Annotated in this window: 54 protein-coding genes (2 of these 54 only partly in view); 25 read left to right on the top strand and 29 right to left on the bottom strand. The window is 35.6% G+C overall.

Translation table 11 applies throughout. From position 1 onward, the window contains the following. From MG292_RS03705 to purN, 4 genes are all read right to left on the bottom strand, one after another. On the bottom strand, positions 1–767 hold the 5' portion of the coding sequence (locus tag MG292_RS03705; protein ID WP_264534041.1) for an amidophosphoribosyltransferase. It extends 1,132 nt beyond the left edge of the window; 767 of the gene's 1,899 nt are visible here — the first part of the coding sequence; it begins with the start codon at positions 765–767; its stop codon lies off the left edge, out of view. A 71-nt stretch (positions 768–838) separates the two neighbouring features. Continuing rightward, positions 839–1,762 carry a PfkB family carbohydrate kinase gene (locus MG292_RS03700; RefSeq protein WP_264534042.1) on the bottom strand — a complete coding sequence of 308 codons (924 nt, stop codon included), beginning with the start codon at positions 1,760–1,762 and terminating at the stop codon, positions 839–841. A gap of 106 nt (positions 1,763–1,868) precedes the next feature. Next, the gene (rnhA, locus tag MG292_RS03695) at positions 1,869–2,348 is read right to left on the bottom strand and encodes a ribonuclease HI (protein WP_264534043.1); all 480 of its coding nucleotides are present in this window, start codon (positions 2,346–2,348) and stop codon (positions 1,869–1,871) included. Between the two features lie 46 nt (positions 2,349–2,394). After that, positions 2,395–2,961, bottom strand: a complete 567-nt coding sequence (purN, locus tag MG292_RS03690) for a phosphoribosylglycinamide formyltransferase (protein ID WP_264534044.1) — start codon at positions 2,959–2,961, stop codon at positions 2,395–2,397. 175 nt (positions 2,962–3,136) lie between these two features. Here purN and MG292_RS03685 point away from each other — a divergent pair, with 175 nt between their 5' ends. The 6 genes from MG292_RS03685 (at position 3,137) to MG292_RS03660 (ending at position 8,483) form a co-directional block, all read left to right on the top strand. Further along, positions 3,137–3,373 carry an acyl carrier protein gene (locus MG292_RS03685; protein ID WP_007137004.1) on the top strand — a complete coding sequence of 79 codons (237 nt, stop codon included), beginning with the start codon at positions 3,137–3,139 and terminating at the stop codon, positions 3,371–3,373. A gap of 176 nt (positions 3,374–3,549) precedes the next feature. Continuing rightward, a complete protein-coding gene (fabF, locus tag MG292_RS03680; protein WP_264534045.1) occupies positions 3,550–4,803 on the top strand; it encodes a beta-ketoacyl-ACP synthase II in 1,254 nt (417 codons plus the stop codon). Between the two features lie 9 nt (positions 4,804–4,812). Continuing rightward, positions 4,813–5,553, top strand: a complete 741-nt coding sequence (rnc, locus tag MG292_RS03675) for a ribonuclease III (protein WP_264534046.1) — start codon at positions 4,813–4,815, stop codon at positions 5,551–5,553. A 113-nt stretch (positions 5,554–5,666) separates the two neighbouring features. Beyond that, positions 5,667–6,155 carry an IPExxxVDY family protein gene (locus tag MG292_RS03670; RefSeq protein WP_264534047.1) on the top strand — a complete coding sequence of 163 codons (489 nt, stop codon included), beginning with the start codon at positions 5,667–5,669 and terminating at the stop codon, positions 6,153–6,155. Between the two features lie 5 nt (positions 6,156–6,160). Next, on the top strand, positions 6,161–7,594 hold the full coding sequence (pyk, locus tag MG292_RS03665) for a pyruvate kinase (RefSeq protein WP_264534048.1): 1,434 nt from the start codon (positions 6,161–6,163) through the stop codon (positions 7,592–7,594). 127 nt (positions 7,595–7,721) lie between these two features. Then, the gene (locus tag MG292_RS03660; RefSeq protein WP_264534049.1) at positions 7,722–8,483 is read left to right on the top strand and encodes a Bax inhibitor-1/YccA family protein; all 762 of its coding nucleotides are present in this window, start codon (positions 7,722–7,724) and stop codon (positions 8,481–8,483) included. A gap of 245 nt (positions 8,484–8,728) precedes the next feature. Here MG292_RS03660 and dinB read toward each other — a convergent pair whose 3' ends face one another. Further along, the gene (gene dinB, locus MG292_RS03655; protein WP_264534050.1) at positions 8,729–9,811 is read right to left on the bottom strand and encodes a DNA polymerase IV; all 1,083 of its coding nucleotides are present in this window, start codon (positions 9,809–9,811) and stop codon (positions 8,729–8,731) included. Positions 9,812–9,879: 68 nt separating this feature from the next. Between dinB and MG292_RS03650 the strand changes: the two genes are divergently transcribed. Beyond that, positions 9,880–10,347: a CYTH domain-containing protein gene (locus tag MG292_RS03650; RefSeq protein ID WP_264534051.1), complete on the top strand. Its 468-nt coding sequence runs from the start codon at positions 9,880–9,882 to the stop codon at positions 10,345–10,347. Here the strand turns inward: MG292_RS03650 and MG292_RS03645 are convergent, their stop codons facing one another. From MG292_RS03645 to uvrC, 9 genes are all read right to left on the bottom strand, one after another. Continuing rightward, complete coding sequence (locus MG292_RS03645; protein WP_264534052.1) at positions 10,348–10,830, bottom strand: septal ring lytic transglycosylase RlpA family protein; 483 nt, start codon at positions 10,828–10,830, stop codon at positions 10,348–10,350. Positions 10,831–10,895: 65 nt separating this feature from the next. After that, positions 10,896–11,318 carry a hypothetical protein gene (locus MG292_RS03640; RefSeq protein ID WP_264534053.1) on the bottom strand — a complete coding sequence of 141 codons (423 nt, stop codon included), beginning with the start codon at positions 11,316–11,318 and terminating at the stop codon, positions 10,896–10,898. Positions 11,319–11,419: 101 nt separating this feature from the next. After that, positions 11,420–14,182, bottom strand: coding sequence for a TonB-dependent receptor (locus MG292_RS03635; protein ID WP_264534054.1), 2,763 nt, complete (start codon positions 14,180–14,182; stop codon positions 11,420–11,422). A gap of 269 nt (positions 14,183–14,451) precedes the next feature. Next, positions 14,452–16,095 (bottom strand): glucose-6-phosphate isomerase, encoded by a 1,644-nt coding sequence (gene pgi / locus MG292_RS03630; protein WP_264534055.1) that lies wholly within the window; start codon positions 16,093–16,095, stop codon positions 14,452–14,454. A gap of 112 nt (positions 16,096–16,207) precedes the next feature. Beyond that, positions 16,208–17,398 carry a peptidoglycan DD-metalloendopeptidase family protein gene (locus MG292_RS03625; protein WP_264534056.1) on the bottom strand — a complete coding sequence of 397 codons (1,191 nt, stop codon included), beginning with the start codon at positions 17,396–17,398 and terminating at the stop codon, positions 16,208–16,210. A 46-nt stretch (positions 17,399–17,444) separates the two neighbouring features. Then, positions 17,445–18,386 (bottom strand): tryptophan 2,3-dioxygenase family protein, encoded by a 942-nt coding sequence (locus MG292_RS03620; RefSeq protein ID WP_264534057.1) that lies wholly within the window; start codon positions 18,384–18,386, stop codon positions 17,445–17,447. Next, on the bottom strand, positions 18,386–19,156 hold the full coding sequence (locus MG292_RS03615; protein WP_264534058.1) for a DUF3108 domain-containing protein: 771 nt from the start codon (positions 19,154–19,156) through the stop codon (positions 18,386–18,388). Before MG292_RS03615 ends, MG292_RS03620 begins: the two co-directional genes overlap by 1 nt. A 402-nt stretch (positions 19,157–19,558) precedes the next feature. Next, the gene (locus MG292_RS03610) at positions 19,559–21,895 is read right to left on the bottom strand and encodes a patatin-like phospholipase family protein (RefSeq protein WP_264534059.1); all 2,337 of its coding nucleotides are present in this window, start codon (positions 21,893–21,895) and stop codon (positions 19,559–19,561) included. A gap of 6 nt (positions 21,896–21,901) precedes the next feature. Beyond that, the gene (gene uvrC, locus MG292_RS03605) at positions 21,902–23,695 is read right to left on the bottom strand and encodes an excinuclease ABC subunit UvrC (protein ID WP_264534060.1); all 1,794 of its coding nucleotides are present in this window, start codon (positions 23,693–23,695) and stop codon (positions 21,902–21,904) included. Between the two features lie 117 nt (positions 23,696–23,812). Here uvrC and MG292_RS03600 point away from each other — a divergent pair, with 117 nt between their 5' ends. Further along, entirely contained in the window at positions 23,813–24,376 is a 564-nt protein-coding gene (locus MG292_RS03600) for a 5-formyltetrahydrofolate cyclo-ligase (RefSeq protein WP_264534061.1), read from the top strand. Between the two features lie 61 nt (positions 24,377–24,437). Beyond that, positions 24,438–26,429: a transglycosylase domain-containing protein gene (locus MG292_RS03595; RefSeq protein WP_264534062.1), complete on the top strand. Its 1,992-nt coding sequence runs from the start codon at positions 24,438–24,440 to the stop codon at positions 26,427–26,429. A gap of 180 nt (positions 26,430–26,609) precedes the next feature. Here the strand turns inward: MG292_RS03595 and MG292_RS03590 are convergent, their stop codons facing one another. The 3 genes from MG292_RS03590 to MG292_RS03580 all read right to left on the bottom strand — a co-directional run bounded on the left by MG292_RS03590 (position 26,610) and on the right by MG292_RS03580 (position 29,716). Continuing rightward, positions 26,610–27,647 carry an NADP(H)-dependent aldo-keto reductase gene (locus MG292_RS03590; protein ID WP_264534063.1) on the bottom strand — a complete coding sequence of 346 codons (1,038 nt, stop codon included), beginning with the start codon at positions 27,645–27,647 and terminating at the stop codon, positions 26,610–26,612. Positions 27,648–27,867: 220 nt separating this feature from the next. Further along, a complete protein-coding gene (locus MG292_RS03585; RefSeq protein ID WP_264534064.1) occupies positions 27,868–28,809 on the bottom strand; it encodes an OmpA family protein in 942 nt (313 codons plus the stop codon). A 142-nt stretch (positions 28,810–28,951) separates the two neighbouring features. Then, a complete protein-coding gene (locus MG292_RS03580) occupies positions 28,952–29,716 on the bottom strand; it encodes an exodeoxyribonuclease III (protein ID WP_264534065.1) in 765 nt (254 codons plus the stop codon). A 140-nt stretch (positions 29,717–29,856) separates the two neighbouring features. Here MG292_RS03580 and MG292_RS03575 point away from each other — a divergent pair, with 140 nt between their 5' ends. After that, positions 29,857–31,659, top strand: coding sequence for a lysophospholipid acyltransferase family protein (locus MG292_RS03575; protein ID WP_264534066.1), 1,803 nt, complete (start codon positions 29,857–29,859; stop codon positions 31,657–31,659). A 99-nt stretch (positions 31,660–31,758) separates the two neighbouring features. On the opposite strand, the gene MG292_RS03570 is transcribed toward MG292_RS03575, so the two are convergent. After that, positions 31,759–32,040: a TM2 domain-containing protein gene (locus tag MG292_RS03570; RefSeq protein WP_264534067.1), complete on the bottom strand. Its 282-nt coding sequence runs from the start codon at positions 32,038–32,040 to the stop codon at positions 31,759–31,761. Between the two features lie 14 nt (positions 32,041–32,054). Beyond that, complete coding sequence (locus MG292_RS03565) at positions 32,055–32,999, bottom strand: 2-hydroxyacid dehydrogenase (protein ID WP_264534068.1); 945 nt, start codon at positions 32,997–32,999, stop codon at positions 32,055–32,057. Between the two features lie 90 nt (positions 33,000–33,089). Here MG292_RS03565 and nhaA point away from each other — a divergent pair, with 90 nt between their 5' ends. The 4 genes from nhaA to MG292_RS03545 all read left to right on the top strand — a co-directional run bounded on the left by nhaA (position 33,090) and on the right by MG292_RS03545 (position 35,761). Then, complete coding sequence (gene nhaA / locus MG292_RS03560; protein ID WP_264534069.1) at positions 33,090–34,229, top strand: Na+/H+ antiporter NhaA; 1,140 nt, start codon at positions 33,090–33,092, stop codon at positions 34,227–34,229. A gap of 198 nt (positions 34,230–34,427) precedes the next feature. Next, entirely contained in the window at positions 34,428–34,721 is a 294-nt protein-coding gene (locus MG292_RS03555; protein ID WP_264534070.1) for a type II toxin-antitoxin system HigB family toxin, read from the top strand. Between the two features lie 9 nt (positions 34,722–34,730). Beyond that, positions 34,731–35,087, top strand: a complete 357-nt coding sequence (locus tag MG292_RS03550; protein ID WP_264534071.1) for a helix-turn-helix domain-containing protein — start codon at positions 34,731–34,733, stop codon at positions 35,085–35,087. A 203-nt stretch (positions 35,088–35,290) separates the two neighbouring features. Next, positions 35,291–35,761, top strand: coding sequence for a hypothetical protein (locus MG292_RS03545; protein ID WP_264534072.1), 471 nt, complete (start codon positions 35,291–35,293; stop codon positions 35,759–35,761). Between the two features lie 132 nt (positions 35,762–35,893). On the opposite strand, the gene proC is transcribed toward MG292_RS03545, so the two are convergent. The 8 genes from proC to MG292_RS03510 all read right to left on the bottom strand — a co-directional run bounded on the left by proC (position 35,894) and on the right by MG292_RS03510 (position 43,042). Next, complete coding sequence (gene proC, locus MG292_RS03540) at positions 35,894–36,670, bottom strand: pyrroline-5-carboxylate reductase (protein ID WP_264534073.1); 777 nt, start codon at positions 36,668–36,670, stop codon at positions 35,894–35,896. 55 nt (positions 36,671–36,725) lie between these two features. After that, the gene (gene mgtE / locus MG292_RS03535) at positions 36,726–38,078 is read right to left on the bottom strand and encodes a magnesium transporter (protein WP_264534074.1); all 1,353 of its coding nucleotides are present in this window, start codon (positions 38,076–38,078) and stop codon (positions 36,726–36,728) included. Then, positions 38,068–38,847 carry a 16S rRNA (adenine(1518)-N(6)/adenine(1519)-N(6))-dimethyltransferase RsmA gene (gene rsmA / locus MG292_RS03530; RefSeq protein WP_264534075.1) on the bottom strand — a complete coding sequence of 260 codons (780 nt, stop codon included), beginning with the start codon at positions 38,845–38,847 and terminating at the stop codon, positions 38,068–38,070. The genes mgtE and rsmA overlap by 11 nt, the downstream gene beginning before the upstream one ends. A gap of 38 nt (positions 38,848–38,885) precedes the next feature. Next, the gene (locus MG292_RS03525) at positions 38,886–39,200 is read right to left on the bottom strand and encodes a DUF4286 family protein (protein ID WP_264534076.1); all 315 of its coding nucleotides are present in this window, start codon (positions 39,198–39,200) and stop codon (positions 38,886–38,888) included. A gap of 131 nt (positions 39,201–39,331) precedes the next feature. After that, entirely contained in the window at positions 39,332–41,110 is a 1,779-nt protein-coding gene (locus MG292_RS03520) for a tetratricopeptide repeat protein (protein ID WP_264534077.1), read from the bottom strand. A gap of 14 nt (positions 41,111–41,124) precedes the next feature. Beyond that, complete coding sequence (locus MG292_RS11365) at positions 41,125–41,457, bottom strand: DUF805 domain-containing protein (protein ID WP_413614219.1); 333 nt, start codon at positions 41,455–41,457, stop codon at positions 41,125–41,127. Position 41,458: 1 nt separating this feature from the next. Next, entirely contained in the window at positions 41,459–42,730 is a 1,272-nt protein-coding gene (gene serS, locus MG292_RS03515; RefSeq protein ID WP_264534078.1) for a serine--tRNA ligase, read from the bottom strand. A 153-nt stretch (positions 42,731–42,883) separates the two neighbouring features. Then, positions 42,884–43,042: a hypothetical protein gene (locus MG292_RS03510; RefSeq protein ID WP_264534079.1), complete on the bottom strand. Its 159-nt coding sequence runs from the start codon at positions 43,040–43,042 to the stop codon at positions 42,884–42,886. A gap of 34 nt (positions 43,043–43,076) precedes the next feature. Between MG292_RS03510 and metG the strand changes: the two genes are divergently transcribed. The 3 genes from metG to MG292_RS03495 are packed head-to-tail and all read left to right on the top strand — an operon-like array spanning position 43,077 to position 46,555. Beyond that, a complete protein-coding gene (gene metG, locus MG292_RS03505; protein ID WP_264534080.1) occupies positions 43,077–45,149 on the top strand; it encodes a methionine--tRNA ligase in 2,073 nt (690 codons plus the stop codon). A 60-nt stretch (positions 45,150–45,209) separates the two neighbouring features. Next, on the top strand, positions 45,210–45,896 hold the full coding sequence (locus tag MG292_RS03500) for an HAD family hydrolase (RefSeq protein ID WP_264534081.1): 687 nt from the start codon (positions 45,210–45,212) through the stop codon (positions 45,894–45,896). 35 nt (positions 45,897–45,931) lie between these two features. Then, positions 45,932–46,555, top strand: coding sequence for a chloramphenicol acetyltransferase (locus tag MG292_RS03495; RefSeq protein ID WP_264534082.1), 624 nt, complete (start codon positions 45,932–45,934; stop codon positions 46,553–46,555). Positions 46,556–46,688: 133 nt separating this feature from the next. On the opposite strand, the gene MG292_RS03490 is transcribed toward MG292_RS03495, so the two are convergent. Continuing rightward, the gene (locus MG292_RS03490) at positions 46,689–47,012 is read right to left on the bottom strand and encodes a single-stranded DNA-binding protein (RefSeq protein WP_264534083.1); all 324 of its coding nucleotides are present in this window, start codon (positions 47,010–47,012) and stop codon (positions 46,689–46,691) included. Between the two features lie 224 nt (positions 47,013–47,236). Here MG292_RS03490 and MG292_RS03485 point away from each other — a divergent pair, with 224 nt between their 5' ends. Genes MG292_RS03485 through MG292_RS03465 form a run of 5 tightly spaced genes read left to right on the top strand, consistent with a single transcriptional unit; the run spans position 47,237 to position 52,696 of the window. Then, positions 47,237–47,587: a hypothetical protein gene (locus MG292_RS03485; protein WP_264534084.1), complete on the top strand. Its 351-nt coding sequence runs from the start codon at positions 47,237–47,239 to the stop codon at positions 47,585–47,587. A 26-nt stretch (positions 47,588–47,613) separates the two neighbouring features. Further along, a complete protein-coding gene (locus tag MG292_RS03480; RefSeq protein WP_319799841.1) occupies positions 47,614–50,022 on the top strand; it encodes a M28 family peptidase in 2,409 nt (802 codons plus the stop codon). An 11-nt stretch (positions 50,023–50,033) separates the two neighbouring features. Next, positions 50,034–50,837 carry an SDR family oxidoreductase gene (locus MG292_RS03475; RefSeq protein ID WP_264534085.1) on the top strand — a complete coding sequence of 268 codons (804 nt, stop codon included), beginning with the start codon at positions 50,034–50,036 and terminating at the stop codon, positions 50,835–50,837. 1 nt (position 50,838) lies between these two features. Further along, positions 50,839–51,762, top strand: a complete 924-nt coding sequence (locus MG292_RS03470) for a DMT family transporter (RefSeq protein WP_264534086.1) — start codon at positions 50,839–50,841, stop codon at positions 51,760–51,762. A gap of 34 nt (positions 51,763–51,796) precedes the next feature. Then, positions 51,797–52,696 (top strand): AraC family transcriptional regulator, encoded by a 900-nt coding sequence (locus MG292_RS03465; protein ID WP_264534087.1) that lies wholly within the window; start codon positions 51,797–51,799, stop codon positions 52,694–52,696. Positions 52,697–52,750: 54 nt separating this feature from the next. Here MG292_RS03465 and MG292_RS03460 read toward each other — a convergent pair whose 3' ends face one another. Then, positions 52,751–54,805, bottom strand: a complete 2,055-nt coding sequence (locus MG292_RS03460; RefSeq protein ID WP_264534088.1) for a M13 family metallopeptidase — start codon at positions 54,803–54,805, stop codon at positions 52,751–52,753. Positions 54,806–54,941: 136 nt separating this feature from the next. Between MG292_RS03460 and MG292_RS03455 the strand changes: the two genes are divergently transcribed. The 3 genes from MG292_RS03455 to feoB all read left to right on the top strand — a co-directional run. Then, positions 54,942–55,607, top strand: coding sequence for an SCO family protein (locus MG292_RS03455; RefSeq protein ID WP_264534089.1), 666 nt, complete (start codon positions 54,942–54,944; stop codon positions 55,605–55,607). A 101-nt stretch (positions 55,608–55,708) separates the two neighbouring features. Further along, on the top strand, positions 55,709–55,945 hold the full coding sequence (locus MG292_RS03450; protein WP_264534090.1) for a FeoA family protein: 237 nt from the start codon (positions 55,709–55,711) through the stop codon (positions 55,943–55,945). Further along, positions 55,945–57,671 carry the 5' portion of a ferrous iron transport protein B gene (gene feoB / locus MG292_RS03445; RefSeq protein ID WP_264534091.1) on the top strand. 376 nt of this gene lie beyond the right edge of the window, so only the first 1,727 of its 2,103 coding nucleotides appear in the window; its start codon is at positions 55,945–55,947; the stop codon falls past the right edge of the window. Before MG292_RS03450 ends, feoB begins: the two co-directional genes overlap by 1 nt.

The raw sequence follows: 57,671 nt of genomic DNA, 5'->3' as shown, positions 1-57,671 counted from the left end.
CCAGCTGGATCTCTAAACACAAAAGCATCTCCATGACCCAAAAGTCCCGCCATAGCATACCCCCCATCTAGATTTTTAGAGGCGCGTCTTAAAATTCGAGCTACATCTAATTTCTCGGCAATAACAGGTGAAGCCTCTCTTTTATTTAAACCCGCATTTTTACATTCTTGGTACAAATCGGTTACTGCATCATCTAAGAAGTGTCCGATTTTCTCCATTACCGTTACCGTATCTGCCATTTCTTTTGGGTGCTGACCCAATTCAACCAAGCTTTGGAACAATTCTTTAACATTGGTCATATTAAAGTTTCCTGCCAAAATTAAGTTTCGGTGCATCCAGTTATTCTGACGCAAAAAGGGATGCACACTTTCAATACTGTTTTTACCAAAAGTACCATAACGCACATGCCCTAAAAACAATTCTCCTAAATACGGAATATTGGCTTTTTGAAGTGCTACATCATTCAAGTACTCAGGATGTAAATTGATTTCTGAATTAATTCTTTCATTAATTTGAGCAAAAACATCTTGTATGGGCTGTGATGCATTAGAACGCACACGACTGATGTATCTTTCACCCGGTGCTACGTCTAATTTAATACTCGCAAACCCTGCTCCGTCTTGTCCACGATTGTGTTGCTTTTCCATCAACAGATACATTTTTTGTATTCCGTAAAAAGCTGATCCGTATTTTTCTTTGTAGAATTCAAGCGGTTTTAAAAGCCTCACTAAGGCTATTCCACATTCGTGTTGTAAAGCATCGCTCATTGTTGTATAATAATTGGTTGTGTTGTTTTATTTTTTTATAAAAATGCCCCGAAAATTCGAGGCATAGGTTATTATAATTCGATATCAAATTGTGTCAATGATTTGAATTGTTGCAATCTAGATACTACTTCGTTTTTATCTAAAGCAAGCATTCTTTCTGTTCCAAATTTCTCTACACAAAACGAAGCCAAATTGGAACCATAGATTACTGCATTTTTCATGTTTTCAAACGATACGTTTTCGCTTTGTGCAATAAATCCTGTGAACCCCCCTGCAAACGTATCTCCCGCTCCAGTTGGGTCAAAAACTTCTTCTAAAGGCAGTGCTGGCGCAAAAAATACATTCTCATTATGGAATAATAAGGCGCCGTGTTCTCCTTTTTTAATTACAATATATTTAGGCCCCATGGTATGGATTTTAGCCGCTGCTTTCACTAATGAATATTCTCCCGAAAGTTGTCTCGCTTCCTCATCATTAATCGTGATTACGTCAATACGTTTCATCACGTCTAATAATTCTGGTAAGGCGCAGTTCATCCAAAAGTTCATTGTATCTAAAACAACTAACTTAGGTTTTACTTCCATTTGGTCCAAAACACTACTCTGTACCAATGGGTGTAAATTTCCTAACATCACTACTTCAGCGTCTTTAAAATTTTGAGGTACTTTAGGTTGAAAATCTGCCAATACATTCAATTCAGTTGCTAAGGTATCTCTAGAATTCAAATCGTTGTGGTACAAACCACTCCAAAAGAAAGTTTTACCTCCTTGAACGACTTCAAGACCTGAAATGTCAATATTTCGAGCGGTCAATAAATCCAAATATTCTTGTGGAAAATCGTCTCCCACTACTGAAACAATTGCCGATTGCAAATTGAAAAAAGAAGCCGAAAGCCCAATATAGGTTCCTGCTCCACCTAAAATTTTATCTGTTTTACCAAACGGAGTTTCAATAGCGTCGAAAGCAACCGTTCCAACAATCAATAATTTGTTCATTATTTTAGTTTCGAAATTAAGGGGCAAAGATAGTTTATAAGTTTTAGAGTTGCAAAGGTTCAAAGAAGCAAAGTGAAGGGAATTTTACATCCTATAAATTGTACTATTACAGCAACTTCTGCTCTTCTTTTTCGTAAAATTCGTCCACCGAAAGTGATTTTTGAGTCGAAGCCATAACCGCTAATGCATCGCAACGCTCGTTTTGAGGATGGTTGTTATGGCCTTTGATCCATTTAAAATCAACTTGATGCTTTTTGTAAATCAATAAAAAGCGTTTCCACAAATCGGGATTTTTTTTTCCAACAAAACCTTTTTTCTCCCAACCAAAAACCCATTTTTTTTCTACTGAATCTACTACATATTTAGAATCGGAAACCACAAGAACTTTAGTGTTAGGATTTTTTAATTTTTCGAGACCAACAATTACTGCCAATAATTCCATTCTATTATTAGTAGTATGGCGAAAACCTTCATAGAATTCTTTTTTGTACGGTTGTCCCACCCATTCCATAACTACGCCATAGCCTCCAGGACCTGGATTCCCTTTTGCAGCGCCATCGGTATATATATGAACCTGGTGTGACATATTAAGGTTATGAGGTTATAAGGATAGGATTCAGATTGCTACTGACTTATCCGTTAGTTATCAATTTTTCAATCACTACTGGAAAGTGATCTTGTTCCAATTCATGGATTTTAGCAGCAACTACTTCGGGAGTATCGCTAATTAAGACTGTTACTTCTTTTTGAAAAATAATATTGCCTTCGTCATAATTTTCATTAACATAATGAATGGTAATTCCTGTTTTAGGCTCTTTATTAGCAACAACAGCATTATGCACATGCATGCCATACATGCCTTTACCTCCGTATTTTGGCAATAAAGCTGGATGAATGTTTATTATTTTATCCGGATAAGACGTAACAATACTTTCAGGAAATTTTAATAAAAAACCAGCTAAAACTATCAAATCAGGTTGAATTGCATTTATTTTTTGTAATACTTTTCCTGTTTCTAAATCGTTTTTGGAAAAAACTTGAGTAGGAACATGATACTTTTCAGCTCTTTGAATTACTTGAGCATCGGCTTTGTTAGTAAATACCGCTACTACTGAGGCTATACCTGTTGATTTAAAGTGTCTAATAATATTTTCAGCATTGGTTCCTGAACCCGAAGCAAACACCAGAATTTTTTTCATTGTTTCAAACGATTTATGATGCAAAAAAAGGCATAAAAATTGGAAAAAAATAGCATTCCTAAAGCTTTGTTAAAATAATTTTTATATTTTCGTTCGCACATTTATTAACTAAATAGTTGTTTTAAAATAAAGTTTTTTATTTTTGCCAACAAATTAAATTCTAAAATTAAAAATTATGTCAGACATTGCATCAAGAGTAAAAGCGATTATCGTAGACAAATTAGGTGTTGACGAAAACGAAGTTGTAACAGAAGCAAGCTTCACTAACGATTTAGGAGCTGACTCCTTAGATACTGTAGAACTTATCATGGAGTTTGAAAAAGAATTTGATATTCAAATTCCAGACGATCAAGCAGAAAACATCGCTACTGTAGGTCAAGCAATCTCTTACATCGAGGAAGCTAAAAAATAATATTAACACACCCGATACATTTTTTTGTACTCGGGTGTTATTATTTTTATTAATTTTAAATTGGTGATTGAAGTTCAATCAAAATCATATATAATCCAACACCCACAGCTCTTTTGTACTACTAATACAGAGAAATAGCGTGGGTTTTGTTTGTTTAAAGATAAAAAAGAGAAGCTATGAAATTACGTCGCGTGGTTGTTACAGGTTTAGGAGCCCTTACTCCTATTGGAAATACCATTCAAGAATATTGGAACGGGCTAATTAATGGCGTTAGTGGTGCCGCCCCAATCACTTATTTTGACGCTTCAAAATTCAAAACACAATTTGCTTGTGAGCTTAAAAACTTTAATGTTGAAGATTTTATTGACAGAAAAGAGGCTCGCAAAATGGACCGCTATGCTCAATATGCTATGGTATCTTCGGATGAGGCAATGAAAGATGCTAATTTTGATTTAGATACAATAGATAAAGATCGTGCTGGGGTAATTTGGGGTTCTGGAATTGGAGGACTAGAAACATTTCAAATTGAAGTCTTGAATTTTGCTGCTGGCGATGGAACTCCAAAATTTAATCCCTTCTTTATTCCAAAAATGATTGGTGATATTGCCTGTGGACATATTTCTATAAAATACGGTTTTAGAGGCCCTAACTTTGGAACCGTTTCTGCTTGTGCCTCTTCAACCAATGCTATTATTGATGCGTTCAACTATATCCGATTAGGACATGCAGATGTAATGGTAACAGGTGGTTCTGAAGCAGCAGTAACTATTGCTGGTATGGGAGGTTTTAACGCTATGCATGCCCTTTCTACCAGAAATGATGACCCAAAAACTGCTTCAAGACCAATGGACAAAGACCGTGACGGATTTGTACTTGGCGAAGGAGCTGGAGCGTTAATATTAGAAGAATATGAACATGCAATAGCTCGTGGCGCTAAAATTTATTGTGAAATTGGCGGAGGCGGAATGTCAGCTGATGCGCATCATATTACGGCACCACATCCAGAAGGATTGGGAGCTAAAAATGTAATGTTAAACTGTTTGAGAGATGCCGGTTTACAACCAACAGATGTAGATGGTGTAAATATGCACGGAACTTCAACTCCTCTAGGAGATTTAGCCGAGTCTAAAGCGATTGAACAAGTTTTTGGCGATCACGCTTACACTATGAACTTGAATTCGACTAAATCAATGACAGGTCACCTTTTAGGTGCTGCTGGAGCAATTGAAACTATCTCATCTATTCTATCGTTGAAATACGGGATCATTCCTCCAACAATCAATCATTTTACAGATGACGAAAACATCAACCCAAAATTGAACTTTACTTTTAATGTAGCTCAAAAAAGAGACGTTAAAGTATTAATGAGTAACACTTTTGGTTTTGGTGGACACAATGCCTGTGTTTTGGTTAAAAAATTGGATTTCTAAAATAGTACTATGCTTAGTATTAGAAAAATATTTTCAAAATCCCGTTCTCTTGAAGACGGGATTTTTTTTGGTGCTGTCGAAAAAATCCTCGGTTTTTCCCCTAAGAATATTGATTTCTACAAAAAAGCATTCACGCACCGTTCCTCTAATATTTTAGACGAAGGGGGTAATCCAATGAATTATGAACGTTTAGAATTTCTTGGAGATGCGATGCTAAGTGCTGTAATTGCCGCACACTTATTCAATGAAGTCCCTACAGGAGATGAGGGTTACTTAACCAAAATGCGGTCTAAAATTGTGAGCCGGGAACACTTGAACGAACTGGGCAAAGACTTGAATTTAGTTCAATTGGTTGAAAGTAAAGTCCCTGTTCAACATTTTGGCGATAATATCCATGGTAATATTTTTGAAGCATTAGTTGGTGCGATTTATCTAGACAAAGGATATGATTTTTGTAAGGAGTTTATCTATAAAAAAGTAATTGTCCCTTATGTTGACATCGCAAGACTAGAAGGAAAAGTGATTAGTTATAAAAGCTTAGTAATTGAATGGTGTCAAAAAGAAAAAAGACAGTTCCATTACGATATTTTTGAAGATAACGGAATTAATGGAGAACGACTCTTTGGGGTAAAATTAAGTATTGATGAAAAAGTAATTGCCAAAGCACGAGCCTCTTCAAAAAAGAAGGCAGAAGAAAAAGCTTCTCAAAGGGCTTATTTTGCATTTCAAGAAAAAATAGATAAAAAATAATACGATTTTCTTCAACCTACAACGTTTTCGTTGATAATTTAACAAAAACTAGTGCTTTTGCCTTATATAAGCTAAAATAGAAGTAGTATATTTACAACTTATTTTGTGATGAGATGGCCATTCATAAATTAGATCTTGATGAATTTGATGAAATAGATTATCATCTAATTGCCATTCATACCACATTGGAAGATTACCGATTGGCTTATTTTATTAATCAACATTTTCCAATTAATTTAAGTAAAAGCAACGAAGAGATTCACATTAGTGTTAAAGAAGGTGAAACTCAATTTTCAAGATTTTACTTTAATGATGAAGATAATTTCATCTCTTGGAATTTAATACAAAACAAGAATGAAGTTATTGGACAAAAAACAATAATTAACCAAGATTTATTCTCTGACAGTACTCAGGAAGTGGCTACAAAAGTATTTTTACTTCCCGAACTTAAGAAGGTGGATTATTTTTTGAAAATAGAAAGTGATGAAGATGATGTGATAATTGCTGACATCTTAAAACAATTAAAAAGAATTAAAAGTTTATCAACAGTGTATGTTGTGGACCCAGAATCTATAAAATCTAAAAACAATTTAATTTTTTAATAGAAATGCTAAAAACAAACAAAAAAACAAAAATTGTAGCCACACTAGGACCTGCATGCAGTACAAAGGAGACCATTAAGGACATGATTGAGGCGGGGGTAAATGTGTTTAGAATAAATTTTTCACATGCTGATTATAATGACGTAAAAGAACGAATCAATATTATTCGCAGTATTAATGACGAATATGGATATACAACTGGAATTTTAGCCGACTTGCAAGGACCTAAACTTCGTGTAGGAGTTATGGAAGACGGCGTAGTAGTTAATGATGGGGATATTATCACCTTTACTACTGCTGAAGACATTATTGGAACTAAAGAAAGAGTATTCATGAAATACCAAAACTTTCCAAATGATGTAAATCCAGGAGAAAGAATCTTATTGGATGATGGAAAATTGATTTTTGAAATTGTTTCAACAGATAAAAAAACAGAAGTTATTGCCAAAGTAATCCAAGGTGGGGAATTAAAATCTAAAAAAGGGGTAAACCTTCCCAACACTAAGATTTCACTTCCTGCAATGACTGAAAAAGACGTTGCCGATGCTATTTTTGCTATTGAACAAGGAGTAGATTGGATTGCTCTTTCTTTCGTAAAAACGCCTAGAGACCTACAAGATTTGCAAGAATTAATTGCAAAACACTCTGACGTTAAAATCCCAATCGTAGCCAAAATCGAGATGCCTGAAGCTCTTGAAAACATGGACAAAATCGTGGCTTACTGCGATGGTTTAATGGTGGCCCGTGGTGATTTAGGAGTAGAACTTCCTGCTCACGAGGTACCATTGGTACAAAAAGAATTAATCGTTAGAGCGAAAACTGCTCGTATACCAGTTATTGTAGCAACACAAATGATGGAAACGATGATTAGCAGTTTAACACCAACGCGCGCTGAAGTAAATGATGTGGCCAACTCTGTTATGGATGGTGCTGATGCAGTTATGCTTTCTGGGGAAACTGCAACAGGCAATTACCCTGTTCAGGTAATTCAAAAAATGACTCAAATTATTGAAGCTGTTGAAGATTCACCGCTTATTAAAGTACCTCAAAACACCCCACAAGTACGAACTAATCGTTTCATTACAAAAACTATTTGCCAACACGCAGCCCAAATGGCCAATGTTATTAAAGCAAAAGCGATTTGTACTTTAACTAATAGTGGATACACTGCTTTCCAAATTTCTTCTTGGAGACCCTCTGCTCATATCTTAGTTTTTACATCCAACAAAAGAATTTTAACTCAATTGAATCTTTTATGGGGAGTAAAATCTTTCTACTATGCTAAATCTGTAAGTACTGATGACACAGTAACCGATGTAAATGAAATTGCAAGACAAAAAGGTTATGTTGAAAAAGGAGATTTCTTAATTAATTTAGCCGCAATGCCTATTACAGAAAAAGGAATGGTAAACACCTTAAGAGTTTCTGAAATCGAATAACAAAAACCTATAATTTTCTAAAAACCCTCTAGCAAAAGAGGGTTTTTTTATGTGAAATTTTATGAATAAATAAACATTTATTTATGAAAATATAGCTTACTTTTGGATAACTAAATCTAAATTTACTATGAGTTCAAATTCTAAAAACCCGTTTTTAAACAACAAAATATTTAATTCTACCAAAGAAGAAGTACATGAAGCAACTATAATTGGTCATGAACAAACCATGACCTTATCAGGAACAATCAATAAAAGCTTGATTTTATTCTTACTTTTAACTGCGGCCGCTATGATTACCTGGTGGATGGCTTTTAATGGACAAAACCCAACTATTCCAATGATTGGAGGAGCTATTATGGGGCTTGTATTAGTGATAATTGCAACATTCAAACCGCAACATTCTGGTGTGTTAGCTCCTGGTTATGCCATTTTTGAAGGCTTGTTCATTGGAGGCCTTTCAGCTATTTTTGAAGCAAAATATCCTGGAATTGTAACACAAGCTGTTGGGGCTACTTTTGTAACATTTGCAGTTTGTTTAGGCTTATACAAATATAAAATTGTGCAAGTGACAGAGCGTTTCAAATCAATTGTTATCGCGGCAACTCTAGCTATTGCAACCTATTATCTAATTTCTTGGTTAGTTTCTTTATTTACCAATTTCTCTCCTGTGCATCACGGAAACTCAATGGCGAGTATCGGGATCAGTGCGTTTGTTATCGTGATAGCTGCTATGAATCTATTTTTAGATTTTGATCAAATTGAAGAAGGAAGTACGAGAAGAATGCCAAAATTCATGGAATGGTATGGTGCTATGGGATTAATGATTACATTAGTTTGGTTGTATGTAGAATTCTTACGATTGCTTTCCAAACTAAACAGTAAAGATTAATTAGGCCCTTTCTATCAACAAATATAACCCCATTGCGAATCGTAATGGGGTTTTTCATTAAAGGATCTTCTAGCCTTCTCTTTTTTACCACATAGAAACATAGATAATTTTTATCTCAGAAAAAAGGTATAGAAATAACAGATTATTTTTCACATAGTTGCTTATGTGAAAAATGAAACATCTAAACCTCTCTTTTAATTGTTCCATTTTTCTATGTTTCTATGTGGTTAAATTATTATTTACAATTAAAAGGCAAACTGTAATTGCACCACTACCGTTTTCTTCTGTTCTGTATTCAAATTACTCAACGAAATTCCGAGTAGCCGAACCGAATCTTTCATTCGCTCTTGGTACAGCAATTCTTTTACATTTTCTAAAATCAATCCTTTATCAGCAATAAAATAAGGTACCGTTTTACTTCTGGTTTGTTGAGTAAAATCACTGTATTTGATTTTCAAGGTCACTGTTTTTCCTGCAACATTGTGCTTTTTCAAACGACGCTCTAAGCTACTTGCAATTTTTTCAAGTTGTTCCAACATAAAAATTTCGGAAGATAGATTAGTATCAAAAGTATGTTCTGCCGCAACTGATTTTGTAATTCGATTGGGTTTCACTTCGCTATTGTGAATACCGCGCACAACATGATAATAAAAAGCTCCTGACTTACCAAAATGGGTAGATAAAAACTCCAATGATTTATTCTTTAGTTCTAATCCCGTAAAAATTCCTAATTGATACATCTTTTCAGTAGTCACTTTGCCAACGCCATAAAATTTACGAATAGGCAACTCCTCTAAAAACGAAAGAACTTCATCTGGATTAACCGTTTTTTGTCCGTTGGGTTTGTTATAATCACTTGCTATTTTAGCGACAAACTTGTTAATCGAAATTCCTGCCGAAGCAGTTAGGCCTACTTCATTCAAAATACGTAATCGTATTTCTTGTGCCAATAAAGTAGCACTTGGATTTCCTTTTTTGTTATTTGTAACATCTAAATAGGCTTCATCAAGCGAAAGTGGTTCAACCAAATCTGTATACTCATGAAAAATGGCATGAATCTTATTTGAAATTTCTTTGTAGCGTTCAAACCGAGGTTTTACAAAAATGAGTTCTGGACATCTTTTTTTGGCCAAAACACCGCTAACGGCACTTCTAACTCCAAATTTTCTAGCTTCATAACTTGCCGCCGCCACAACTCCTCTGTTTTCAGCACCACCAACAGCAATTGGTTTTCCTCTCAATTCAGGATTGTCCATTTGCTCCACAGAGGCATAAAACGCATCCATGTCAATATGAATGATTTTTCTATTGGAATTAATTTCAGGCATAGCACAAATTTATACAAAAAGGATTAGTTGAAAACCCTAACTTTGAATCAAGAAAATCAATTATATCGATGATAGAAATAGAGCGTAAATTTTTAGTAACATCAAACGCATTTAAAAGCGATGCTTTGCGCAAAAACCATATTGCACAAGGGTATTTAAATTCTGAACCAGAACGTACCGTACGCGTACGTATAAAAGGTGAAAAAGGTTTTCTAACTATTAAAGGACAATCTAGTGAGACTGGAATTTCTAGATTTGAATGGGAAAAAGAAATTCCAATTACTGAAGCAAAGGAACTGTTATTGCTGTGTGAGAAAGGAGTGATCGAAAAAACACGTTATGAAATTCAATTGGGACAGCATCTTTTTGAGGTAGATGAATTCCACAGAGAAAACGAAGGTTTGATTATAGCAGAAGTTGAGTTGCAATCAGAATCAGAAATTTTTGAAAAACCACTTTGGTTAGGGCAAGAAGTAACTCGAGACCCACGGTATTTTAATTCGTATCTAAGCAAACACCCTTTTAAAAGTTGGTAACTATTTTTCAATAATTTCAATAGACACCTTCATCATTCCACTTCTCTTATTTTGAGCAATCTCCATAAAAGCCCGTTTGGTCAAATCAATTTCTTTAGAACGAACAAATGGCCCTCTATCTGTAACTTCGACTATAACAGAATTGCCATTAGACTCATTTGTTACTCTAATTTTAGTTCCAAAAGGTAATTTTTTATGGGCTGCCGTATAACCACTATTGCTAAATTTTTTCCCACTAGTAGTGCGTTTCCCGTTAAATTTATCCGCATAATAAGAGGCAATAACTGATTTCTTATAAATTTTAAACTTAAGGGGTTTAACCTCTGTTGAATCTACAATCGACTGTTGACCCTCTAATACTGGTTTATTTTTCTTTATAGTGTCTTTTGCTGGTACTGCTTTTTGTTTCAACAAAGTCGTAGTTTGACTCAATGCGAAACTTATCATAGCAACAAAAAATAATAACACGAATCTTTTTTTCATCTATACTTTGTTAGTTTAATCACAGTTATTACTTCGATAAAAAAAGTCCTTAAAAAGGACCTTTTTTAGAACCATAAATTCCATGGAATCCTACTCAAAATCAATAGCAATCCTATTCCATAAAAAATAGCAATAAATTTAAATTTAGCTTCACTTGAAGACGCTTTCTTATGTTTTGACCAGCCCACAGTAATTAATACAATCGCAATAATATTGATTAATGGATGTTCCAATGAAGTCAATCGCAAAGAAGCTTCTTTCATTTGTCCCAAAGCTACTGATCCAAGAGGAGATAAAAAATATAAAATGAATCCTATTAGTAATTGAATGTGAGCTCCGATTAAAGCAAATAGGGCCACTTTTCTATCTTTAGCTGTAAACTCTTTTTTCGAACTTTTACCAAGAAAAGAATTAATAACAGCTATAATTAATACTAAAATGGCTAGGTATGCCCATCCTGAATGAAAATGTTGAATAAGATTATACATATTTTTTTAATTTAGAATTTCAAATGTAATAAAAATTTAGCAAAAAAAAACGGCATTCTCTTTAAAAGAGAATGCCGTCAAATTATTTAAAGATAACTTTATTAGAAGTTATATCTCATAGTAAAGTTCCATGTTCTACCAAAACCGAAGAACACTTGGTTAGCATCTGCTACTCCATTATACGTTCTTCCAGCAGAAGCATAAGTAGGTCCTGAAGTTCCAGAAATATAATCGCTAGCAAAAATATTTGTTCTTGACTCAGCAATATATACTTCATCTAAAAGGTTATTGATATTTAATCTAAAATTCAATGATTTTGATTTATCAGCACCCAATAGTACTCTATAAGAAACCCCTGCATCAACTAAACCATACGAAGGCAATTCTAAAGTACCTTTATTAGTAGCCGAAGTTTGTTTAGTAGGATCTAAGCTAGCATATAATTTATCTGATAATCTGTAATTAGCATCAAAATTTAATCTTGGAGCGATTTCATATGCAGCACCTAAACTAGCTGTCATTTGAGCTACATCCCCAACTCTTGTTCCATCAACATAATATGTAGTTGTTACACCTCCAGAAATATTGTTGTTGTTTACATCAAATCTTCTTCCAGTAATATTACCATCATATACCCATTTACCTAATGAGAACATTCCGTTTAATTTCAATTTATTATCCACTTTAGCTGTCATATCCAACTCAATACCAGAGTGAACTTGAGTAATTCCAGCAAAGTCATAATACCCTCCAGGATTAGTTACATCTGCATCATTAGATCGTTGGTATCTATCTTTCCATGAAGTATGGTACAAGTTCAAATTAGCATTGAATACTGATGAACGGAAACCATATCCTGCTTCTAAACCTAATACTTTTTCATTAGTCAAATTTTCGTTTACTAAAGATTTGTTGTTTGGATATACGGCATTAAAGAATGGTTGTTTTGAATAATATCCAGCATTAACAAAAACATTGTGGTGCTCGTTGATGTTGTAATTCAAACCTCCTTTAACATTACCTCCTAAGATATTTTTATAGTCAGTAGAAGATAACGGATTCGCTTTTAAATACAAGAAATAATCATCTCTTCTAAATCCTTGATTAGAAATAGCTCCTTGGAAGAATGCAGTTAATTTATCAGAAGAATACTCTAATTGTGTAAATGCTCCGTACCAATTCACTAAACCATCATTGTTGTAATTAATTTTACCTGTTTGATAGTCTAAGCTAAAGAACGGGTTTAAACTTGGTCTTGCAGCATAAGTAGCTGTTAAAACTCTGTTTGGATTATTAACATCAAAATTATCAGCATAGTTAGTTGATCCTAATAAGTCTGTGATATTTTGATAGTGAATTCCTCTATAAGTTCTAGCATCTAATCCAAAATCTAAAGTGAATTTTTCAGATAATTTTGTATTCAAGTTAACAACACCACCATACCAGTTGTGTGAATTAATTGAAGCAATTTTTGTAATACCATTAGTAGTATTATTAGAAGTAGATGAGCTATTTTGATATGCTCCAGAGATCAATGCTCTTGTAGAAGTCCCTGTAGTACCAGGAATAACTACCGATTTCCCTGAGTTCCAAGCTTGAATTAAATCAACATTGATTGTTCCATCAGCAAATCGTAAGTTATCTGAGAAAAATCTATTTCCTCTCATTGCTCCTGCTCCGTTAGATCCTCCTCCACGCCCCCAAGAACCGTAAACAACTGTTGACAACTTAGTTTTGTCACTAATTTTATAATCCCAGTTAACAGAAGCGATTGGTTTGTGATAGAAGTTCGTTCTAAAACTATATTCTTGACCGTTTAAAGTACCCCAGTCATTATTATATCTTCTGTTTGGCTCACCATTAGTACCATATTTAATAAACTGAGCAATTGTTGGTGCCGTAGATCTTTGATTGTGCCATTGAGGAGCACCTGTAATTGTAAACTCTAAATCATGCTTAGCATTAATTTTATATCCAATACCAATGAAATAGTTTCCACCTTCAAATTTAGTTCCATTGATATAACCATCTCCTGTAGTTTGACTTAATAAAACAGAAGCTGACAAACCATTTTTCATTATTCCTGTAGAATATGATGCTGATTTTTTCAAGTAATTATTGTTAGCAAAACCAACAGCTACATTTCCTCCTTCTTTCATATCAGCAGAACGAGTAACAACATTGATTGTTCCTCCTACAGAAGAAATCGCTAATTTTGAAGATCCTAAACCTCTTTGTACTTGCATTGCTGAAGTTACATCAGATAAACCAGCCCAGTTACTCCAGTATACAGAACTATTTTCCATATCGTTTACTGGTACACCATTAATCAATACCGCTACATTTTTTTGATCAAAACCACGAATATTGATTCTTGAATCTCCAAAACCTCCTCCAGATTTTGTAGCATACACCGACGGTGTATTCGCTAAAATCTCAGGAAACTCTTGAGAACCTAATTTTTCTTGAATTTCAGCAGCTTTGATAGTTGAAACTGCCACAGGCGTTTTTCTATCTTTTGCAACGTCAACTACAGAACTCTTAACTACGATTTCCTCTAATTGATTGTCATCAGCAGTTAAAACAATAGTACCTAAATTAGCTGCTCCGCTAAATTTAACTGTCTTAGCTTTGTAACCGATAAAAGATACCACTAACTCTCCTGAATTAGTCGTTGTGTTGATAGAAAATTTCCCATCAAAATCTGTTGAAACAGCAATCTTTGTTCCTTTAATAACAATATTTGCTCCAGGTAAAGAACCTTTACCATCTGTAACAGTTCCAGTAACTTTCCCTTGTGCAAAAGCTGTAGAAACCATTAAAAACATTAATCCAGTAAGTAACCAGTTTTTCATTGTTTTCATTGTTGTTTTGTTAATTAATTTTTGGCAAAATTATAACATTTTTGTCTTAATACGTTAATACAACGTTAAAAAAATTGTCTTTTGTTGATTTTTCTTAAATTAAATAACGATTCTCAAGGGTTTATAGAAGAATATAAAATCCTTTTATTGACTTTTTCATTTCTAAATTTTATAAAAAACCGAGTATTCTTTCTTTAAATCAACTCATTAAGTACAAAAAAGCGTTTTGACACTCTCAAAACGCTTTACTTTTTATAACTGGATTTTAACTATTTATTCTTCAAAAAATGATGCAATAAAAACGAAGTAGAACTATCGTGGTTTTTAACTGTTTTAGTATTGATTTCGTCTAGAATTGAATTCGCCAGTTGTTTTCCTAATTCTACTCCCCATTGATCAAAACTAAAAATATTCCAAATTATCCCTTGAACAAAAATTTTATGTTCGTACATCGCAATTAATGAACCTAATGATTTTGGAGTTAATTTTTGAATTAATAACGTATTGGTTGGTTTATTGCCCGTAAATACTTTAAAGGGTAATAAAGCTGCCGCTTTTTCTTTTGACAACCCTTGTTTGTCAAATTCAGCTTGCACTTGCGCTTCTGTCTTACCATGCAACAAGGCTTCGGTTTGAGCAAAAAAGTTAGACATCAATTTGTCATGGTGATTATCATCTCCATACAATGGTTTTACAAAACCAATAAAATCAGCAGGAATGACTTTTGTTCCTTGATGAATTAATTGAAAAAAGGCGTGTTGGGAGTTCGTGCCTGGTTCTCCCCAAATGATAGTTCCCGTTTGATAGTTGACTGGTTTACCATCTCGACCTACACTTTTACCATTACTTTCCATCGTTCCCTGTTGTAAATAAGGGGCTAATTTTTGTAAATATTGTGTGTACGGAATCAAGGCTTCACTTTCGGCACCAAAGAAATTATTGTACCAAACGCTCAATAGAGCTAATGTCACCGGGATATTTTGATCGAAATCAGCGCTCTTAAAATGCTCGTCCATTTCATTGGCTCCATTTAATAAAGCATTGTAATTTTCAAATCCAATAGCTAAACTAATAGAAAGACCTACCGCACTCCATAAAGAAAAACGACCTCCAACCCAGTCCCACATTGGAAAAACATTATCTGGATTAATTCCAAACTCTGTTACTTTATTCAAATTGGTAGAAACCGCAACGAAATGCTTCGCTACATCTTCTTGTTGTGCCGATTTCAAAAACCATTCTTTAATAGTTTCTGAATTAGTCAACGTTTCTTGTGTGGTGAATGTTTTAGAAACAATCACAAACAAAGTGGTTTCTGGATTGATTTTTTTGATAATTTCATTGACGTGGTCTCCATCTACATTGGAAACAAAATGCACGTTCAAATGATTTTTATAAAATTGTAAGGCTTCTACCGCCATAGCTGGTCCTAAATCAGAACCACCAATACCAATATTAACAATATCTGTGAATGTTTTACCAGTATATCCTGTTCGTTTACCCGAAACAACTTCGTTAGTAAACACTTTAATTTTATTTTTTACCGCATACACTTCTGGTATTACATTTTGGCCTTCGACCTTAATAACCGCCGATTCTTTGGCACGCAAAGCCGTATGAAGTACCGCTCTATTTTCTGTTTGATTGATTAATTCGCCTTCGAAATAAGAGGCAATCGCTTCTTTTAAACCCACTTGATTGGCTAATTCCAATAACAAAGTCAAGGTTTCTTGATTGATTCTATTTTTAGAATAATCCAAAAGAAAATCATTCCATTTTAAATTAAATTTTTCTACACGAGATGCATCTGCTTGAAATAATTCTTGCATTGTTGTAGTGGCAATTGCATTATAATGTTGTTGCAACTTTAACCAAGCTGCTGTTTGAGTAGGATTAACTGTGTGTAAAGCCATTTTTATAATTGGTTTGTTCTGTTATTTTTTAATTTCGGGCAAAAATACTGAAATTAGTTTGAATACCACTTGTACCCAAAACATATCACAATTTTGAAGAAAAGAAACGTTTTTATAAGTTGGCTACACTATCCAACTCTCTTTTTAGAGGTTCTATTTGCTGCAAGAATCTTTTTCTAGGCGCCCCCGACATTGATTCTCCTGTAGGTAGTTTTAAGCGCAACGCATCCACTTGAACGCCATTTTTCCAAAAACGATAGCATACATGAGGCCCGGTAGCTAATCCTGTACTGCCAACCAAACCGATAACTTGTCCTTGAGTAACATGTTGCCCTCGTCGTACTAAAATTTTAGACATATGAAGGTATTGTGTCGAATAGGTTCCGTTGTGTTTTACTTTTACAAAGTTGCCGTTACCCGTGGTAAAACCCGTTTGTTCTACAACACCTGAGGCAGTAGTTGTTATAGGAGTGCCATAAGGTGCCGCATAATCTGTCCCTTTGTGAGCTTTCCAAATTCCTTGAACGGGATGCAATCTATTTGAGCTGTATCGCGAAGTGATTCGACTAAATTTAATTGGAGTTTTCAAAAAGAAATTCTTTAATGTCTTTCCTTCTTCATCATAGTATTCAGTCTTTCCAGAAGGATTTGATGCATAAGGAAAAGCATAGACAATTTTCCCTTTGTATTCAAAAAATGCAGCTTCCAAGCTATCTACACCATCATAAATGGAATCGTTGATGTACCTTTCGGTAAACGTTAAAGCAAAGCGATCACCTTTTTTTAATTTGAAAAAGTCAATCGACCACGCATATATTTTGGTGATTTTACTTGCCAAAGCTCCTTCTACTTTAGCGCTTTCAAGAGTTTCTGAAAGCGAACTTTTTAAAACCCCACCTATCGTTCTTCGTTTGATTGTAATTGGCTTCGTTTTTTTATAGGCAACGACAAGAGTGTCTCGTAAATCAATCACGTAATAATTGACCGCATCAGGTTGATAGATAAAAACTTGTAATTTATTTTTTTTATGTTTTGATCGAAGTAAAATATATGGTTTATTATACCGCATAATACGAACATCAAAAGTGTCTTTGACTTTTTCTATAATGTCATAGACTTCCTTGTCTCCTATATTTTGTCTTTCAATGATGCTACCAAAAGTATCTCCTTTTTTGATCGTATCATGAATCACATTAAAATCAGCATAAGTAAAACCAAACTCACTCTTTTTAGGGGCAGATTGAATTTCCTGTTCGTCCAAACTTTCTTGATTTTTAGTACAAGAAAGAACAGATAGCAGCATAATTATGATTAAGAAAAAGGGCGGTATTCTTTTTAACATTATACAATTATATTATTTTGGTTTCTCCCCAATTGGCTAATTCATCAGCACTCCATAATTCAGGAAAAAATATTCTTCTTTGGTATTTAGGGTGCATGTACTTTTTCCAATCACTTCCTCCAGTAGCTTCTCCATCGCCCAAACCACTTTGGTCTATATATTTAATAGCGACGTTCAAATGTTGCATTACCCAAGTAATATTTACCGTATAATCTAAATGGCGCATCGCTTGTATTAACTCAGAGTTATTTTGTTCTTCTATAGGTAGTTGTTTGAACTTCTGCCAAATATTAATCGTGTTGTATTCTTGCATATGACTCAAGAAAACCTTTTTATATTTTCTTTCAAATTCTTCCAAAAGAAACGATTTTTCTCTCGTTTTATAATCTTTCCCTGCAGCTTGCCAATACAAATGTTCAAAAGCATATTCAAACGAAGTATCTCTATCAATAGAAGATCTAAATCGATGATCAATTAAATTAATCAAATCGGTCGCACAGAATTCAATCAAACGGTATTGGGCACTTTGAAAACCACTTGCTGGCGTTAAAGTCGTTCTAAATTTCATGTACTGCTCCACTTCCATTCCGTTTTCCATTATTTCAAACGAAGTGGTTAACATATCAAAATAACGACTTATGCGCAGTAATCGTTCTGTAAAAAAATCAATTTGAATATCTTGACAATACGAGATTTGACGCATTTCCCACAAAATCATTTTGAAAATCAATTCATTAACTTGGTGGTACATAATAAAGACCATTTCGTCAGGTAGTGTAGTTCTTTGCGTTTGAAGACTCAACAACGCATCTGTTTGAATATAATCCCAATAGGTTATTGGTTTAGACCAAAGTAAACCTTCGAGCTGGGTCTCTGTTTTTTGATTAATGGCGTTGTATTTTAAATCAATTTCGTTTAAAATAGCTGCTGAACTATTGGTGCTAGTCATTATTGCTTTTGTTTAAATGGATTTTTCAATCCTTTGTATGCGTCTAAATCTGCTTTGATAGAACCTACTGCAAGACTTGCTTGAATTCGTAAAGGAATTCTATTTCCATCATCTGAAATCCAAACTGTTACACTCTCTTGTTCTTTAAAAACCCGACCGGACTGAACCAATGGCTTAAAGATCATCGTAGGAACAGTGCCAAATTTAGTTTTAATATTGTCCCTACCAATGAATTTTAACTTAAACTTTGTAGTTTCATCATCAAAAAAAAGATCAATCGAAATGGATTCTCCTGGTTTTATTTTATCTATTATAGGTGAATTTCGCAAATAATAAAAGGCAGATAAAATGTCCTGGGTGTTTTTAGGAATTGTAAAAGTTTTTTCTGTCTTATGTTTATAATCTTTGACTACTATTCTATTAGTAGTTACATTAACAAAACCTTCTTGATTCTTTGTGTATCCTCCTTCGTCAATCTTTCGTACAAATTGATACGGTACAAATGTCTCTCTATCAATATAACTTTCGTAAAGATCTTCTACTTTGAAAAAAAATCGGGAAAGCCCTGTGGTATAACCTCGGCCAATAAGATGGAATACTTTTTCATTATTAATGATAGCATCTTTTACTTCTAAAGTAGCGTAACCAGCGTTGACAAAACCATAATGAATGCGAAATTTAAACCATTCACCTGACCCAAAAACGGAATCATCTTGGGAGTTAAAACTTAAAGTGGTAAGTAGTAGCAAAAATAGAATTGCCTTCTTCATAATCTAAATTTAGGCATTATTCAAAAAACACCTTTTTGTCCCAAATGTATTAAAACAAAAAAACCCAGTCAACTATTGACTGAGTTTTTGTGCTATTAACTAACCAAAAAACTATAAATTATGAAATTTATATCAAAAATCGAAAGGAAACCACCCCTTTCATTTTTGTTTTACAAATTTATAGCATCTTCAAAGGATTTTTTTCATTAAAATAGACTTTAACAGAAGTTTTATTATTTATAAATCTGAAGCCGTTTATTTTTTTACATAATAAAAAAATAAGTAACTTTTTTTTTGATTATATTAATTTATTTTAGATATATTCTGCTCAAATTCACAAAAAAAAGACTAAAAACAGAGTGGATTTTTACGAAAAAACGTCAAGTTGGGAGTAAATCAAGACTAAAACCAAAAACCAACACTAAACCAAGTATAACCTTTTGCATTTTCTGGAGACCAAGAATACTTCAGCTCTACAGGTCCTATAGCCGTCTCTAATCCATACCCGAGGGCATAGCCTGAATGTTTAGGAAAAGTAAGCCAATCAACAGACTGAAAAAGGTTGTTCCCTAAGTTGGCAAAGTTAGCCGAAAAGTTGATGTGGTTCTTTCTGTAAAACTCGTAATCAATAGTTCCCAATGTTTTTATATAACTATTAGCTGCCACACTCAAAAAATCATACCCGTAAAACGGTCTAAAATTATTGATTGTAGTATAACCATACCCCCCTAATACAAAATTAAAGAAAGGAATTCCATCATTGCCGATTGGCAAGCCCGCATCCGTTTGAAATTTGAAAGTAATTTTATCCCAAATCGTAATTGCCTTTGAGAAATTTGCTTTAAGAATAGAAAACGGTTTAAAATTATTATGATAGTCCGAGGAAAATAAATAGGATTGAAAATCTGCCGTAAAATACCATCCTTTTTTTGGAAAATATTTGTTGTCAAAAGAATCAAATTTCAAATACCCAAAACCACTCCAATAACTACTCTTGTCAATAATAGGGTTTACATTAGCAAGCGTTTTTGAAGATATTCTCAAGTATTTTAACTCCACACCTGCACCTATTAAAAAACTCTGAGCCAAACCTTTTTGCAAGTAGGCCTGTGTTGACAAGTCAAGAAAATCAACATTGATTTCATTTATTCCTAAAGAACTTAAATTTAAATCGGTAATGTTTTGAGATATATTCTTGTTAAACTGATTAAACTGCGATTTAAATCCAAAACTAAAATTGAATCCGTTGTCTATATAATAATCTAAATTGTATCTGAAATTATCCCCCATTACAACATCTAAGGATGCCAAATCGTTTTTAAAGAGCGTGTTTTTATTCGTTATGTTAACTAAAACTCCACTTTTAAACAAATCATCATAATGCAATCCAAATTTCAAATACGTTTTTGTTGGATTCTCCACTAAATTTAGCGCTAAAATATCTCCCTTTAGGTTCGATTCGAAAGAATAACTAATCGCATTAAAGTTCTCTGTAGCATTAATAGTATTTATACCCGACTGCAATTGCTCATAGGTTATTTTTTGTCCTGGTCTGAATCGTAATTTTCCGAAAACATAATCCTTTGTAAAGTTTTTTAACCGATTTGTTTTTATTTGAACCAAATGCAAACTATCCTTTACAATATCAAGTTTTGGTTTGTTGTAAGGATAGTGTACATCGGCAAGTGCATGTATTTTTTCATACACAGAAAAAGCAGCTTCTTCTCCTTTTCTGATGATTTCTTTTCCTTTATCAAAAGAAATAACACCATAATTTTTGATATCAGGATTGATATAAATATCGGTATCCTTAATCTTAGTTTTCATTTTTTCGATAGATTGTAAATTAGTGATTTGAACTAAGATTTTTGTCGCGTTTCGCAATTGGGATTTTTCTAACAAGTCATCTTGAACATTTACACCTATTATAATATCAGCTCCTAAATTTCGAACCTCTTGAATAGGATAATTATTTGCTACACCTCCATCAACTACTAATTCTCCATCTATTTCAACTGGGGAAAACAAAGATGGAAAAGCGGCGCTTGCCAACATAGCCTGCGCTAGACTGCCTTTATCCAACACTATTTGTTTTCCTGTTTCTATATTGGTGCCTATACATAAAAACGGAGTGGGCAGTTGATTAAAATCGTTTACGTGTCTTACATTTCTAGTCAATCTACTCAATAAATTAAAATTGTAAATACCTTTAGATAGGGCTTCGGGAATCCCAATTCGAAATTTATTAAACGGAAGGACTAAAGCATACGACTCATCGTTTCTTTTTTCATAGAAGCTTTTGGAAGACCTTGGAATATAATCATTTAATAATTCATCAAAATTAGTAGTCTGAAAAATAGAATCTATTTGAGTCGCATTATATCCCGAAGCATATAATCCGCCAACAACGGCTCCCATACTGGTTCCACCTATATAATCGATTTTAACTCCTGCCTCTTCAATCACTTTCAAAACTCCAATATGAGCAAATCCTTTGGCTCCACCCCCGCTTAACACCAAACCTATTTTTGGTCGTTTTTGTTCTTGTGCAAAAGTATTTTGAAAACCAGATACGAATAGCGCCGTAAATAGTAAGCCCCAGATGGAAGTGGATAGCCCCGAAAGAACAAAGCCTATTTTTTCTTGAAAAAAAAGAGCGACCACAGAAGCTCCTTTTTTTTCCTTAGAAAAAAAGGGTTTTGAAAGAGGACTTGGAACGGACAGCTGGGATAGGCTCATAAAAAATTATTTGGCAGTGTAAAAGTCGGTAATTTTTTTGGCTTTTGATAGCCCCACCACCTCAGAAATTTCTTTTTCGGTGGCCAATTTCAATCGTTTAACACTTTTAAAGTGCTGAATTAGGGCTGTCATCGTTTTTTCGCCAATACCTGGAATGGATTCTATAGACGAATTGAGGGCGGCTTTGCTGCGTTTGTCACGATGATGAGTTATCCCAAAACGGTGCGCCTCGTTACGCAACTGCTGAATGACTTTTAATGTTTCTGATTTTTTGTCGAGGTAGAGCGGAATGGAATCGCCAGGATAAAAGAGTTCTTCCAAACGTTTTGCAATACCGATAACGGTGATTTTTCCGCGAAGACCCAAGTCGTCAATACTTTTCAACGCCGAGGACAATTGTCCTTTTCCTCCGTCAATAATAATCAACTGAGGCAAGGGCTGGTTTTCGTCCAAAAGACGTTTGTATCGTCGGTATACTACTTCTTCCATAGACGCAAAATCATTGGGCCCTTCGACTGTCTTGATGTTGAAATGGCGGTAATCTTTCTTACTCGGTTTACCATCTTTAAAAACCACACAAGCCGAAACAGGATTGGTTCCTTGTATATTGGAGTTATCAAAACATTCTATGTGGCGGGGTTCTACAGGCAAACGCAAGTCTTTTTGCATCTGTGCCATAATTCGGTTGACGTGTCGATCAGGATCTACAATTTGCAATTGTTTCAACTGCTCGATGCGGTAGAATTTGGCGTTGCGAATAGACAAATCTAAAATTTGTTTTTTGTCGCCCAATTGCGGTACCGTGATTTTGATGTTTTCACCCAAATCAACTTCAAAGGGAACGATGACTTCTTTGGACAACAACTGGAAACGTTCTCGAAGTTCGATAATGGCTAATTCCAGTAATTCTTCGTCGGTTTCTTCTAGTTTCTTTTTGATTTCCATCGTATGGGAACGAATAATCGAACCATGAGAAATTTGCAAAAAGTTGACATAGGCAGCACTTTCGTCTGAAACAATCGAAAACACATCAATATTGGTGATTTTCGGATTGATAATCGTAGAGCGCGACTGGTAATTTTCGAGAATTTCTATTTTTTCTTTGATTTTTTGGGCTTCTTCAAAACGCATTTCTTGTGCTAATTCGGTCATTAGTCGTTTGAAGTCTTTCATACTTTCTTTAAAATTTCCTTTGAGAATTTCGCGAATAGCATCGACTTGTTTTTGATATTCAGCAACGGTTTCATAGCCTTCGCAAGGGCCTTTGCAATTACCGATATGATATTCCAAACAGACTTTGAACTTGCCGCTTTCGATATTATTGGCACTCAAATCGTAATTACAAGTGCGCAATGGATACAATTCTTTAATCAAGTCCAAAATAGTATTCACCGTCTTGAAACTGGTGTAGGGACCAAAATATTCCGAACCGTCTTTGATCATTCTTCGGGTAGAGAAAATTCGAGAAAATGGCTCTTTTTTAATACACAGCCACGGATAACTTTTATCGTCTCGCAACAACACATTATAGCGTGGTTGCAAGGTTTTGATTAAATTGTTTTCTAACAAAAGCGCATCGGTTTCGGTAGGCACCACTATGTGTTTGATGGTCACAATTTTCTTGACTAAAACATTCGTTTTGGCTGTATCGTGAATTTTATTAAAATAAGACGAAACTCTTTTTTTTAGATTTTTAGCTTTGCCCACATACAAAATCTTCCCGTCCTTATCGTAGTATTGGTAAACACCCGGATTGTCCGGCAGGGTTTGTATTTGTAAAGCAATGCTTGGTGGCGTCATTTTGTGTTGGCTCGAATTGTTTCCAAATTTACAAATAACATCTTTGCAAATCAAAATCAGTCGTTTTCTTTTAGGTCGTAATAAATAATACTACTTTTATCTTCTATTTTTCATACAATGACAAAAAACGAATTACGATCTCAATACAAAGCGCTCCGCAAAAATCTTTCAGAAGCCGAAATCGAAGAAAAAAGTTTGGCTATTGTCAATGGCGTGTTGGCACTTGACATTTGGGACAAAACTTATTTCCACGTTTTTTTACCCATTGAAGAGCAAAAAGAAGTCAATACCGAATTCTTACTGCATTTGCTATCGGGGAAAGACAAAGAAATTGTGATTTCGAAATCCGATTTTACCACACGAAAAATGACGCATTTTCTATTAACTGACAATACCAAAATCAAAAAAAACGAATACAATATCCCAGAACCTGTGGACGGAATCGAAGTGCCTTCGTCCAAAATTCAAGTAGTGTTTGTACCTCTTTTGGCTTTCGACACCCTTGGAAATCGTGTTGGTTATGGCAAAGGTTTTTACGATCAATTTTTGTCTGAATGCCAAACCGAAACCATCAAAATTGGCCTTTCTTTTTTTGAAGCCGAAAACTCAATTACTGATATTTTTGAAAAAGACGTTCGTTTGGATTTTTGCATCACTCCAAAAAAGTGCTATCGCTTTTAATTTCAACTGAAAAATTGGCTTTTTTTTACTTTCTTTACAACTTCAATTATTTGGCATTTTTATGAGATTCAACAAGAATAAAATAGGAATTACTCTCGGAATTCTTTTGGTTTTATTGGCTTCTACTTTGGCTACATTCTATTATTTCAGAGACGAAATTTTAAAAGTAACTTTAGAGAAAGTAGTGGTGAAAATGGATCGTGATTACGATAGTAAATTCACCATAAAAACAGCCTCTTTTGACGGAATTTCAGCCGTAAATCTAACCGATGTGGTTTTAGCTCCCAAACATGCCGACACTTTATTCAAAATTCAAAAGATGAAAACCAGTATCAGCTTTTGGCATTTGCTGATTGGTGATGTGCAATTGGGTACTTTAGAAATCAAAAATGGTTTGGTGCAACTCATAAAAAAAGGCAACGTTCGCAACTTTGATGCTTTTTTGAAAAAGAACAAAAATCAAGAAGTTAGCACTGAAAAAAGAGATTATGCTGCTTTAGCTAAACGCATTATATTCCGATTGTTGAATTTGGTTCCCTCTGACATGGACATTAAAAACCTCGTTTTTAAATTAGACGACAACGGAAAAAAAGCCATAATTGATATCAAGAAATTAGCCTTGGACGGAGGCGATTTAGAAAGCATCATTCACGTTAAAACCAACACTTTTGCACAACGTTGGCGCATTGCGGGAGAAGCTGACCCAAGAGACCGGACTGCTGATATTCAGTTTTTCAATATGGATGGTGGACCGATAAAAGTGCCGTATTTTGACGAACGATTCCATTTGCTTTCTAGTTTTGATTCCATTCGTTTGAATATCGAAAATATTGAAAGTGATGGCGATGAATTTCATATTGATGGCTACTCGTCTATTGCCAATTTAAAAGTCAATCACCCCAAAATTGCAAGCAAAGATGTAGTCATTCGCAATGCGCGTTTTGATTACCGTTTTTTGCTAGGTGAAGATTTTATCTCTTTAGATAGTACATCAACGGTTCAATTGAATCAGATTAAATTCCATCCTTATTTGGCTTACGAAACCGAAGAAGATACCATTTATAAAATGAATATTCGGATTCCAAAAATGCAAGCGCAACATTTTATTACTTCGCTTCCTGATGGATTATTTACTAATTTCCAAGGCATGTTAGCCAGCGGTAGTTTTGATTATAAATTGGATTTTATGTTCAATAAAAACAAACCAGAAGACATTGTTTTTGACAGTAAATTGAACAAAGAAAATTTACGCATTTACCGTTTTGGTCAAGCCAATTTAGCAAAACTCAATGGCGAATTTGAATACCGAGCCATTATTAAAAATGTACGTCAGCGACCTGTTTTTGTGGGGCCTTCTAATCCTAATTATACCCCATTAAATCAAATTTCTCCTTACTTAAAAAAATGCGTATTAACCACCGAAGATCCTTCTTTCTTTAGACATCGCGGATTTATTACAGAGGCATTCAAACAATCGATTATTAAAAATATCAAGACCCGAAAATTCTCTCGTGGAGGCAGTACCATCAGTATGCAATTGATTAAAAATGTGTTTTTAACTCGTGAGAAAACCTTATCGCGTAAATTGGAGGAAATTCTTTTGGTTTACATCTTAGAAAACAACCGAATTGTTAGCAAAGAACGCATGTTGGAAGTGTATTTCAATATTATTGAATGGGGCCCTGATGTATACGGAATTGGCGAAGCCAGCCGTTTTTACTTTCAGAAAAGCCCTGCCGATTTAACCTTTAACGAATGTTTGTACTTGGCTACCATTATTCCGAGCCCAAAGAAATTCATGTATCAGTTTGACGATCAAGGAAATCTGAAAGGATTTGCTTTAAAAAACCAACGCTATTTGAGTAATTTAATGTTGCGTCGCGGTATTTTAACTAGTAGTGATAGCATTAACCCGTATGGTGTTTCGCTTTCCGGAAATGCACGTTCTTTTTTAACCATTCGCAAACACCAAGACACTACTGGTATAGCAGTAGATTCTATTCCGCCGAAAGAAGACTTTGATTTTGAGTTTTTGAAAACGGATGGGGAATAAGTAAATATACGATTTACGAAATACGATTTACGAATTTTCAATGTAATAATTGATTGATTTTAAAATGTACCAATTTTAAATTATTTGGAAAAATTAAACCGCAGATTCGCAGATTTTATATTGAAAAATCTGCGAATCTGCATCTGCGGTAAATAATTTAATTACGATCGACCCTCGAAACTAAGGTGCGGGATCTGGAATTATGGCTTGAACTCCGTCAATCGCTTTCAATACCTCGTCTGAAAGTCTTACTTGAATGGCAGCAATATTCTCTTTCAACTGTTCCATGGTAGTAGCCCCAATAATCGTACTGGTTACAAAAGGTTGTTCCTCAATAAATGCCAAAGCCAATTGTGTTAAAGTCAAACCGTGTTGTTGAGCAATGTCGTTGTACAAACAAGTCGCTTCTGCCGACTGTGGACTGCTATAACGTGCCATTTGAGGAAATAAGGCCAAGCGAGATTTTGGATGATGCTGTCCATTCAAAAATTTGCCTGATAAAAGTCCGAAAGCCATTGGAGAATAGGCTAACAAACCTACATTTTCACGCAAGCAAACCTCAGCATTTCCTACTTCAAAAGAACGATTCAATAAAGAATACGGATTTTGTACGGTTTTGATTTTTGGCAAATTGTGGTACTTGTGTTCTTCCAAGAAGCGCATCAATCCCCAAGGCGTTTCGTTAGACAATCCAATGTGTTTGATTTTTCCTTGTTTGACAAAACCTTCCAAAGTAGTCAACACCTCGTGAATATTATCTTCCCAAGCATCGTCTTGTGCTTTGAATCCGCGTTGTCCAAAGAAATTGGCTTTGCGTTCTGGCCAATGCAATTGATAAATATCGACATAATCGGTTTGAAGACGTTGCAAACTATGATCCAAGGCATACTGAATACTCGCTGGCGAAAAATCGACTTTTTCTCGCATATAGGTAAAAGCCGGATTTGGTCCCGCAATTTTTGTAGCCAAAACCACTTGATCACGATTCCCTGTTTTTTTAAACCAAGTCCCAATAATTCGTTCGGTACTTCCATAAGTCTCTTGACGTCCTGGCACCGAATACATCTCGGCTGTATCAAAAAAATTAACTCCTTGCTCCAAGGCATATTCCATTTGGGCGTGACCCTCTGCTTCGGTGTTTTGTTCACCAAAAGTCATTGTGCCTAAACATATTTTACTGACTTTAATTTGGGTATTGGGTATAGTGGTGTATTTCATGTTTGTACGTTGCTTTTTTTGAAAAACAAATATACAAAGGAAAGGCAATTGCAATACAAAAAAGAACTCGAATTCAAACGCATTTATAAATAAAAAAGCACAACTGAGTTGTGCTTTTCAATATTTAAAATCTGTGCAATTTGTGTATCTGTGTTTTAAATTATCAACCGCAGGTGCGCTTCGTAGTACCTCCTCATAATGACTCTGCTACTCTGAAACTCTAGTTAATCTCATTCAACATCTCCGCAATAGCATCTAATCTTGGGGTTAAAATAATTTCGATACGGCGATTTTTGGCTTTACCCTCAGCAGTAGCGTTGCTTGCTAATGGTGAAAATTCTCCTCTACCCGCAGCAGTCAAATTTTGTTTGTTGATTTTTTTGTTTTCACTCAAGATTCCTACGATTGAGGTAGCTCTTTTAGTTGATAAATCCCAGTTATCTGCAATAGGTCCCGAAGCAGCAAACGCATCATCATCGGTATGTCCTTCAATTAAAACGGCAATATCTGGATTATCTCCTAATACTTTTCCCAATTCAATTACGGCTTTTTTACCTTCGGCACTTACCGCCCAACTTCCTGAACTAAACAACAATTTGTTTTCCATTGAAACGTATACTTTTCCGTTTTTTTGTTCTACGGTCAAGCCTTTTCCTTCAAAGCTATTTAGGGCTTTAGATAAGGTTTCTTTTAGTTTTTTCATGCTTGCCTCTTTGGCTGCAATTAAGTCTTCCAGTTCTTTCAAACGTTGTGCATTTTTACTTAATTGCTCTTGTTCTAAAGCTAAGGCTTTCGCTTTTTCATCCAATTCGTCAAGCAATTCACGATTCTTTTTCATATTTTTTTCCAGAGACTCATTGCTGTTTTTTTCTAGAGCCGCATACGAATCCTGAAGTGTTTTGTATTTATCTAAATTCGTTTCATGCTCTGCTTTCAATTTAGTGTAATCCGCTTTTAATTTATCTAAATCGGTTTTCAAAGCCGCACCGTCTAATTCCAGTTGGTTTTTGGCTTTTGCCAAAGCGGCATTCTCGTCAGCAAGGGTTCTGTTTTCTTTCTTTAAGTCGGTGTATTTGCTTTCTAAATCGGTATAGATTTTTTTGGACACACAAGAAGTGGTTAGCGCCAATACGAACAATCCGATGGAAACTTTTTTTATCATGATGTGAGGTTTTTATTTTATGTTTATTAAACTACTTTTTATCTTTTTTATTGTGACCCTAGCCCTGATGGAAGTGGCATCCTGTGACGACGGGGTTCGGCGGCACAGATAGAGCGTACAGCAGGATAAGCTCCCAACAAAACTACTCAATTTCTACCAAAATAGGACAATGGTCGGAATGTTTGGCTTCGGGCAAAATTAAAGCGCGTTTGATTCGGTTTTTCAAGGGTTCGCTTACCAAACAATAATCGATACGCCAACCTTTATTATTCAATCGTGCCGTTGGGAAACGCATGGTCCACCAGGTATAATTATCGGGTTCTTTGTTCAAAAAACGGAAGCTATCAATGAAGCCGCTTTTCAAGAAATTGTCTAGCCAAGTACGCTCGGCAGGTAAAAATCCGGATACATTTTTATTGCGAATCGGATCGTGAATATCTATTGCCTCATGGCAAATGTTATAATCGCCACAGATCACTAAATTCGGAATGTCCTTCTTTAAGTCGTTAATATAGTTTTGGAAATCATCCATGTACATAAACTTATGATCCAATCGCTCTGCATTAGTTCCAGAAGGTAAGTACAAACTCATTACCGAAAACTCATCAAAATCTACACGAAGGTTACGCCCTTCAAAATCCATGTGTTCAATTCCGGTTCCAAAAACAATATTATTAGGTTTAATTTTAGAAAGTATGGCTACGCCACTGTACCCCTTTTTAGTAGCGGGAAACCAATAATGATAGGGATATCCTGCTAGTTCAATGTCTAAAGTAGGCACTTGATCGGCTTGGGCTTTAATTTCTTGAAAACAAATGACATCTGGATTAGCTTGTTGTAACCATTCGAGTAATCCTTTCGAAATGGCCGAACGAATTCCGTTGACGTTATAGGAAATGATTTTCATTTAAAATAGATTTTTATTGAGGCCTGATTAGACCTTATCCTGTCTTCAAATGTAATAAAAAAGTAGAAGTTTGATTCGGAAAAAGTCGAAAAATAGAGTTTTTTGTTATCTTTGTCACTTGCTTTAAAACCAAAATTTATATGGGTCTAGTCACTGCCAAGGAAGTTGCAAAAGCAATAAACACGGACAAATACGGGATATTAGGAACTTTTTCAGGCTGGGTCCTGATGAAGGTTTTACGTATTTCTGAATTGAATAAAGTGTATGACAACAACAAACACCTTTCGGAGGTAGCTTTCTTAAATGGCGTACTAGACAATTTACAAATCAAATTTGAAATTCCAGAAGAGGATTTAAAACGTCTTCCTAAAGAAGGGCCTTATATTACTATTTCTAATCATCCATTGGGTGGTATTGATGGTGTTTTATTGCTAAAACTAATGTTGGAAAGAGAGCCTAATTTCAAGATTATTGCCAACTTCCTTTTACACCGCATTGAACCGCTAAAAAAATACATCATGCCGGTAAATCCTTTTGAAAATCATAAGGATGCCAAATCAAGTGTGGTGGGAATCAAAGAAACTTTGCGTCACTTAAGCGATGGAAAACCATTGGGAATGTTCCCTGCTGGAGAAGTATCTACTTACAAAGACGGAAAATTAATGGTGGACAAACCTTGGGAAGAAGGCGCTATCAAAGTGATTCGCAAAGCACAAGTCCCTGTAGTTCCAATTTATTTCCATGCTAAAAATAGTGGGTTGTTCTATTTTCTTTCAAAAATTAGTGGTACTTTACGTACTGCCAAATTACCTTCAGAGGTTTTTAGTCAAAAGCGTCGCGTCATCAAAGTTCGTATTGGGAAACCTATTTCAGTCTCCGAACAGAATGAATATGAGTCTTTAGATGATTATTCTGAATTCTTACGAAAGAAAACCTATATGTTGGCCAATCCTTTTGAAAAGGAAACCAAATTAATTCCTACTCCTAGTTTAAAATCACCAAAAAGTCCAAAAGAGATTGTTACTCCTGCAAACCAGGACAAAATCATTACTGAAATTGAAGCATTACGCAACTCTGATTGTCGATTGCTACAAAGTAAAAACTACGAAGTTTTTTTTACTAAGGCTTCAGCAATTCCTACTATACTTCACGAATTGGGGCGTCTTCGCGAAATCACCTTTAGAGAAGTAGGTGAAGGAACCAATGAATCTATCGATTTAGACCAATTTGACCAATACTATCACCATATGTTTTTGTGGGATGATGATGCTAAAAAAGTAGCCGGAGCTTACCGAATGGGATTGGGATCTGAAATTTATCCTAAGTATGGTATCGATGGGTTTTACTTAAACGATTTGTTCCGTTTTGAGCCAGAATTGTACGATATGATGAGTAAGTCTATCGAAATGGGTCGCGCTTTTATTATCAAAGAATACCAACAAAAACCAATGCCTTTATTTTTGCTTTGGAAAGGAATTATACATACTACCTTACGCTACCCAGAACATAAATTCTTATTGGGAGGTGTAAGTATTAGCAATCAATTTTCTGATTTCTCAAAATCATTGATGATTGAGTTTATGAAGTCCAATTATTACGATCCTTATATTGCACAATATATTCATCCTAAAAAAGCGTTTAAAGTCAAATTAAAAGATGCCGACAAGGATTTTATCTTCAATGAAACTGAAGCCGATTTGAATAAATTTGATAAAATTATTGACGAATTGGAACCCGGTAGTTTACGTTTGCCTGTTTTGATTAAAAAATACATCAAACAAAATGCACGCGTGGTCGCTTTTAATGTAGATCCATTGTTCAATAACGCCATTGACGGATTAATGTACATTCGTGTAGAAGACATACCAGATAGCACCATGAAACCGGTAATGGAAGAGTTTCAGGCCGAGTTAGAACGAAAATTAAGCGAGAAAGAAGAGTAAGTCTAGAGCAAAATCAATGGCAATGGCAAAAATCAAACTATGAATTTGCTTTGCTACTTTACTTTATAACCTTACGCCTTTGCGCCTTTGCGGTAAGATCTAAAACCAGTGCTTCTGACCCACTTGATAGGTTTGATAAAACTCTTCGTCTGATTTAATCAAATAAATAATCCCTTCAATTAACCCAAATAAAGAAGTTAACAATCCACAACTGCAAATACTCAAGATTAACCAAATTATTCCCGTTCCGGTATATCCCAAATAAAATTTGTGTACACCAAGCGGACCTAATAAAATGGCAAAAATACCACAAGCTACTTTTTTATTGTTTTGAAATTGAGGTGTTGGAGTATTCCAAGTTTCGTGTTTTACAGTTTCCATACACTAGTATTTAATTATGAATAAAGGGCTTTTATTTTATCGACAATCACTTGCGCTAATCGTTCGTGACTTTCAAAGGTCCAACCTGCAATATGAGGCGTCAAAATAACATTTTTGGCATTCAGTAAATACTGAAACGCTTCGGGTGTAGTTGCCTCTTGGAACAAAGTTTCAAAGGACAATTTTTCGTATTCCAACACATCCAGTCCAGCACCTCGTACTTTTCCTGATTGTAAGGCAGCAACCAAATCTGCTGTGACAATGTTTTTTCCGCGGGACGTATTGATGATCCAAAGTGGTTTTGCAAATCCATTAATAAATGTTGCGTCCACCATTTTATCGGTTTCGGGAGTCCACGGAATATGCAAACTTAAGACGTCCACTTTTTCTTGAAATTCGGCAAAACTGACTTGTTGGGCATTTTCATCACCCACATTTTCTTGAATATCATAACACAAAACGTCTACGTCAAACCCACGTAGTTTTTTGGCGAAAGCCTTACCCATATTGCCATAACCAATGATTCCAACCGTTTTACCATCTAATTCGTGTCCGCGATTGCTTTCTCGGTTCCAGTGTCCGGCACGAATCTCAGCATCAGCTTGATTGAGATTATTAAACAATGACAAAATCATACCCAAACTGTGTTCAGCAACCGCATTACGATTTCCTTCCGGAGCAGCAATCAGTACAATATTTTTGGATTGGGCATACTCACAATCAATACTTTCCAATCCAGCCCCCACTCGAGCTATGAATTTCAAATTAGTGGCTTTGTCTAAAAAGGCTTTGTCAATTTTAAATCGGCTACGAATAACAATCCCTTGGTAGTCGTGAATTTTAGCTTCGATTTCCGCTTTGGAAGAGGTAAAATCTTCGTGATTCACGAAACCCGCTTGTTCCAATTGGTCCCAAAGCAAAAGATGATTGCTATCAATATGAAGAATGTGTGCCGCCATAAAAGGATTGTATTTTGTAAACCCAAATTAACAAAAAAAATAGGTGTGAAATGTGTAAATTGCAGCCAATATCATTAAAATGCAAAAACTATGAAAACCAGCCGATTGTTTCGAGAATTTTTTGAAAGCGAAAAAGCAGGCGGATTGGTATTGCTTTTAGCGACTTTACTTTCTTTGGGTTTAGCCAATTCTCCCATTCAAACGACTTATATTGGGTTTTGGGAAACCGAAATTGGACATCATTCCATCACCCATTGGATTAACGATGGACTCATGACTATTTTCTTCTTACTCATTGGGTTAGAATTAGAACGAGAGTTGTACGGTGGCGAATTATCCAACATTAAAAACGCTGCTTTACCTGTTTTTGGCGCACTCGGAGGAATGCTAATTCCGGCTGGACTATTTTTAGCATTCAATTTGGGGACGCCAACACAAAACGGGGCCGGAATTCCAATGGCTACCGATATTGCATTTGCAATTGGGATCTTATCCCTTTTGGGCAATCGAGTACCAACGTCTTTAAAAATCTTCTTGACCGCTTTGGCTGTCATTGACGACTTGGGAGCAATTCTCGTCATCGCGATATTTTATACAGAAACAATTTCTTTTCTGTATTTAGGTATGGCTTTTAGCATTATGGGAATTCTTTTTATTTTAAATAGAAAAAAAGTACACAACCTACTTCCTTATTTGATTGGTGGCGGATTGATGTGGTATTGCATGCTGAATTCAGGCGTTCATGCTACAATAACGGGTGTGCTTTTAGCTTTTGTCATTCCCTATGGCGATGGTGGAAAAGCTACTTCTTCTTTCCGATTGCAACACGTTTTGCACCGCCCAGTAGCTTTTTTCATTTTACCTTTATTTGCTGTCGCCAATACAGAAATTGCTATTAATAGTAACTGGCACGAAGGACTCATTCATGCCAACGCTATCGGAATTATGGCAGGATTAATTTTAGGAAAACCTATTGGAATCACTCTTTTTGCTTTTTTATGTGTCAAATTAGGTATTGGGTCGTTGCCCAAAGAATTGCAATGGAAACACATTCTCGGCGCTGGAATGCTGGGCGGAATTGGATTTACCATGTCCATTTTCATTACACTTTTGGCCTTCAAAAACGATGGCGTAGAAGTAATTACTTATTCTAAAATAGCCATCTTGGTGGCATCGTTTGTCTCAGGAACTTTAGGCTTCTTATGGTTGAAAATGAGTTTAAAGAAATAGTTAATTGGACAATGACAAAACGGATTCGCATAACGAAAACACGGATTAAGCGAATTTTCAAATTACCAAATGATCAATTATTTTCTTACATTTGAAAAGCCCCTGTAACTGCAATAGACCCCAAGTCGTTTTCCTTTTACAGATTTTTATTTTTTAAAGTTCCCAAAACGGGAAATAATTTATACCTTTGTAAAAATAGTGAGAGTAATAGCCAAAAAAATATTGAGAGACTTTTGGGAAGTCCATTCGGATTGCGAACAACAACTAAAATCTTGGTTTAGGGAAACTAGCAAAGCAGAATGGACAAATCCTAATCAGATAAAAACCGAATATCCCAGCGCTAGTATTTTAAACGACAATCGTGTAGTCTTTAATATAAAAGGAAATAAATACCGATTAATTGTCAAGATAAACTTTGAATACGAAATGGTTTGGATTCGATTTATTGGCACACACAAAGAATACGATGCGATTAATGCTACCACCATTTAATTAAGGAATATGGAAATCAAACTTATTAAAACAGAAAACGATTACAACCAAGCCTTAGAGCGATTGGAAGTACTATTTGATGCTAAAAAAGGAACTCCTGAAGGCGACGAATTAGAGCTTTTAAGCATTCTAATTGAGCAATATGAAAACACTCATTTTCCAATTGATTTGCCTGATCCTATTGAGGCTATAAAATTCAGAATGGAACAATTGGGCTACAATCAAAATGACTTAGCTAAAATTATTGGTCTTAAAAGCCGCGCTAGTGAAATTTTAAGTAAAAAAAGAAAATTGTCTTTGGAGATGATTCGACAATTACACACCAGCTTGCACATTCCCACTGATGTGCTGATTCAAAACTACTAAACCCCCATTCTCAAATTTTCAAATTAGTACATTTTCACATTAAATTAGCTACATTTGAAAAGCGTATCAAAAAAATTGAACTAAAAACAGGCAAAACTTTCGTCAATATTGCCCATTTGGAATAAAAGTAGTTTGAAAGTTTCGCATATAAATAAGTTATGTGATATAGCTTTACGACACTGCAAAAAAGAAAACCCGAAATCATGAAGCCGAAAATAATGTATATAGAAAATAAGTCTGAAGGTCATAGCGGTTCAGCTTGGATTGGTTACGCTGAATTCTCGAAATCTGGACAAACAGTTTATTTTGACAACAAAGCGTTGAAGAAACTTAAAACAACTGGAATTAGTGGAAACCATTTTGACATTGAAACTGGTGAAGAATATTGGGTTTCCGGAATAAAGAAAAACGGACAGGACAGACATTGGGCTGGCGGTGGAAAAGTGATGCTTGACAAAGATTGCGTTGAGGAATATTTGAAGTTCACAAATGTCGAAAATGTTGACGAAAAAAAATACATTGTAGTTGAAGTTGAGAAAACAGACAAAAGCCGATTTAACGAAATTGAAAATTTAGAACTTGAAAATGAAGAATTGGAAAGGTTAGCTTGGGATAGAAAGAAAAATGTAACTCTAAATAAAGCTACATCACATAACAGCAATTTTGCGAAATAGCTGGCTTATCTTTCTTGGAAAATACGCTTAACATCACCTGATAGCGCGGATTTGCAATCCGTGTCTACTAAAACAACGAACCAAAAAAGGCCGCTATTTACAGCAGCCTTTCTCTTTATTTAAAAAGTATATTTACCCCTTAATCTGTTTCAACGAAGTTTTAATCCCTCTAATCAAAGACGAACTAAAACCGTGCAATTCCATTTCGTTCAAACCAGCAATGGTACAGCCTTGAGGCGTAGTTACTCGGTCAATCAATTGTTCTGGATGGGTTTTTTCTTCTAGTAGCATTTCGGCAGCGCCTTTTACAGTTTGGGCAGAAATAGCCAAAGCCGTTTGCCAGTCAAATCCAATTTCAATACCCGCTTGCATTGAGGCACGAATGTAACGCAAGGCAAATGCCGTTCCGCTTGCTGCCAAAACGGTAGCCGCATCCATTAATTTTTCGTCAATAATAGGCGCTGTTCCTAAACCTTCAAAAAGTGTAACTACTTTCTGAGCCGCTTCTTTATTGCTTTCTTGAAACGCAATACAAGTCGCCGAAGCACCAAATTGCGAAGCAATATTCGGCATGATGCGTACCGCTTGGTGGGTGGCGCCAATTTTATTTTGCAAATTTTCTATCGACAATCCACTCACTGCCGAAGCAATGGTTTTGTTGGTAATTGCAGGCAATATTTCAGCCAAAACAGTATCCACTTGGTACGGTTTTATAGTCAAAATTATAATATCTGCGTCTTGAATATTGTGTTTGTTGTCGGTAGATACGGTAACCCCCAGTTGTTCTAAGTGCAAAATACTCTTTGTATTTCTTCTTGTTACGGTTACTTGATTGCCTTCGGTGAATTTAGCAATCCCAATGGCAATTGAGGCTCCTAAGTTGCCTCCGCCAATAATGTGTACGTTCATGTTGTGTAGTTATAATGGTTGTGTTGTTTTGTGTTGTTGTGTTTGAATTCTTAATTTAAAAACCTAAAATCATTTTGGCAATTGAAAAATAAATTAAAATTCCACATATATCATTACTGGTAGTAATAAACGGACCTGTAGCTAAGGCGGGGTCTATTCCAAATTTATCCAATAATAAGGGGATAAATGTACCTATTAACGATGCAATAATAATAACCGAAATCAATGCTACGGTTACAATTATACCAATAATAATTTCAACATTTAATAGATAATGACTGCCTACAAACAAAATAGTCGCTAATATCACCCCATTAAGTAAGCTCAAAGCTACTTCTTTAATTAAACGATTGAATAAAGAGCCACTCAAGGTGTTGTTAGCCAAACCTTGCACAATAATTGCCGAAGATTGTACTCCAACATTTCCAGCCATTGCGGCAATAAGCGGTGTAAAGAAGAATAAATTGCCATGCTTCAACATTGCTCCTTCAAATAAACCTAATACTCTTACTGAAATAAAACCTCCTAAAAGCGCCAAAACCAACCAAGGTAAGCGGGCTTTAGTATGATCAAAAATACTATCATCCGCTTCGACGTCTTGGGAGATACCTGCTGCTAACTGGTAATCTTCATCAGCTTCGTCTTTGATTACATCCACGATATCATCAATGGTAATTCGGCCAACCAAACGACCCAATTCGTCCACTACCGGAATGGCCTCTAAATCGTATTTTTGCATGATACGCGCCACCTCTACGTCTTCGGTATCTACATTCACCGAATTCAGTTTTCGAATATAGACATCATTGATGGGTGTTCGCGAAGAAGTAGTCAATAAATCTTTAAGCGACAAACGTCCTTTCAATCGGTCTTCATCGTCCACCACATATATGGAATGCACTCTTGAAATATTTTCGGCTTGAATGCGCATTTCTTTCACGCAAGTCAACACATTCCAGTTTTCGTTCACTTTTACCAACTCCTTGTGCATGATTCCCCCCGCAGTATCCTCTGGATAACGAAGCAAATCAACAATATCTTTGGCGTGTTCAACGTCTTGTAATTCCGAGATTACTTCTGCCTTAATTTCTTGCGATAACTCGGCAATAATGTCAGCAGCATCGTTTGTTTCTAACTCGTCAAGCTCTTCTGCAATTTCTTTTGGCGAAAGTCGTTTTAAGATATTTTCACGTAAATCGTCCTCTAATTCCAAAAGAATTTCGGCCGTTTTATCACTATCTAAAACTTTAAAAATATAGGTTGCCTCTTCAAAATCAAGTTCATCTAAAACTTCGGCAATATCAGCATGGTGCATGTCATTCAACAAAACTTCCAGCTGTTGGTCGTTCTTCGTTTGAATGAGTTGCTCTAATTCTTGAATTAGTTCTTTGCTGATTTTAAATTCCATCGGCTTCGATTTTTTGAGTGAGTGCTATAAAGTCTTCAACACTAAGTTGTTCTGGACGAAGATCTAAAACTTTATCTTCTCTTAAATTATCTGACAAATTTAAGGTTTTTAAACTGTTACGCAAGGTTTTTCTACGTTGCTGAAAAGCTGTTTTCACTACCGTAAAGAATAATTTTTCGCCACAAGGCAAACTAAAATCTTCTTTTCGTCGCAAACGCATCACCCCCGATTTTACTTTTGGTGGCGGATTGAACACATGTTCATCTACCGTAAACAAGTATTCGGCATCGTAAAAAGCCTGTGCCAAAACCGACAAAATACCATAGGTTTTACTTCCTTTTTTCTCGCAAATGCGCTCTGCCACTTCTTTTTGGAACATGCCAGAAAACTCTGGAATTTGGTGACGGAATTCCAAAGTTCTAAACACAATTTGCGTCGAAATATTGTACGGAAAATTGCCAATAATCGCAAATTGTTTGCCTTCAAAAATCTCGTTGACATCGTATTTCAAGAAATCCTTCGAAATGATTTTATCTTTCAACTTTGGGTAATTAGCATCCAAATACGCCACCGATTCTGTATCGATCTCAATCACGTAGGTATTGGTAGGTTTGTCCAATAAATATTGGGTCAAAACTCCCATTCCAGGACCTATTTCCAATACATCATTGTAGCCTTCTAAACTCAACGTATCAGCGATCGCTTTCGCAATGCTTTCGTCTTTTAAGAAATGTTGTCCGAGATGTTTTTTAGCTTTTACTTTTTCCATTGAGTCATTGCGAGGCACGAGGCAATCTCGCTATTTTTTTAATTGTGTTCAGAAATTACCTCTAGTTCCGTTCTAAAAGCCAGCATTTTTTCTCCAAATAACTGGTAACTTTCTTGACGGAATTGCGGCGCATCTTCTGCATAGTATTTTTCCAAAGTCGCTTTACTATCCGTCGTAAATTGAACTGAATACGTAGTTCCTCCCATTTCTTCTTCAATTAACACCTTCACAATTTTAGCCGAAGAAAATTTTCCTGTTGCTAAAATAGCCGGAATTCGTGTTTGCTGCATCCACTGTAACCATTGGTCTTGAACGCTTTCGTGTATGTTAACTGTTACGTTGTAAAGTATCATATTAGCCCCCTAACCCCCAAAGGGGGAAATCCTACTAGGGGTTAAGTAGGGTTAAATAAATTGTTTTTTGAACTTTCTTTTACTCTGAATCTATTGGCTCCTAATTCCCCCTTCGGGGGTTAGGGGGCTCCTTATAAATTGCTATCTCCTCTTAATTCTCTAAATTTTCGCCTTGCCTCCACAAAATAAATACTGTCTTGGTGATTGAAAATTATCTTTTCATACATTGGCTTTGCTTTTTCGGGCAATTGCAATTGATTTTTATACAATTCTGCCGAAAAATACAACGCTTCATCTACATAAATTCCGTCCGAATGCTGCTCTATTATATTTTGGTATTGGCCTAAAGCCAACAAAAAATCAGCTGTTTTCTCGTATAGTTTTCCCAATCGCAACAGAGTAACCGCCTCAATCTCTTGCCCTTTGTATTGTTTCAAAATGGCTTGAAAAGCCTGAATCGCTTCTTGATTTCGATTTTGGTATCCAAGGTAATCCGCTTTGGCGAAAGCCTTCAATGCCACCTGCGTCGAATCGGCAACGGTATTGTCATTGATGAGCAAAAAATACTCCAACGCATCATTGGCAATCAACTGTGTACTCGCCGATTTCAACTCTTTGAATTGTTTCAACGCCCATTCTAAATCGGTTTTGAAATAACTCGTTTTAGCTGCTTTCAAACTTGCTTCGTGTGCCACTGCATCGTTCTTCAAATCGTTTTCAATTTGCGTATAATACAATAATGCTTGATTGAATTTGGCTTCGTACAGCAAAATATCGGCCAACTCCATTTTGACCTGCGCCGTTTCGTATTCGTTCAAGGGCAACTCCAATGCAGTTCGAACAATTGTCTTTCCTGCTTCGGGATTTTTTAAATTAAACGTCAAAAAATGCGCCTGCATCAGTTGCAAAGATAAGGTAAAAGGACTGATTCCGTATTTTGTGACCAAAGCTGATAATTCCATTTCAAGATTGGACCAGTCTTTTTCGGGAGTCGTGTCGATTTTGAGTTGCATCAAATAGCTATTGGCTTGAACCAATAATTCGATTTCGGTGGTGTTTTCTAACACAAATCCCAAGATAGTTTTGGCTGTTGCATCATCCTTTTCTTCAATCGTCAATTGTGCCAAATTAAGTATAGCATTCAGCGATTCCGGATTGCGTTTGTAAATGGCTTTTTCTTGGATAAAGGCTTTGCCAAATTCTTTTTGCTGAATATAAAACCAACTCAAAAATTGGTTCCAATACACGTCTTGGTTTTTTTGAGTTCGTGTAATTAATGCTTTACGCAAATTGGCCGAAAATCCTGCATCGCCTTCATCAGTCATGAATCTTGAAAACTGATTTTGAATCAGAATCGTACTTTCTGGATGGGCAAAAGCCTCATCTAAGAAAGTGTTAATCATCATATCCGTATTGCCCAACTGCCCATACAACAGACCCATTTGGTAATTGAAATTGAAATTAGGTTGCATTTGCACTGCTATTTGATAGGCTTTAAGCGCATAGTCCAGCAAGACTTTTTTCTCAAAAGAATTGGCTATGCCATACACTTCGTTTGGGTTGGATTTGATTTTAGCCAAAGCTTGTTCAAAATACTTTTGGGCTTTCTCATCCTGTTGTTGGAGTTTAAAATTATACCCTAGTTCTACCAAAAGCGAACTCTGTCTGTACTTATCCAATCGGGTTTGAATGGCTTTTTCGGCGACATCAAATTGTTTTAATTGTTGGTAACAATCAATGGTTCTGATAAAGTATTGGTAATTTTGAGGAACCGACTGCAGAAGTTCTTCGTAACTGATTTTGGCTTTTTCAAAATCGCCTTTGTCGTAATAATATTGGGCTAATTGCTCGTTTTGGGAAAACCCAATCAATGAAAAAAACAAGCTGATATGTAGGAGTAGTTTTTTCATTGATTTAATTTACACTATGTTTTTTTTGTTTTTTTGAACAATAAAAATAACTTGAAAAAAATATTAAATATAGGTATAAAGCTGAAAATAATCAATAGAGAATTTATACCTAAATCTCTTAATCTCCTTGTTGTTGCGGCTTGAATAGGGATATAATAAATGTTTAATATTAAAAGAATATAGAACCAATTTATAATCGTTTTATCATTAAGACTTAAATTACTCTTAAGATATAAAATTAAAAAATTAGCAAATAATTCTATTAGCAAATAAATTCCAAATTCAAGTCGTCCAGATTTGCCGTTTAAATCAGAATAATAATATCTAAAAAGGTTAAAGCATTTCATTTTAATCAATAATATCAAACCCGCAATACGGGCGCAATACTTCTGGAATTACAATTCCTTCTGGTGTTTGGTAGTTTTCTATAATGCCTGCCAAAACTCTTGGCAAGGCCAATGAGCTTCCGTTCAAGGTATGTGCCAATTGGTTTTTACCGTCTTTGTCTTTGAAACGCAATTTCAAACGGTTCGCTTGGAACGTCTCAAAATTAGATACAGAAGAAATTTCTAACCAACGGTCTTGTGCCGTAGAAAATACTTCAAAATCATAGGTTAATGCCGAAGTGAATCCCATATCGCCACCACATAAACGTAAAATTCTATACGGTAATTTGAGTTCTTGTAAAATGTTTTTTACGTGTTCTACCATACCGTCCAACGCCTCGTAGGATTTGTCTGGATGCTCTACGCGAACAATTTCTACTTTATCAAATTGGTGCAAACGGTTCAATCCACGAACGTGCGCTCCATACGAACCTGCCTCACGACGGAAACATGGCGTGTAGGCCGTACACAAAATAGGCAATTCGCTTTCGTTCAGAATCACATCGCGGAACAAATTAGTTACCGGAACTTCTGCCGTTGGAATCAAATACAAATCGTCAATGGTCGAATGGTACATTTGCCCTTCTTTGTCTGGCAATTGCCCTGTTCCGTAGCCCGATGCTTCGTTTACCAAATGTGGTACTTGCATTTCTTTGTAACCTGCTGCTGTATTTTTATCTAAAAAATAATTGATTAAAGCACGTTGCAAACGAGCACCTTTTCCTTTGTACACAGGGAAACCTGCCCCTGTAATTTTCACCCCCAACTCAAAGTCGATGATGTCGTATTTTTTTACCAATTCCCAATGAGGCAATGCTTCTTCGTGCAAAACAGGAATAGTGCCTTCTTGAAAAACATTCAAATTGTCATCTGCTGATTTTCCTTCCGGAACAATGTCGGCTGGTAAATTAGGTAAGGTATATAATTTTTGCGTCAATTCTTCGGCTAAAGCCTCGGCTTTCTCCCCCAAATCTTTGCTTTTCTCTTTTAATGCAACGGTCTTTTCTTTAAGGATGGCAGCTTTTGATTTTTCGCCACTTTTCATCAATTCGCCAATGTCTTTGGACAATTTATTAGATTCGGATAAAGTGTTGTCTAATTCCACTTGCGTAGCACGACGTTGCTCGTCTAATTGAACTACTTCGTCCACAATTCCTTTGGCGTCGATGTTTCTTTTTGCCAAAGCTTTGATTACTTTTTCCTGATTCTCTCTAATAAATGCAATTTGTAACATAGCTTGATTTTTATAACTCTCTGTAATTTTTTGCGCCTTGCGCACGCAAATTTAAGGAAATGTTTGCTAAGAACGAGACAAAGTTGAGAGTTTTCGAAAGAGCGCATACGCTTCAAAATAGTTTCACCGCAGATTCACAGATTTTAAAAGAACTTAATAGAATACATTTTGCTTGGTTCGAGGTAAATCAAAATTAACATCTAAATACTTCCAAACACAAGTGTCAATCTGCGAATCTGCGGTTGATTTTCCAAAAGTCAATCCCATAGTTGTAGTTGTCCCTATGATAAAAAAAGTTATTTTTGCACTCATTCTGAATTCATTTCAGCATTATTAAACTGTTATTATGTTAGAAAATCCAACAAGATATACTATTACGGCAGCCTTACCTTACACTAACGGACCAATTCATATTGGCCATTTGGCGGGGGTTTACGTGCCTTCGGATATTTATTCCCGTTATTTACGATTACAAGGAAGAAACGTGTTGTTTGTTTGCGGAAGCGACGAACACGGTGTTGCCATTTCGATGAAAGCCAAAAAAGAAGGCATTACACCTCAAGAAGTAATTGATAAATACGATGGCATTATCCGTAAATCGTTTGTAGATTTTGGAATTTCTTTTGATAATTACTCTAGAACTTCGGCAAAAATTCATCACGAAACGGCGTCGGAATTCTTTAAAACTTTGTATGACAAAGGCGATTTTATTGAAGAAGTAACCGAGCAATTGTATGACGCCAAAGCCGATCAATTTTTAGCTGACCGATTTGTAACCGGAACTTGCCCAAAATGCGGCAACGAAGAAGCTTATGGCGACCAATGCGAAAAATGTGGTTCTACACTGAACGCTACAGATTTAATCAATCCGAAATCGACCATTACCGGAGAAACGCCTGTTTTGAAATCGACCAAACACTGGTTTTTACCTTTGGATCGTTACGATGCGTTTTTGAAAGAATGGATTTTGGAAGGACATAAAAACGATTGGAAACCGAACGTGTATGGGCAGGTAAAATCGTGGATTGATGGCGGATTAGAGCCTCGTGCCGTAACCCGCGATTTGGATTGGGGAATTGACGTACCCGTTGCAGGTGCCGAAGGAAAAAAATTATATGTGTGGTTTGATGCGCCTATTGGTTACATCTCTTCTTCAAAAGAATGGGCGGCACGCGAAGGAAAAAATTGGGAACCGTATTGGAAAGACCAAGGAACCAAATTAGTTCACTTTATTGGAAAAGATAATATTGTGTTTCACTGCATCATTTTCCCAGCGATGTTGAAGGCGGAAGGAAGTTATATTCTGCCTGATAATGTACCAGCCAATGAGTTCTTGAACTTGGAAGGCAACAAATTATCAACGTCTAAAAACTGGGCGGTTTGGTTGCACGAATATTTGGAAGAATTCCCCAATCAGCAAGACGTATTGCGTTATGCCTTGACTTCGAATGCACCAGAAACCAAAGACAATGACTTTACTTGGAAAGATTTTCAAGCTAGAAATAACAACGAATTGGTAGCGATTTTTGGTAATTTCATCAACCGTGTGGTGGTGTTGACTAATAAATACTACAACGGCATCGTGCCACAACCGAATGAACTTTCGGAAGTGGACGAACAAACTTTGGCCGAATTACAAGCCTATCCAGCGGTAATTTCGAGTTCCATTGAGCGTTACCGTTTTAGAGAAGCTTTGGGCGAAATGATGAATGTCGCTCGTTTAGGAAACAAATATTTGGCCGACGAAGAGCCTTGGAAAGTCATCAAAGACAATCCAGAGCGTGTACAAACCCAAATGTATGTGGCTTTACAAATTGCCGCTGCTTTGAGTACGCTTTGCGAACCCTTTTTGCCTTTTACGGCTAAAAAATTAGCACGTATTTTGAAAATAGAGGAGCCGTTGAATTGGAATACCATTGCTGAAGATAGCGATTTACTAGTTGCCGGACACCAAATTGGCGAAGCGGAATTGCTTTTTGCCAAAATAGAAGACGAAGCAATTCAACAACAAATAGATAAATTGGAAGCTACTAAAACGGCGAATAAGGCCGAGATTGCTTCGTCCCTCGCAATTACCGAACCACAAAAAGAGGTGATTCAATTTGAAGATTTTGCCAAAATGGATTTGCGTGTAGGAACGATTTTGGAAGCCGAGAAAATGCCAAAAGCCAACAAGCTTTTAATCTTAAAAGTAGATACTGGAATTGACGTTCGCACTATTGTTTCGGGAATTGCAGAGAGTTTTGCGCCAGAAGATATCATTGGTAAAAAAGTAACTGTTTTAGTGAATTTAGCACCAAGAAACCTTCGCGGAGTAGAAAGTCAAGGAATGATTTTGATGACTACCAATGCCGAAGGAAAATTAGTTTTTGTAAACCCAGACGCTGAAGGTGTTGGGAATGGTGAGACAATTAATTAGTACAACACGAATTTCACGAATTTCCACAAATTAGTGAAGTCTGTATTTAAAATAAAAATTATGAATCCGAAAATAATAGCTTTTGACGCAGACGATACGCTTTGGGTAAACGAAACCTATTTTGACGAAACCGAAAAGAAATTTTGCGAATTGATGCAAGATTACCTTTCACATCAGGGAATTTCGCAAGAACTATTCAAAATTGAAATTGCTAATTTAAAACTGTATGGTTATGGTATCAAAGGGTATGTCCTTTCGATGATAGAAGCCGCAATGACCATTTCCAACCATACCATTCCTGTTGAAGTGATTGAAAAAATCATTCAATATGGTAAAGAATTACTTGAAAAACCGATTGTTTTACTAGATGGCGTTGAAGAAACTTTAAAAGCATTAAACGGAAAATACAAATTAGTCGTTGCTACAAAAGGCGATTTATTAGACCAAAGACGAAAATTACACAATTCTGGATTAGGTCACTATTTTCATCATATAGAAGTGATGTCAGACAAGCAAGAAATTGATTATTCCGATTTGATCAAACGACTTGACATTGAACCTTCAGACTTTTTAATGATTGGAAACTCATTAAAATCGGATGTCCTACCAGTATTAAACATTGGTGGAAAAGGTGTTCATATTCCTTTTCATACTACTTGGGCGCATGAACGAATTGATCATACCATTGAACATGAAAATTTTCATGCCTTTGAAAAAATTACCGACGTACTGCAATTACTACAGTAACACAAATTCCACAAACGGGAGAATCCATAGAAATAATGAAACAAAAGCTCGACCTTACTACTTGGAACCGAAAAGAACATTTTTTGTTTTTCAAACAAATGGATGAGCCTTTTTATGGCATTACCACCACAATAGATTGTACGCAAGCGTATGCCAAAGCCAAAACACTAGGTATTTCATTTTTTAGCTATTACCTTCATAAAACCTTGGCTGCAGTGAATACGGTTGAGAATTTTCGGTACCGAATCATCGAGGACGAAGTTTATATTTTTGACGTAATTGATGCCTCAGCAACAGTGATGCGAGAAGACAAAACGTTTGGATTTTCGTATATGGCTTTTACTGAAAACCCTATTGATTTTGCACAAATCGTACAAACTGAGATTGACCGAATTCAAACAACCACTGGCGTTATTACAAGAGAATATCCTGAAAATTTGATTCATTTTTCGGCCTTACCTTGGATTAATTTCACCTCATTGTCTCATGCACGAAGTTTTACTTGGCCAGACAGTTGCCCGAAAATTTCTTTTGGAAAACTAACCGAAGAAATTGGTAAAAAATCAATGCCTATATCCGTTCATGTGCATCATGGTTTGGTTGATGGCTACCATGTAGGTTTATTTATTGAGCGATTACAACAATTAATGAATGAATAAAAAGGGAGTCTAAAAAACACTGATTTTGTCATTCCGAATTTATTTCGGAATCTATAATTATATTAGAAACTGAAACAAGTTCAGTTTGACAAATAAATTGCTTTTTAGACCCCCTCCTTACTTCTTGGAATATCTATTTCCCTAACAGCAGCACTTCATTAGCAACGATATCGGTTACATAGCGTTTTTCTCCATTTTTATCCTCGTAAGTGCGGTGAGTTAATTTGCCTTCAATAGCAATTTCTTTTCCTTTGGTTACGTATTTCTCTATAATTTCAGCCGTTTTACCCCAAGCCGTAACGCGATGCCATTCGGTTTGCTCTACTTTGTCTCCGTTGTCTTTGTAATAGACATCATTCGTTGCGATTGTGATAGTGGCTACTTTTTTTCCACCTTCTAGGTTTTTAACTTCAGGATCTTGACCTACTCTTCCGATTAATTGTACTCTGTTTTTCATGGCGTATAAATTTAAATGGTTAAATAAATGTGTTAACTGATTTGTTTCAATCAACAGTGCAAAGATGAGATGAGTTCCAAAAATTATTCGGTTACTAACTATTTACTTTCGTTTGTAACTATTTGTAAGCATTTGTAAATGGAAAATATTTTATATATTTGATTGATTTTGAATCTATTTATTACGCATTATATAATTATTTAAGGTCAAAAAATCCCAATCTTATGAATAAAAATTGTTTAGAATGCGGCGATACAATTGTTGGCCGTGAGGACAAAAAGTTTTGCAGCGATGGCTGTCGGAATGCATACAACAACAAAATAAACAAAGACAGTAACAATTTTATGCGCAACGTCAACAACAAGTTGCGTAAAAATTATCGCATTTTGTGTGAATTGAATACCGAAGGAAAATCCAAAACTACCCGAACTAAATTATTGAGTAAAGGATTTGATTTTGACTATTTCACCAATATTTTGCAAACGAAAACAGGAAATACCTACTATTTCTTGTACGACCAAGGATATATGCTCTTAGAAAATGATTATTACATGCTTGTCAAAAAAGATATTTAATACCACACCCAAATCTGCCACCTCCAATGAAAAAAAATTATTCAACCCTTTACAGTTCGCTTTTTCTGCTAGCGATTCTTACGTTAGCCTTTCTTACTATGATGCCACAATGGACATCGGATGAAGAAGAACCTCTAACCGAATTCTCCACCCAAAGAGCATTCAAACAAGTGAGAGCTATTTCGCGTCAACCTCATTTTGTAGGTTCTAAAAACCACGAAGAGGTCGCACAATATTTACTAAAAGAATTAGAAAAATTAGGATTAGAGACCTCAGTTCAAGAAGGCTATGCGTTGAGTGATTGGGGGAATTTGGTGAAATCCAAGAATCTTTTGGCAAGAATCAAAGGAACCGATAGTTCCAAAGCATTATTACTTTTATCGCACTACGATAGTGCGCCACATTCTTATTCATTGGGCGCCAGCGATGCAGGTTCGGGAGTAGCTACCATTTTAGAAAGTGTCCGAACATTTTTATACAACAAAACCGCACACAAAAATGATATTATCATTCTCTTCACTGATGCCGAAGAATTGGGTTTGAATGGCGCAGCGCTCTTTGTTACACAGCACCAATGGGCAAAAGAAGTGGGGGTAGTTTTGAACTTTGAAGCGCGCGGCTCATCCGGTCCTAGTTATATGTTGATGGAAACCAATGGTGGCAATGCCGGATTAGTACACGAATTTGCTGCCGCAAAAGTGCCGCTTCCCGCTTCCAATTCCTTGATGTATAGTATTTATAAAATGCTACCCAACGATACCGACTTGACTGTCTTTAGAGAACAAGGCAATATCCAAGGTTATAATTTTGCATTCATCGACGATCACTACAATTACCACACAGCACAAGACGATAGCAAACACCTCAACAAAAAAACATTAGAACATCAAGGCACGTATTTAATGCCTTTATTGCATTATTTTGCTAATGCCAATTTTGATGCTACAGTTTCCAAAGAAGACTACGCTTATTTTACCCTACCGTTTACTTTCATCAGTTATCCATTTAGTTGGATTGTACCAATGGTATTGATTGCTTTAGTACTTTTTGTGTTCCTGGTTTTTGTAGGAGTTGGAAAGCGCATTTTATCGTTCAAAGAAATTGGCAAAGGTGGTATTCCGTTTTTGGGTGCTACACTTACTAGCGGATTGTTGGCTTATTTTGGATGGAAGTTCTTGCTGAATTACTATCCGCAATACAACGATTTACTCAATGGATTTACCTATAACGGTCATTCTTATATTGCAGGATTTGTAGCTTTAACTTTAGCCATTTGTTTTATTTTTTACCATTTTTTCTCCGAGAAAAAAACCACAATGAATCATTTTGTGGCGCCTCTTTTCCTTTGGATATTGATCAATTGCGGATTGGCTTTTGCTTTAAAAGGAGCTGGGTTTTTAATTATTCCGGTGTTTTTTGGTTTGATTGCCTTTGGATTTTTTATCCTTACGCAAAAATCAAATACCCTACTCAATTTAATTTGCAGTATTCCTACACTTTTAATTATTGCACCATTCATTCAAATGTTCCCTATCGGGCTAGGACTTAAAGTACTTTTTGGAAGTGCTATTTTGACTGCTTTGACCTTTGGATTGTTGTTGCCGGTTTTTGGAGCTTACACCAAAAAAGGAGCGTGGTCATTATTGTTTTTGGCGATTGCCGGAATCTTTTTTGCAAAAGCACACGTACAATCGGGTTATGAATTAGGCAAAGCCAAATCCAATAGTTTGCTCTACATCTATAATGCCGACACCCAAAAAGCCAATTGGGTGACCTATGACACCAATTTAGACCCGTGGACTAAAAACTATTTGGGGAACCATCCTCAAACTGCTGATTTTATGAAAGACACCCCGTTGTTTAGCAAATACAATTCAGGTTTTACCTACGCTGCAGAGGCGCCTAAAAAAGAATTAGCTCAACCCACCATCGAGTTTTTAAAAGATCAAATAGTAGGTAACCAACGCCAATTAAAAATTAAAATTACGCCCAATCGCAACGTGAATCGTTATGATATTTTTGCTTCCGAAGAAATGATTCTTTCTAATTTCAAGGCAAATGGCGTTCAAGCTATTGGACAAAAAGGCGCTAAATACGATCGTAAAAGAGGTAAAAAAATCTTGAGTTATTATGTGGTGAATAATGAACCGTTAGAAATGGAATTCATTATGAACAAGGCAACTCCATTTGATATGGAATTATTAGAAAGTTCATTTGACTTGATGCGTAATGCCTTGTTTCCAATGATTAAAAGGCAAAATTGGATGATACCAACTCCATTTGTTTTGAATGACGCAGTTGTGATTCAGAAAAAAATTATTCCAAAACCAGTGATACAACCTGTAATAAAAAAAGCTGTAGCCGTTCCTGTAGTTCAAGACAGTCTGACCGAACCAAAACCTGAGATAGAAATCGAAACTCCTAAAGTACCTTAAGAGGTAAAAATATGACACAAATTAGTATTTTAGGCTGTGGTTGGCTAGGTTTTCCTTTGGCGAAAGCCTTAGTTCAAAACGGATTTTTGGTAAAAGGTTCGACGACCTCAAAAGAGAAAGTATTTATTTTAAAATCGGCCGGAATTGAGCCTTTTATAGTACAATTAGAGGAAGAAAAAATCAGTGAATCTGTTACTGATTTTTTGGCTAATAGCCAAATTTTAATTGTGAACATTCCGCCTAAATTAAGAGGCAATTCAACTGAAAATTTTGTTTCTAAAATTGAAAATTTACTTCCTTTTATTGAAAAATCAACGGTTGAAAAAGTACTTTTTGTGAGTTCGACATCGGTCTATGGTGATGATAATGATCTAGTTACCGAAGACACTCCTTTAAACCCTGACACAGAAGGTGGGCGCCAACTGGTAATTGTAGAAAGTCTTTTGCAAAAAAACACCCTTTTTGAAACAACTATCTTGCGTTTTGGAGGTTTGATTGGCGAAGATAGAAATCCAGTTCGGTTTTTATCAGGACGAGAAAATATTGAAAACCCAGACGCACCCATTAACTTAATTCATCAAGACGATTGTATTGCCATTATTGAAAAAATTATAGCCTTGAATTCTTGGAACAAAACCTTTAATGCTGTAGCGCCTTATCACCCAAGTAGAAAAGAATATTATACTCAAAAAGCAACCGATTTGAATTTGGCTTTGCCTAAATTTGCTGCTTCAAATACCATTGTAGGCAAAACGATTTTGAATGACAAACTCATTAAACTCCTACAATATTCCTTTATAAAACCAACGTTATAACGTGAGAACCCGAATAAAAAATGCTTTTCTAAACCAAATCAAAACTATTGGTTTGCCCATTTTAGCTCTTTGTTGGGTTAGTTTTTTTTGGGGAACTACTTGGATTGCTTCCAAAGAAGGTGTGAAACACATGCCTGCTTTGCAACTCGCTGCTATCCGACAATTTATCGGTGGATTTCTTTACATCGCTTTCTTTTTATGGAAGAAAACCCCTTGGCCGAAAGGCAAACAATGGAAATTTATCTTGATTTTGAGTGGGCTTAATTTTGTTTTGAGTAATGGGCTTAGCACTTGGGGTGTAAAATATATTAGTAGCGGATTAGGAGCAATCATTGGGGCTTTGGTCCCGTTATGGGTCGTGATTATTAGTTTTTTTAGAGGCGAACGCTTGTCAAAATTATCTATAATTGGTCTAATCGTAGGCTTTTCTGGAATTTGTGTGGTTTTTTACGACCATTTGAGTGATTTTCTACTTCCTGATTTTCGATTTGGAATTTTGATTTCTATTATAGCCACTTTAACATGGGCTTTTGGCACCTTATATACTAAGAAAAAAGCAACGAGTTTTAATCCCTATTTTGGATTAGGATTGCAAATGTTTATTTCGAGTATTTTGCTTTTTGCTTTTACGGGAGCTACAGGAACTTCTGTAAGTTTGTCTGCAATTCCAGCCGCTTCCTGGTGGGCCATTGGTTACTTGGTAGTGTTTGGGTCGGTCTTGACCTTCATTGCCTTCATTTATGCTTTGCAACGGCTTCCATCGGAAATTAGTAGTATTTATGCCTATGTTAACCCAATCGTAGCGGTTTTACTAGGAACTATTATTTTTAATGAATCATTAAATCCTCCTATTGTAATCGGCGGAAGCATAACTTTAATTGGTTTGTATATGGTCAACCAATCCATGAGAAAAAATAGAGCATAACAAGTGAGGAAGTAGTTTTCTAATTCTAAAAAAAATGAGTGAAGAATACATCAAGCGAGTGAATACAATATTGACTTATATTGACAACAATTTAAGTGGCGATTTATCTTTAGAAACTATTGCTAAACTAAGCTTTTATTCTCCTTTTCACTTTCACCGCCTTTTTAAGTCAATAACTAATGAAACTTTGAATGGATATGTGACTCGCAAAAGAATTGAAAAAGCAGCTTCATTACTGATGCATCAGAAAGACATAAGCATTGCAGAGCTTGTTTTACAATTTGGATTTAGTAGTAATGCTACATTTACAAGAGCCTTCAAGAAATATTACAAACAAAGTCCAAGCGATTTTAGAAAGTCTCATTTCAATTCATTTAGCAAGATTAGCAAAACGAATAGCAAGAAAGGAAAAGAAAATAGCGCTTTAGATGAATACATTTGTACCCTTACTAACCTAAAAAAATGGATACAAATGAATGCTACAATTGAAATTAAAGAACTCCCTAAAATGGAGTGGGCTTTTATCACTCATATTGGAGTGGAAGGATTGGATGCTGCTTATGGAAAATTACTCCAATGGGCTATTCCTAAAGGTCTTGTGGGGAATGATTTAAAAATGGGACGTATTTATCACGATAGTTTTAAGATAACAGAACCTGATAAAGTACGAATGAGCGCTTGTCTTTTACTCCAATCGCCAATTGAAGTGACTGGTGAAATTGGTTTGACATTTACCCAAAAGGGAAAATACATCGTAGGCCATTTTGAGATAGCACCTCATGATTTCGGGAAGTCTTGGCAATCCCTATTTATTTGGATGAATGAAAATGGATATAAAAAAGTTGACCAAAATCCATTTGAAATAATCCACAATAATTTCAATGAGCATCCGGAGAAAAAATGCATTGTGGACTTGTGTATTCCTATTGAATAAAAACAAAAAAACCGATTAGTACTAATCGGTTTTTTTGTTTTTTATAATTCAAGATTACCAAATTTTAACTCGCTTTTCAGGAGCAAGATACATTCCGTCAGTAGGCTGAATGTTGAAGGCTTCATAAAAGGTATCTACATTTTGTAAAGGCACGTAAGCGCGGTACATTCCTGGAGAATGCGGATCTGTTTTAACTTGGCTTTTCAAGGCTTCGTCTCTCATTTTTGAACGCCAGATTGTAGCCCACGAAATAAAGAAGCGTTGTTCTGGAGTGTATCCATCGATTAATCCTGGATTTCCATTGGCTTTCAAATACAATTGCAACCCATCATACGCTGCATTTACTCCTCCTAAATCACCTATGTTTTCTCCTAAAGTAAATTTACCATCTACAAAAGTTCCAGGCAAGGGTTGTAATGCACTATATTGTGCTGCCAAAGCTCCAGTTAGAGCTGTAAATTGTTTCAAATCGTCTGCTGTCCACCAATCTACTAAATTACCATCAGCATTGTATCTTGCACCTGAATCGTCAAATCCATGAGAAATCTCGTGCCCGATTACAGCTCCAATTCCACCATAATTAACGGCTTCATCTGCTTGGTAATTGTAAAATGGCGGTTGCAAAATCGCTGCTGGGAATACAATTTCGTTATACGAAGGATTGTAATACGCATTTACTGTTTGTGGAGACATTCCCCATTTTTCTTTATCAACCGGTTTTTTCAATTCCGCTAAATTTTCATTGAACGACCATTGCGAAAGGTTTTTTACGTTTTCAAAGTACGTTCCTCCCTCAGCTGGTGCTTTGATTACTAGTGCAGAATAATCTTCCCATTTGTCTGGATAACCAATTTTGATTCTTGATTTTTGCAATTTAGCAATCGCACTTTTCTTGGTCTCTTGAGACATCCAAACCAAATTATTAATTCTATTCTCAAAAGCTAAAAATACATTTTTAATCATTTTCTCTGCTTTAGCCTTTGCTTCAGCTGGGAATTTTTTCTCTACATACAATTTACCCAAGGCTTCCCCAATAGCACCATTAATAACCTGAAGTGCACGCTCTTCAAGAGGTCTTTGTTTTACAGCTCCTGTTAAGGTTTTTCCATAAAATTCCCAATTTGCTCTTTCTAATTGGGTTGATAATTGACTTGCTGACTTATTTAAAAGTGTCCAACGCATATATGCTTTCCAATCTTCTACTTTATTTTCTTTTAGAATACCTTCTAAAGCAGTTAAGTATTTTGGCTGAGACACAATTAATGAATCGGTTTTAGGCAATCCTATTTGTGTTAAATACCCATCCCAATTAATTGAAGGTGTTAGTTTTTGCAAATCTTTAACCGTCATTGGATTATATGATTTTCTTCGGTCTCTTCGTTCCACTCTATCAAATCGTGGTTTTGACATTGCGGTTTCAAGAGCTAGAATCTTTTCTGCCTGAGACTGTGCTTCGGCTGGTTTTTCACCAATCATTTGCAACATCTTAGCCACATGAAGTACATACTTAGCTCGTTTTTCTTTCGAATCAGCATCTTCTGAAACATAGTAATCTCTGTCAGGCAATCCTAAACTACCTGGACCCACATTGATAACATTTCTATTACTGTTTTTAGCATCAACTCCAATACCAACACCAAAAAACCCAAGACCCCCTACAGGAGCCATTTTAGTTAACAAAGCTTGTAGATCGGCCGTGTTTTTTACCGCATTAATTTTCGCCAAGTAGGGTTTTAATGGAGCATATCCATTCTTATTCCTACTAACAGTATCCATTATAGATTTGTACAGGTTAATCGCTTTACCTTGGTCTGTATACGATTTGTAAACCGGGTTTTTAGACGCCTCCTTTAATATAGCTAATGCATCTTCATCGGTTTTCTGACGTAATTCATCAAAACTACCCCAACGTGTTTTATCATTAGGAATTTGAGTATTGTCTAACCAAGTTCCATTGACAAAACGGAAAAAATCAGTGCTTGGTTTCACTTTTTGATCCATGAAATTTACATTAATTCCTGGTTGTTTCGTGGTTTGAGCTTGGCTCCCAACTACAGCAAACAATACAGAAATTACAAATAAAACGGCACTCTTAACTGTTTTTTTCATTTGTATTAATTTTTAAGTGAAAGAACAAATCTATTGAATAAAATGTTACAAACATTCCTTTTTTGCACTATTTTTTAACAATTTACAGTTATAGAATCCCGCTTCAAATTTTGTACTTTTGCTTCAAATCGACTAGATGAAAGCATTTTTATACAGATATAGAATTTTCTTTGGCGTACTAATTGTATTTTCAATTGTTACTATTTCTTTGTTTTATTCGGCTTTAAAGCCTAAAAAAACCTTACCCATCTACAACCCTGCTGATGTGAATCCAGAGTTGGTGGATAGTGCGGTACAATATGTGAGTAAATACCATACGATTGCTGATTTTTCTTTTGTGAACCAAAATGGAAAAACCATTACTCAAAAGGATTATGAAGGTAAAATTTATGTTGCCGATTTCTTTTTCACCACCTGCGGTTCGATTTGTCCAAAAATGACCACTAATTTAGAGGAAGTACAAAAAGCGATTATCAACAATCCTAAAGTCATGTTGCTTTCTCACACCGTTTTCCCTGAAACGGATAGTGTTCCTGTTTTAAAACAATATGCTATAAATCATCATGTCAACGACAGCAAATGGAATCTTGTGACAGGTGATAAAAAAGCTATTTATTCTATGGCTAGAAAATCCTATTTAGCTGTTAAACTAGGCAAACCGTCAGAGCTATATGATATGGTACACACCGAAAATTTTGTACTGGTAGACCAAAAAAGACGTGTTCGTGGATTCTACGACGGAACAAATAAAGAAGACGTTCAGCGCCTGATCGAAGACATTGCTTTTTTGTCAGAACAATAAAACTTCTTTTCAATTGATTTTTTAGTATAAAAATGATAATTATCATTTGGTTTACTATTAAAATCTGTACTTTTGTAATCTTAATTCAATCTAAATAAGATTTGCAAACCACATTAAATACTCTCAAAAAAGGCGAAAAAGCAACCATCAAAGAATTTGATGTAGATGCTGTTCCATTGAAATTATTAGAAATGGGTTGTTTGCCAGGAAATGTGGTTGAATTGCTCCAAATAGCCCCTTTTGGCGACCCCTTGTATTTGAATATCAACGGTTCGCATGTAGCCATTCGAGTGGAAACAGCCAAAGAAATCGAAGTAGATGTAATTGAAAACAACTAATGCTAAGCAGTCACAACATCAATGTAGCACTAATTGGAAATCCTAACGTAGGGAAAACTTCGGTATTTAACCAACTCACAGGATTGAACCAACAAGTGGGAAATTATCCCGGCATTACGGTGGAGAAGAAAATCGGTTTTTGTAGATTACCTAATAATTACAAAGCCAACATTCTTGATTTGCCTGGTACCTACAGTTTGAATGCGAGTTCCATTGATGAAAATGTGGTGATTGAGTTGTTGTTGAACAAAAACGACAAATTGTACCCAGACGTTGCTTTGGTGGTGACCGATGTCGAAAATTTAAAGCGAAATCTACTCCTTTTTACCCAAATAAAAGACTTAGAAATCCCAACCATTCTAGTCATCAATATGGCTGACAGAATGAAACACAAGGGGATTTCTCTTGATGTTCCTTTTCTAGAAGAAAAACTAAAAACAAAAATAGCTTTAATTAGCTCCAGAAAAGGTACTGGAATTGAAGAGCTAAAACAACTCATCGTCAGCTACAAATCGATTCCGAAAGAACCGTGTTTGAACGCTTCTATAATAGACGAAGAATATTTTGAGTCATTACGCAAAACATTCCCGAATCAATTATTATATAAACTATGGTTGGTAATTACTCAGGACGTTAACTTCTTGAATTTGGATCGAAACGAAATTCGTAATTCGTATACCAAATCCCATTCTGACCTAAAACGATTACAACAAAAAGAAACCATAAAACGCTATCAGTTCATCAATGATGTGCTGAAAGAAGGATTAAAAATTGACACCAGTATTGCCAAAGATTTTCGTTCTGTTTTGGACCGAGTGTTAACACACAAAGTTTGGGGTTATGCGATTTTCTTTTTTATACTTTTCGGGATTTTTCAATCCATTTTTGAATGGTCTAAAATTCCGATGGATTTTATTGACTCTTCATTTGCCTCTTTGAGTGCTTTGGCTAGCGAAAAATTACCTGCTGGGGTATTGACTAATTTAATTGCGCAAGGTATCATCCCAGGCATTGGAGGCATCCTAATTTTTATTCCGCAAATTGCCTTCCTTTTTATGTTCATTTCTATTTTAGAAGAAAGTGGGTACATGAGTCGGGTGGTGTTTTTGATGGATAAAATTATGCGGAAATTTGGCTTGTCAGGTAAAAGTATTGTCCCGCTAATTTCGGGCACAGCTTGTGCCATTCCTGCAATTATGGCGACTCGAAATATTGAAAACTGGAAAGAACGACTCATCACTATCTTAGTAACCCCATTCACTACCTGTTCGGCTAGGCTACCTGTTTACGCCATTATTATTGCTTTAGTTATCCCTGAAAAACGCGTTTTTGGAATCGTTAATATGCAAGGTTTGACTTTAATGCTATTGTATCTTTTGGGCTTTGGAATGGCTATATTTTCGGCCTACATTTTGAATAAAATTTTAAAAATAAAAGGCAAAACCTACTTTATTGTAGAAATGCCTAATTACAAATTACCGATGTTCAAAAATGTAGCCATCAATGTAATTGAGAAAACAAAAGCATTCATTTTTGGAGCAGGAAAAATTATCCTTGCTATTTCTATCGTGTTATGGTTTTTAGCCTCTTATGGTCCAGGTGAAAAATTTAAAAATGCAGAAAAGATTGTAATCGAGAAAAACCAAGCCAAGCCACTCAGTACTTCTGAATTACGAAATGCCATCGCTTCGCAAAAATTAGAAAATTCCTATATCGGATTGATGGG

The sequence above is a fragment of the Flavobacterium keumense genome (genome assembly GCF_029866485.1).
Taxonomy (GTDB): Bacteria; Bacteroidota; Bacteroidia; order Flavobacteriales; family Flavobacteriaceae; genus Flavobacterium; species Flavobacterium keumense.
The sequence above is the reverse complement of the archived record's forward strand: the minus strand, read 5'-3'. Positions and strand labels throughout refer to the sequence as shown.

Bases quoted from the DNA above. Each gene is read 5' to 3' on its own strand.
- MG292_RS03700 (WP_264534042.1), bottom strand. From the start codon at position 1,762: ATGAACAAATTATTGATTGTTGGAACGGTTGCTTTCGACGCTATTGAA.
- rnhA (WP_264534043.1), bottom strand. From the start codon at position 2,348: ATGTCACACCAGGTTCATATATATACCGATGGCGCTGCAAAAGGGAAT.
- purN (WP_264534044.1), bottom strand. From the start codon at position 2,961: ATGAAAAAAATTCTGGTGTTTGCTTCGGGTTCAGGAACCAATGCTGAA.
- MG292_RS03685 (WP_007137004.1), top strand. From the start codon at position 3,137: ATGTCAGACATTGCATCAAGAGTAAAAGCGATTATCGTAGACAAATTA.
- fabF (WP_264534045.1), top strand. From the start codon at position 3,550: ATGAAATTACGTCGCGTGGTTGTTACAGGTTTAGGAGCCCTTACTCCT.
- rnc (WP_264534046.1), top strand. From the start codon at position 4,813: ATGCTTAGTATTAGAAAAATATTTTCAAAATCCCGTTCTCTTGAAGAC.
- MG292_RS03670 (WP_264534047.1), top strand. From the start codon at position 5,667: ATGGCCATTCATAAATTAGATCTTGATGAATTTGATGAAATAGATTAT.
- pyk (WP_264534048.1), top strand. From the start codon at position 6,161: ATGCTAAAAACAAACAAAAAAACAAAAATTGTAGCCACACTAGGACCT.
- MG292_RS03660 (WP_264534049.1), top strand. From the start codon at position 7,722: ATGAGTTCAAATTCTAAAAACCCGTTTTTAAACAACAAAATATTTAAT.
- dinB (WP_264534050.1), bottom strand. From the start codon at position 9,811: ATGCCTGAAATTAATTCCAATAGAAAAATCATTCATATTGACATGGAT.
- MG292_RS03650 (WP_264534051.1), top strand. From the start codon at position 9,880: ATGATAGAAATAGAGCGTAAATTTTTAGTAACATCAAACGCATTTAAA.
- MG292_RS03645 (WP_264534052.1), bottom strand. From the start codon at position 10,830: ATGAAAAAAAGATTCGTGTTATTATTTTTTGTTGCTATGATAAGTTTC.
- MG292_RS03640 (WP_264534053.1), bottom strand. From the start codon at position 11,318: ATGTATAATCTTATTCAACATTTTCATTCAGGATGGGCATACCTAGCC.
- MG292_RS03635 (WP_264534054.1), bottom strand. From the start codon at position 14,182: ATGAAAACAATGAAAAACTGGTTACTTACTGGATTAATGTTTTTAATG.
- pgi (WP_264534055.1), bottom strand. From the start codon at position 16,095: ATGGCTTTACACACAGTTAATCCTACTCAAACAGCAGCTTGGTTAAAG.
- MG292_RS03625 (WP_264534056.1), bottom strand. From the start codon at position 17,398: ATGCTGCTATCTGTTCTTTCTTGTACTAAAAATCAAGAAAGTTTGGAC.
- MG292_RS03620 (WP_264534057.1), bottom strand. From the start codon at position 18,386: ATGACTAGCACCAATAGTTCAGCAGCTATTTTAAACGAAATTGATTTA.
- MG292_RS03615 (WP_264534058.1), bottom strand. From the start codon at position 19,156: ATGAAGAAGGCAATTCTATTTTTGCTACTACTTACCACTTTAAGTTTT.
- MG292_RS03610 (WP_264534059.1), bottom strand. From the start codon at position 21,895: ATGAGCCTATCCCAGCTGTCCGTTCCAAGTCCTCTTTCAAAACCCTTT.
- uvrC (WP_264534060.1), bottom strand. From the start codon at position 23,695: ATGACGCCACCAAGCATTGCTTTACAAATACAAACCCTGCCGGACAAT.
- MG292_RS03600 (WP_264534061.1), top strand. From the start codon at position 23,813: ATGACAAAAAACGAATTACGATCTCAATACAAAGCGCTCCGCAAAAAT.
- MG292_RS03595 (WP_264534062.1), top strand. From the start codon at position 24,438: ATGAGATTCAACAAGAATAAAATAGGAATTACTCTCGGAATTCTTTTG.
- MG292_RS03590 (WP_264534063.1), bottom strand. From the start codon at position 27,647: ATGAAATACACCACTATACCCAATACCCAAATTAAAGTCAGTAAAATA.
- MG292_RS03585 (WP_264534064.1), bottom strand. From the start codon at position 28,809: ATGATAAAAAAAGTTTCCATCGGATTGTTCGTATTGGCGCTAACCACT.
- MG292_RS03580 (WP_264534065.1), bottom strand. From the start codon at position 29,716: ATGAAAATCATTTCCTATAACGTCAACGGAATTCGTTCGGCCATTTCG.
- MG292_RS03575 (WP_264534066.1), top strand. From the start codon at position 29,857: ATGGGTCTAGTCACTGCCAAGGAAGTTGCAAAAGCAATAAACACGGAC.
- MG292_RS03570 (WP_264534067.1), bottom strand. From the start codon at position 32,040: ATGGAAACTGTAAAACACGAAACTTGGAATACTCCAACACCTCAATTT.
- MG292_RS03565 (WP_264534068.1), bottom strand. From the start codon at position 32,999: ATGGCGGCACACATTCTTCATATTGATAGCAATCATCTTTTGCTTTGG.
- nhaA (WP_264534069.1), top strand. From the start codon at position 33,090: ATGAAAACCAGCCGATTGTTTCGAGAATTTTTTGAAAGCGAAAAAGCA.
- MG292_RS03550 (WP_264534071.1), top strand. From the start codon at position 34,731: ATGGAAATCAAACTTATTAAAACAGAAAACGATTACAACCAAGCCTTA.
- MG292_RS03545 (WP_264534072.1), top strand. From the start codon at position 35,291: ATGAAGCCGAAAATAATGTATATAGAAAATAAGTCTGAAGGTCATAGC.
- proC (WP_264534073.1), bottom strand. From the start codon at position 36,670: ATGAACGTACACATTATTGGCGGAGGCAACTTAGGAGCCTCAATTGCC.
- mgtE (WP_264534074.1), bottom strand. From the start codon at position 38,078: ATGGAATTTAAAATCAGCAAAGAACTAATTCAAGAATTAGAGCAACTC.
- rsmA (WP_264534075.1), bottom strand. From the start codon at position 38,847: ATGGAAAAAGTAAAAGCTAAAAAACATCTCGGACAACATTTCTTAAAA.
- MG292_RS03525 (WP_264534076.1), bottom strand. From the start codon at position 39,200: ATGATACTTTACAACGTAACAGTTAACATACACGAAAGCGTTCAAGAC.
- MG292_RS03520 (WP_264534077.1), bottom strand. From the start codon at position 41,110: ATGAAAAAACTACTCCTACATATCAGCTTGTTTTTTTCATTGATTGGG.
- MG292_RS11365 (WP_413614219.1), bottom strand. From the start codon at position 41,457: ATGAAATGCTTTAACCTTTTTAGATATTATTATTCTGATTTAAACGGC.
- serS (WP_264534078.1), bottom strand. From the start codon at position 42,730: ATGTTACAAATTGCATTTATTAGAGAGAATCAGGAAAAAGTAATCAAA.
- MG292_RS03510 (WP_264534079.1), bottom strand. From the start codon at position 43,042: ATGAGTGCAAAAATAACTTTTTTTATCATAGGGACAACTACAACTATG.
- metG (WP_264534080.1), top strand. From the start codon at position 43,077: ATGTTAGAAAATCCAACAAGATATACTATTACGGCAGCCTTACCTTAC.
- MG292_RS03500 (WP_264534081.1), top strand. From the start codon at position 45,210: ATGAATCCGAAAATAATAGCTTTTGACGCAGACGATACGCTTTGGGTA.
- MG292_RS03495 (WP_264534082.1), top strand. From the start codon at position 45,932: ATGAAACAAAAGCTCGACCTTACTACTTGGAACCGAAAAGAACATTTT.
- MG292_RS03490 (WP_264534083.1), bottom strand. From the start codon at position 47,012: ATGAAAAACAGAGTACAATTAATCGGAAGAGTAGGTCAAGATCCTGAA.
- MG292_RS03485 (WP_264534084.1), top strand. From the start codon at position 47,237: ATGAATAAAAATTGTTTAGAATGCGGCGATACAATTGTTGGCCGTGAG.
- MG292_RS03480 (WP_319799841.1), top strand. From the start codon at position 47,614: ATGAAAAAAAATTATTCAACCCTTTACAGTTCGCTTTTTCTGCTAGCG.
- MG292_RS03475 (WP_264534085.1), top strand. From the start codon at position 50,034: ATGACACAAATTAGTATTTTAGGCTGTGGTTGGCTAGGTTTTCCTTTG.
- MG292_RS03465 (WP_264534087.1), top strand. From the start codon at position 51,797: ATGAGTGAAGAATACATCAAGCGAGTGAATACAATATTGACTTATATT.
- MG292_RS03460 (WP_264534088.1), bottom strand. From the start codon at position 54,805: ATGAAAAAAACAGTTAAGAGTGCCGTTTTATTTGTAATTTCTGTATTG.
- MG292_RS03455 (WP_264534089.1), top strand. From the start codon at position 54,942: ATGAAAGCATTTTTATACAGATATAGAATTTTCTTTGGCGTACTAATT.